Origin of the sequence: uncultured Acinetobacter sp. (assembly GCF_947624825.1) — a bacterium.
Taxonomy (GTDB): domain Bacteria; phylum Pseudomonadota; class Gammaproteobacteria; order Pseudomonadales; family Moraxellaceae; genus Acinetobacter.
The window spans coordinates 1-40674 of record NZ_CANQLZ010000024.1 but is presented as its reverse complement, the minus strand read 5'-3'; the positions used below and the strand labels follow the sequence as shown (position 1 = coordinate 40674).

The window sequence follows — 40674 nt, the reverse complement described above, 5'->3', positions numbered from 1 at the left end:
ACGTCCTCTTAATCTCTATATGCGAGATCTAAACTATGACTAAAAATCTGTATAACGCCTTTATAGCAATGCTTTGGGGCAAAAGGCAATACTATCTTGCTGCTTTTATTAAAAATAATAGAAATAAAAAATCTGTGTTCGACTAAAGCTTAAGGTTTATTTTGTAATTGCTGCTTGAGTTGTTGATTTTCTTCGATCAAGTGATCTAATTTCGCGTCTAGTTGTAAGATTAATTGTTGCAGTATATGTATATCTTTATGACTAGCTAACCCCAATTTATTGAATGATTGTTGCAGCTTTTGATCCCAACCTTTGTCTTTCAAATCTTGTACGCTGTGATTAGATTTTTCGTCTTCATCTGTTTTATTGCGTGTATTTTTTTCGAATTCCTCACCAATTTTGACTAAATTTTCAAATAATTTTGAACTTTCTTCTTCTGCACGTGAAAAAGCGCCTAAACCTGCAAGCCAAATTTGTTGTGTATATTTTTTAAAATCGAGAGTATTTTTTTTGCTTTTATTGGATTTTTTGTTGTTTATACATGTATTTTTATTCTTACTTAGGCTATTTTTATCACTAGTGTCTGTGCTTTGTGTTGGCATATGTTGCCTCCTTGCTGATTTTATGTAGATTTTTAAGATTAAAGCTTAGGGTTTTTTTATAATAACAAAGCCAACACTTGCACCTTTATCAAAACTGTTCTACAAAGCTGTGGCAAATTTAGATTTATTTATACGTAAATTTTGATCAGGGATCGGTTTATGAGTCAACGTAATAAAAAGCAACAAGCGGTCATTCTTGATATGAGTATGGTGGCGCTGGAAACTTTATTTACTTTTGTATTACAACATGACCGTGTTATTGCACATCAAGCAAAGAAGTTTGTAGACCAAAATGTACGCATTAAAATTAACAGCTATGTGCCCTATTTCGATTTTTATGTTGAATTTAACCAACACGGGGTTTTATTTGACACCCAAGCACCCACCCAACCTGTTGATCTAGATATACGCACCACCTTAATGGATTTAATTAAGATATTTGTTTTAGGCAATAAACGTAGTATTCGTGCCATGCGTATTGAAGGTGATATCACATTAAAAGATGAATTTCGCGATTTAGCTTTAATGTTTAGCTTGCCAAAAGTGCTGTCTGATTGGAAACAATGGCTCAATGAGCCTTTAGAAAATGGTGATGTGCTCGCATCAAAGCATCGAATCAACCCTTTACTTGAGAAAATAGATCTACAACGCGCTAAAATTAATAGCTTACAAGTTGAAGTTAAGCAGTACAAAAACCGTATGCGTCATTTGCAAAGCAAGCAAAAGCGTCTAAATGTGCTCTTTTTGGGCATTATAGTGCTTTTATTGCTGATATTGCTGTATACTCAATTTTATCTATAAGCCTGCATTTTCTTTCAAATTAAAAGCTTTCGATGCACAATAAAAAAACTTGACTATTTTAGTCAGGATTCATAAAATCACTGTATCTAGTCTTAACATGTGTATCGAATCATGCGCTTAACTACCCGCGGTCGCTACGCAGTGACTGCACTTCTTGATTTAGCTTTGCAGCCAACTGAAAAAACGATCACGCTTGCTGAAATTGCAGCACGTCAAACGATTTCTGTTGCTTATTTAGAGCAGTTATTTGCAAAGCTTAAGCGTCACGGCCTAGTGTCTAGCGTACGAGGTGCCAATGGTGGTTACCATTTAGCGCGTGGTGCCGACGATATTACTGTGTTAGAAATCATTGAGGCTGTAAATGAAGCCGTGGATGCCACACGCTGTGATCATAAAGGCAATTGCCAAAATGGCGCAATGTGTTTAACTCACGATTTATGGCAGGAACTCTCCCATCATATTGCCGATTATTTAGCAAAAATCACGCTTGCTGACTTGATTGCCCGTGACAATGTACAAACCGTTGCCATTCGCCAAAATTCAGCATCTTTTGATTCAGCCCTTTTATCGGTTACAGGTATTTGACATGAAACGTCCAATTTATCTTGACTACGCAGCTACAACTCCTGTCGACCCTCAAGTTGCAGAACGTATGGTAGAGTGCCTTACTTTTGAAGGTACTTTCGGTAACGCTGCATCTCGCTCACATGCTTATGGCTGGCAAGCAGAAGAAAAAATCGAGTACGCACGTGAACAGGTTGCAAACTTAATTAAAGCTGACCCACGCGAGATTGTATGGACTTCTGGTGCAACTGAATCAGATAACCTAGCGCTTAAAGGTGTTGCACAGTTCTATGCGTCAAAAGGTAAACACATCATTACTTCTAAAATTGAACATAAAGCAATTTTAGATACATGTCGTGAGCTTGAATCTGAAGGTTTTGAAATTACCTATATCGAGCCACAACCACAAACAGGTTTAATTACTCCTGAAATGGTTGAAGCTGAAATTCGTCCAGATACAATTTTAGTATCATTGATGATGGTCAACAACGAAGTCGGTACCATCACTGATGTTGCTGCCATTGGTGAAATCACACGTGCTAAGAAAATTTTCTTCCACGTAGATGCAGCGCAAGCGGCAGGTAAAGTTGAGATTGACTTATCAAGCATGAAAATTGACTTGATGAGTTTCTCTGCACATAAAATCTATGGTCCAAAAGGCATTGGTGCATTATTTGTACGTCGTAGCCCACGTGTTCGCCTCAAAGGTCAAATGCATGGCGGCGGTCATGAACGTGGTATGCGTTCAGGTACGCTTGCAACACATCAAATTGTAGGCATGGGTGAAGCGTTCGAACTTGCAGGTAAAAACTTAGCAGCTGAACAAGCTCGCTTACGTGTATTACGTGACAAGTTATGGAATGGCTTACAAGGTTTAGAACAAGTGTTCCTAAACGGTCATCCAACATATAACGTGGCCAACTATTTAAATGTAAGCTTTAACTTTGTTGAAGGTGAATCACTGATGATGGCGCTTAAAGATGCTGCGGTATCTTCAGGTTCTGCATGTACATCAGCGACGCTTGAGCCATCTTATGTATTACGTGCACTTGGTTTATCTGATGAACTTGCACATAGCTCGATCCGTTTTAGCTTTGGTAAATATACGACCGAAGAAGATATTGACCATGTGTTGAACATTACCCAAGCTGCAGTTGAAAAGTTACGTGACCTTTCTCCACTTTGGGATATGTACAAAGAAGGGATTGATCTGTCTAAAGTTGAGTGGACTGAACACTAACAACGCTTGGACCTTGTTGCCATTTGGTGACAAGGTTGTTGAAATTAACGTTTAAAACCTCATATTCAATATTAAAGGCTGACCCCGAGGTTTGGAGAAGCAACATGGCTTATAGCGAAAAAGTGATTGACCATTACGAAAATCCTCGTAATGTTGGTGTATTAGACAAAAATGCAGAAAATGTAGGCACAGGTATGGTCGGTGCCCCTGCATGTGGCGACGTGATGCGTTTACAAATTCAGGTGAACGATGAAGGCGTGATTGAAGAAGCACGTTTTAAGACTTATGGCTGTGGTTCTGCAATTGCATCGAGTTCTTTAGTTACAGAATGGTTAAAAGGTAAAACTTTAGATCAAGCTCAAGCAATCAAAAACATTGATATTGCCAATGAACTTGCATTACCACCTGTAAAAGTACACTGCTCTGTATTGGCTGAAGATGCAATTAAAGCTGCGGTAGAAGATTACCGTACAAAGCGAGCTGACAAGGCTTAATTGTTCTGATTTGTTTGGATGTAATGGAGTTTTCATGATCAATTTAACCAAAAATGCTGCGGCTCATATCAGCAATTACCTACAAAATCGTGGTAAGGGTGAAGGCATTCGCGTTGGCGTGAAAACTTCAGGCTGTTCAGGCTTAGCCTACGTGCTTGAGTTTGTTGACGAAGTAGACAGCCACGACCAAGTTTTTGATCAATTTGGCGTTAAAGTTTTTGTAGACCCGAAAAGCTTAGTTTATCTTGAAGGTATGGAGATGGACTACGTGAAAAACGGTCTTAATGAAGGCTTTGAGTTTAACAATCCCAATAAAAAAGGTGAATGCGGCTGCGGCGAATCTTTTACAGTTTAAGCCTTAGTCTCTTGACCATCTTTGCATTAAAACAGTGTCATTTACACTGTTTTAATTGTATCTTACCTCAGCAAAATTAGCCGGAACCTCCCATGAATCATTTTGAGTTGTTCAACCTTCCTGTAGCACTCGATATTGATTTAGCCGCTTTAAAGACTCAATTCTTAAAGTTGCAGCAGCAATATCATCCTGATAAAACAAGCGATAAAGATCAAGCATTGATCAAATCAAGTGAGATCAATCAAGCCTATAAGATTTTATCTCAGGTTGATAGCCGTGCGGGATATCTTCTTGGCTTAAAAAAACAAGATTATCATCTTGATCAATCGATTAGTGATTTTGAATTTCTACAAGATGCTTTAGAAATTCGCGAACAACTTGACGACGCGCGTGCAAGTGAAGAATTACAATCGTTAAAAGTCGAAGTACAACAGTGGATTGACGGTTTAGTCCGTGAATTTAAAATTGATTATGACAGTGAAGATTGGGGCGAAGCGCGCGATACCGTGCGTAAATTACGCTTCTTTGTAAAAGTCATGGCTGACATCGAAAAAGCTGAAGATCGCATCTTAGATGATGAAGACTTTGATTTAGATGATGATTTTTAATTGATGTATTTATTTTTAGTTCAAAGGATGTAACGCATGGCGCTCTTGCAAATTGCAGAACCCGGTCAATCAAGTGCACCGCATGAACACCGTATTGCTATTGGTATCGATTTAGGCACCACGCATTCTTTGGTGGCAACGGTCCTTTCAGGCAAAGCCAAAGTATTAAATGATCAACAAGGTCGAGTTCTTCTCCCCTCGATCGTGCATTATAGCCAAGATCAAAGCCAATATGGTGATGCAGCCAAAGCCTTTGTCACTCAAGATCCAAAGAATACCATTGTTTCGGTTAAACGCTTTATGGGGCGTTCTAAAGCAGACATTAAATTTCAACACCCGTATGAATTAATGGGTGAAGAGAATCAAATGCCGGCTTTTGTAACAGCACAAGGACCTAAAACGCCTGTTGAGATTTCTGCTGAAATTTTAACTCAATTAAAAGTACGTGCTGAAGCCAGTTTACAAAATCCAATTAATGGTGCTGTGATTACAGTACCGGCTTATTTTGATGAAGCACAGCGTCAAGCCACGCGTGATGCTGCTGAACTTGCTGGTTTAAAAGTATTACGTTTGCTGAATGAGCCAACTGCTGCTGCTGTGGCGTATGGTTTAGATCAAGATACAAATTTAGCAACCGATCGCAATTACGTCATTTATGATTTAGGTGGTGGTACTTTTGATGTTTCAGTTTTACGCTTTTCTCAAGGTGTATTTGAAGTTCTAGCCACAGGTGGTCATACCGCATTAGGTGGCGACGACCTTGACCGTTTAATTGTCAAGTGGGCCAAAAAGCAACTGAATATTGAGCTTTTAGATGATCATCAGTATGCACAAGTTTTGGTTGCAGCACGTGAAGCTAAAGAAGCTTTAAGTGAACAACAATCGGTTGATCTTTTGGTGCTTGAGCATTGTTTAACTTTAAATCGTGAAACATTTGAAGCGATTATTAAAGTCGCTTTAGACAAAACCATCACTGTGTCTAAGCGTGTGTTACGAGATGCAAAGCTTGAACTGACCGACATTGAAAATGTGGTGTTGGTAGGTGGTTCAACTCGCTCTTATGCCGTACAAAAAGCAGTGCGTGAAGTGTTTAACCAAGAACCACTTTGTACTATTAATCCAGATGAAGTGGTGGCTATTGGCGCCTCTATTACCGCTAATCAGTTAATTGGCAATAGCCAAGACGGTTCTTTGTTACTTGATGTCACTCCCCTGTCTTTAGGTTTAGAGACTATGGGTGGCTTAGTAGAGCGTTTGATTTCACGTAACACTGCAATCCCTGTGGCACGTCGTCAAGAATTTACCACTTATCAAGATGGCCAAACTGCAATGCTCATTCATGTGGTACAAGGCGAGCGTGATTTGGTTGAGCATTGCCGTAGCTTAGGTCGTTTTGTGTTGCGTGGTATTCCACCTATGACAGCAGGTCAAGCACGCATTGAAGTGACGTTCCAAGTTGATGCAGATGGTTTACTCAGTGTATCTGCCAAAGAAACCACCTCTGGCGTAAATGCACAGATTGATATTAAACCGTCTTATGGTTTATCTGATCAAGATATGGAACGCTTGTTACTTGATGGTTTCAAATTTGCCGAAGTTGATAAAGAATTACGTCATTTAAATGAAACCAAAGTTGAGGCAAAACGCGAACTCGAAGCGCTTGCACCAGCTTTACACGCCGATGCTCATTTGCTTGATGCAACTCAACTTACCGAACTTCAAGCTGCACAAGCACATCTAGATGTGACTTTGGCAGGTGATGACCTTCAAGCGATTGAACAGGCTGTTGCTGCCTTAAAAATCTACACTGATGCTTTTGCAGCCCTCCGAATGAACCAACATATTGATGCTGCATTAAAAGGCACCAAATTAGATGACTGGTCAAACTCAAATTAATTTATAGGTAACGACTATGCCACGTATTAAAGTATTACCACATGCGACAATTTGCCCAGAAGGTAAAGAGTTTGAGGTAGAAATCAATGCGAACCTTTGCGAAAGTTTACTTCAAAATGGCGTAAAGATTGAACATGCCTGTGATATGTCGTGTGCATGTACCACATGTCACGTTGTGGTACGTAAAGGTTTTGATAGCTTAGAAGAAATGGACGATGTTGAAGCAGATTTGCTTGATCGTGCTTGGGGCTTAGAACCAGACTCACGCTTGTGCTGTCAAGTGCGTATTGTAGATGAAGACTTGGAAGTTGAAATTCCAAAATACACCATCAATCATGCTTCTGAAAATCACTAAATTTTGTGATTTAAAAAAACCACGCTTAAAGCGTGGTTTTTTTTACATTGCAATGACTTTAACTAAAATGTGTTGTTCCGCTTCTTGCTCTTCTGTAATATGTTTACGGCTTAATTCTTTAGAATTGACTTTAAACTGTAGATTTTGATAACTGACTACATTTGGAATTTGATCAAAATACAAAGCATCTGCATTTAATTCTTCTTGAAAAAGCGGCGTGCCTAATTGGTAATCACTACTTTTCAAGACTACATATTTTACAATCGTTTTCATATGATCGACCTACTTTTGTTGAGCACTTTATTTTTATTTTTAACAGTTTCTTGAATTGGAAGATACTTCTTTTTTTAGCATTTGCTGTTTTTACACACAAACAACCTCACACTTAGGCTATTTTTAGATTTATTGTCATGATTATGTGACTTAAACTCAAACTACAATGCGATTTGCCTTATCTTAAAGGAAAATTCATTCTAACGATAAAATCTGTATGCTTAAAAAATGTTGTGACTATTTAGAAGATTGGGGTTTAAAAATCGCTTTTGTAGAAAGTGCAAGCGCTGGTTATTTGGCCAGTCAATTTGCTTTATATAAAAATTCAGGGGCAAAAATTTTACTTGGCGGCATAGTCTGTTATGACCCATCTGTTAAACAGCATCTATTAAATATTTCAAAGGATTTAATCCAACAGCACACTGCTGAATCTTTGGCAGTCACACAAGCAATGGCACATGCCGGGTCTAGGCTTTTCCCTTTGGCTGATGTGGTTGTGGCCTGTACGGGTTTATTAAAGCCCGGTGGTTCTGCAACGCTTGATAAACCTGAAGGTACATTTTTTGTTAGTATTTACCATCAAGGTCAAATCACAAGCCAACAGTATTACTTTAAACATAGCCCAAGTTTACGCTTAAATTCCCTAATCTTAGCGGTGTGTCAACAGTTGTTGAGCGTATTACAAAAAGAAAATCTAGTTACATCATCTAAATTGTTCTAAGGTGATGTATTACAGCACCTTGGGCAGCTGAAATAAAGTAATCAAGTGGTTTTTTTGCTATGATCAAGTCTCTGCTGGTTTTGCCTTTTACCTGTTATTGTGACGCCTATGTCTGATTTTGAGCGACTTGACCCTTTACGCGATATCCCACATACCAAACGTGGTCACGAGCGCTGTATGGCGTTGTTGCTTAGTGCCAATCGTTTGTTTTTAGAAAAAGGTTATGATGCTGTGTCACTAGATGATATTGTCAATCATGCCGGTGGCTCCAAAGCCTCAATTTATAAATATTTCGGCAATAAAGAGGGCTTATTTACGGCAATTTGTGATTATCGACGTGAGCAATTTTTTAAAGATATCAGCCTACCGTTTACCCAAGCAGATCAAAATTTAAAGCATTATTTGATTGATACCTTAATTCGCTTCTATCAGCATATTATTCAACCAGAAAATGCCGCTTTTTTACGCTTAATTTTAGAACAAACGCAACGTAATAGTGATCTTGCAGTTTATATTCACGAACAAGGGCCCAAAGAGATTCAGCACAGCTTGGCACAAGCCTTACAAATTGCGCATGATCGGGGCTTAATTTTTTGCTCAAATCCAATTTTTTCGGCACAAATGTACTTTGGTATTTTAAGAAATTTAGAATGGCGCGTGTTACTTAATCTTCCTTTACCACATAAAGATGAAAGAATTGATCAAGAAACACTCAATTACATCAATTATTGTGTTGATGTGTTCTTAGGCGGTCATCAAAAGGTCTAGTTTTTTTGCAATTTCACCTGCATATAGTATATTAATCGATTCCCTATTTTTCGTTTAACCAACCAACAACTAATTGTTGTTTCCTTGGAAACTAAGCAATTATTGTGGAGTAACGCATGGCTCTACGTCACTTTTTAACTTTACGCGACTTGTCGACTTTAGAATTGAACCAAATTGTGCAACGCGGTATCGAACTTAAGCGTATGCAGCATAATAACCAAGTGTTCCAACCGTTTACCGGCAAAGTCATGGGCATGATTTTTGAAAAATCGAGCACACGTACCCGCGTTTCGTTTGAAGCAGGCATGAGCCAGTTTGGCGGCAGTGCGATTTTCTTGTCATCACGCGATACACAATTGGGTCGTGGTGAACCGATTGAAGATTCAGCGCGTGTCATTTCAAGCATGCTTGATATTGTCATGATTCGTACCTTTGGTCATGACATTGTAGAGCGCTTTGCATCTTACTCTAGCGTTCCTGTGATCAATGCCTTAACCGATGATCATCACCCTTGTCAGTTGCTTGCAGACATTCAAACCTATGTAGAACATCGTGGTTCAATTGAAGGTAAAACTGTGGCTTGGATTGGCGATGGCAACAATATGTGTAATTCATATATTGAAGCTGCACATATGTGGGGCTTTAAGCTAAAAATCGCGGCGCCAAAAGGTTATGAACCACAAGAAAAATTCTTAAACGAATTTGCCCATTGTGTAGAATTGGTCGGCTCAGCTGAAGATGCTGCGGTCAATGCAGATTTAATCGTGACTGACGTATGGGCCAGCATGGGGCAAGAAGAAGAACAAAAAATCCGTGAAAAAGCCTTTGCTGATTACCAAGTCAACGAACGTTTAATGGATCTTGCACATGCCGATTGCTTGTTTATGCATTGTTTGCCAGCACATCGTGGTGAAGAAATTTCTGAGAATATGCTCGATCACAAAAATGCAGTGGTATGGGATGAAGCAGAAAACCGTTTACATGCACAAAAAGCCTTGGTTGAGTTTTTACTCAATGAGAACTTAAAACAAGACTAAGCAAGACTTAAGTTGTGTATAAAAAAGCATCCAATTGGATGCTTTTTTTATTTTTTAAGGCATAATGCCATAAGCTCCTTGCTTTGGTGATGTCATGCATTTTTTTAAAAAAGCCCTTATTTTAAGCCTGAGTTTGTTCCTCACTTTACCTGCTCTGGCCACCGAATTTGATCAATATTTACAACAACAAGATATTCTTGATCAAAACTTTAAAATCAAAGATAGTACGCAGCTTAATGCACTTTTAAATGTTTTAAGTGCAGAAGATTCACGTACTTTGCCGTTACAGATTGACCAAAATACCATTATTGAACAATTAAAACTCAAAAGTGATATGACTGAGCTCAAAGGGCTGATTGTGACGCCTGATTTTGCCCAATTTGAACGTGATTTGGGGCGTAAAGAAGTACATGAATTTATTCAACGTAATTTAAGTCAAAACTGCGATATTTTCTTTGAACATGAATATCAACGCGTTAATCCCTATCGGGTGGTGTTAAATTTAAGTTCGCAACAACAGCAATATCGCGTTGAGCTACAACGTGCAGACTGTGCCCTTTAACGCACCAAGCCTTGGGGTTGTAACATAATCACCAAGGCACCTGTAATGACCACTAAGCCGCCTAAAACATCCCAACGGGTTAAGTTCACACCGTCCACGTACTTTAACCACATTAGGGCTGTCGCGATATAAATCCCGCCATAAGCGGCGTAGATACGCCCTGATGCTGCCGGATGTAGGGTCAATAACCAAACAAAGGCAATCAACGCCAGTGCCGTAGGTAACCATAGCCATTGCGATTTATTTTGATTTAAAATCAAATAAGGGAAATAGCAACCTAGAATTTCCATCACTGCTGTGACAAAAAACAGTCCTAATGTGCTTAATATTTTACCAATCTGAATATCCATAACATCTTCTATTTCTGTGCATAAAAAAACCCATGCGAACATGGGTTAATTCATTACATGATTCATTACGCTGGTTCTGCTGTTTGATCTTCAAACACTTCAAGTTTAAGACCAACGGCTTTGCCATTTTCTTTTTTCACTGATACTGCCACATTACCACCATGATCGGCCAGCTCACCAAACAAGATCATTTCAGCCAATGGCTTTTTCAAATGCTCTTGAATTAAGCGTTGCATTGGACGTGCACCCATTAAGCGATCATAGCCGTTTTCGACCATCCACTCACGTGCATCTTGATCAACGTCAAGCACCACGCGTTTGTCATCTAACTGCGCTTGCAACTCAGTTAAGAATTTATCTACCACACTTTCAATCACTGTGGTTGGTAGTGCTTGGAATTGAATGACGCTGTCTAAACGGTTACGGAATTCAGGCGAGAATGCTTTTTTCATGGCATCGGTATTGTCTTTGCTGTTATCTTGCTCTACAAAACCAATGCTAGTGCGTGAAATACTCTCGGCGCCCACGTTTGTAGTTAACACCAAGACCACATTACGAAAATCAGATTTACGACCATTATTGTCAGTCAGTGAACCATGATCCATAATTTGTAAGAGCAAGTTAAATACATCTGGATGCGCTTTTTCTATTTCATCTAACAACAAAACACAATGCGGATTTTTATGAATTGCGTCGGTGAGCAAACCACCTTGGTCAAAACCGACATAGCCCGGAGGTGCACCAATTAAACGCGATACCGCATGACGTTCCATATACTCAGACATATCAAAACGTACCAGCTCCACACCTAACAATTTTGCCAATTGCTTGGTGACTTCGGTTTTACCCACGCCGGTTGGGCCTGCAAAAACAAAGCTACCCACCGGTTTATCTGGTGATTTTAGCCCTGCACGAGACAATTTAATGGCAGATGCAAGTGCTTCAATGGCTTCATCTTGACCAAACACCACACGTTTTAAATCGCGCTCTAAATGACTGAGTACTGTTTTATCATCTTTAGATACTGTTTTAGGTGGAATACGGGCAATTTTAGAGATAATATCTTCGATATTTTCTACGCTAATTACCGTGTCGTCTTGTTCGGCTTTTAAACGACGCTGCGCACCAGCTTCATCAATCACATCAATGGCTTTGTCGGGTAAAAAGCGATCATTAATAAATTTTGATGACAATTCAACCGCTGCAATTAAAGCTGCATCGTCGTACTGCACATGATGAAAATCTTCAAACTTAGACTTTAAACCACGTAAAATATCAATGGTTTCGTTAATAGAAGGTTCATTCACATCAATTTTTTGGAAACGACGTGCGAGCGCATGGTCTTTTTCAAACACCTGACGATATTCTTGGAAAGTCGTTGAACCAATGCAACGTAAAGTACCATTAGACAATGCCGGCTTAATTAAATTTGAGGCATCCATGGTGCTGCCCATGCTTGAGCCTGCCCCAATAATCATGTGAATTTCATCAATAAATAAGACAGCATCTGGCTTTTTCTTTAAGGCGTTCAGCAATTGCTTTAAGCGTTTTTCAAAATCACCACGGTACTTAGTACCTGCCACCAAAGCACCAATATCAAGGCTATAAATTTCAGCAGTGGCCAATGGTTTTGGTGCTTTACCATTGACGATGAGCCATGCTAAACCTTCAGCAATTGAGGTTTTGCCTACACCTGGATCACCCACCAACAATGGGTTGTTTTTACGACGACGACATAAAATTTGCGCGGCACGCTCAATTTCTTTTTCACGACCAATTAAAGGATCAGTTTTGCCCTTTTGTGCCTCAATATTTAAGTTGGTGGCATATAAATCAAGTGGACCTGCGTTGGCAGCAGTGCTGCTGTCACTTTCAACTTCTTCTGTTTCCTCTTCAGGTTGTGCTTCTTCTTTACGCGCACCATGTGAGAGGTATTGAGTTAAAGTTAAGCGGTTAATTTGATGACGTTTGAGTAAATACACTGCAAAAGCATCACGCTCTGAATACATCGCCACTAAAATATCCGCGCCTTCTACAGTACGGTCACCACCACTTGACTGCACGTGAAAAATAGCACGTTGTAAAATGCGGTCAAAGCTTTCTGTTGGATGTGGCGCTTGCTCGGCATGTTCACCCAATTTTGGCGTATGCTGCTCGATATATTCTTCTAATTCTTTACGGAGCACAATAATGTCGGCACCGCAGGCTTTTAACGCAGTAACTGCAGAATCGTTATCCAGTAAGGCCAATAATAAATGTTCAACCGTTAGAAACTCGTGGCGTTTTTGACGAGCCATGCTAACAGCTAAGCGTAGTGATACTTCTAATTGACGACTGAGCATGCAACCCCCTTAACTTTTTGGCTCAATTTGACACAATAATGGGTGTCCTTGAGCTCTAGCATAATTATTGACTTGGTTGGCTTTGGTTTCTGCAATGTCTCGCGGATAGACCCCAGCTACACCTTTTCCTTCATAATGTACTGTTAGCATTACTTGTGTTGCTTGGTCAAGGTTCATTGCAAAGTATTGTTGTAAAATTTCGATTACAAAGTCCATCGGAGTGTAATCATCGTTTAATAATAACACCATGTATAAAGGCGGTCGTTTTAGCTCAGGCGGTGCAGTTTGTATTGCAAGATCACCGTCGTGTTCATCTTGTTGCGGGCCATCACCTAAGCGTGGCACAAGATGCCCATCAATGAGACCTGATTTATCAAAGGTGGCTTGGATGTCATGGACGCATAAACGACGCTGATTAGTTGGCATAAGACTCATATTCACAGTTATTGGGCATTGGCTTCAACTTGAGGGATCTCTGAGACAAACGCAGAGGGAGATTCAATCGCTTGACCACGTGACCAACCAAAACGCTTGGTGACTGGGGTCGAACCGGTCAAACGAACTTCAATAAATTGTGGGCTAAAGCCTTTTGGCATCGTCCAACGTCCGGTTAAGCGCTCGAAATGCTCAAAACCAAATTGGTTGGCTTCTAAAGGCACACTGAGCACTTCTGTCCCTTGAATTAAACGCAACTCCACACTACCCACGGCACGGCGGTTATTGGGACTGACCTGAACCAAATCAATCTGATATTCATACACGTTTTCAGGGAGTGATTTAATGCCTAAATTTTGAATGGTTAAGCTTAATCCACCGCGCTGTTTAAGTACATCACGGTAAATAGCATTCATGCCATCTGCTTGTTGCTGATTGGCTTTGGCTTGATTTACAGCAGCATATAAATCATTGGAATTGGTGACGGCTACATCACGTTCTTGAATCGCTGCATTTAAACTTTTGTTTAAAGATTCCAAACTGGCTTTTTGTTTTTGTACCACATCAACCAATTGTTCAGCGTCGGCATCATAGCCTGTCACCGTTAAGCCTTGGCGATGTCCCACAGAATAGGCTAAAAAACCACTGCCAAGCATTAAAATGGCTGCACCTATCACCAATGGAAGATTGCCTTGCAACATCGGTTTTGGTGTTGTTGTATTTGAGTCGGTGTCTTGCATGCGAATCTCTTGGGTCAATTAAAGCCAAACACACCCATTTAACGGGAATTTTAGATGGGTGTGAAGCGCTAAAACGTGTTTTATGGTAATAAACCAATGCCTGTTAAGCCAGCATTTTCAGTCAAATCAAACATTAAGTTCATGTTTTGTACTGCCTGACCTGCAGCGCCTTTCACCAAATTATCTTGCGCCACCAAAATAATCAGTTTTTGCGGTTGTGGACGGTACAACGCAATGCGTAATTGATTAGCACCACGCACTGAACGTGTTTCAGGTGAGCTACCTGCTGGCATAACGTCTACAAATTCTTCATCGGCATAAAACGCCTCATATAAGCTTTGTAAATCTGTCGCTTGACCTTGTTCAGTTAAATCGACGTAAATGGTGCTTAACATGCCACGAATCATCGGCACTAAATGCGGCACAAACACAATGTGATCAAATACACCACGTTGACCTGAGATCTGTTCTAAGGCGTCTACAATTTCAGGATGATGACGATGACCCGATACGCCATAGGCTTTAAAGTTATCGGCATTTTCTGAATAGATCATCCCAAGGCTGGCTTTACGCCCTGCCCCTGATACGCCAGATTTAGCATCAATAATGATAGTTTCAGGTTTAACCAAGTCTTGGGCCTTTAAAACCGGTGCTAACCCCAATTGTACTGTGGTTGGATAGCAACCCGGATTACCAATCACATTAGCGTGCTTGATTTGTTCACGGTTCAGCTCTGACAAACCATATACTGAATCTTTTAAGATCTCAGGACAGGCGTGTTCTAAACCATACCATTTTTCAAACTGCGCAAGATTTTGCAAACGAAAATCTGCAGCCAAGTCAATCACTTTGGTATTGGCAGCCACGAGTTCTGCGGCATGTTTCATCGCAACACCATGTGGGGTTGCAAAGAACACCACATCACATTGTTTTAACTGTTCAATATTTAAATCTGAATAACAAAGATCGGTGTGGCCACGTAAGCTTGGGAACATGTCATCCACACGGCGACCGGCTTCGGTACGTGAGGTTAACAGTGTGACTTGCACATCCGGATGACGTAACAAAAGACGTAACAATTCAACGCCTGTATATCCTGTACCACCTACAATTCCGACAGTAATCACGTGCACAACCTCAATTTATCTCGTTGGTTTTCATCAAGACTTAGTATGACAGGAACTTGATTTTTTCAAAACCATTTCAGCAGGCTTTGTCTTGATTTCAGCCAATAAATTACCATGTCATATTAAAGCTATAATAAAAGCACCACTTTTAAGCCTAATCCTTGACGATGATTCTATCCAAAAGCATAAGGCTGCTGCCGTTTTAATTGAGATTGATGCTGAGCATACAACGGATCAAACTGCTCAAGCAGTTGCCAAAATAGTGTGCCATGATGCATATAACGGGTATGGCACAGTTCATGAATACAGACGTAGCGTACCAATCTAGCGTCACAAAATACCAAAGCACTACTCAGCATAATATTTTGCACAGATGAACAACTGCCCCAGCGGGTTTTAGCTTGACGAATGGTACAGCTTTGATAATTCAAACCAATCTCTTGACTGATACTGTGTAAAAATTGTGGTAAATATTGCTTGGCATAGGCAAAGCTAAAGGCTTTGAGCGCTGCCTGTGGCTGGGCTTGGTCTACATATAGCTGTTGGTCTTTAAAAATAAAAAGTTTGGCTTGTACTTGATAAACAATAAGAATGGCTTGAGATTGATTAAAAAGGCGAATGCAGTTGGGTAATTGAGTTTGAAGATGTTGTTGTTTTTGCCATGCTTGTTGCAACCATGTCTGTGACGATGCAATAAAGGCTTGAATGTTTTGCTCGCTGCATGCCATAGGCACAGTTAAACAAATTTGATGGGGATGAACCCGCAAGGTTAAACGCTTGGCCCGTGCAGAGCGGCGAATCTGAATATCAGGCAGCATGCTTAAGCGATCTTAAAGGGGCTTTCCCCTGATCAACAAGGGAAAGCTTGATCTATTAAACCGCGGTACGTTCTTCGATACCGTTGTCAGTTGCCACCACTGCAATATTAGCTTTATTTAGCGCGAAAATACCATTACACACCACACCTGGAATGTCATTAATGGTTTTTTCAAGCTCTAAGGCATTTACGATATTGAAGTTATATACATCTAAAATGACGTTGCCATTATCTGTCACAACACCTTCACGGTACACAGGGTCGCCGCCTAAAGCTACAATTTTACGTGCCACAGCCGAGCGTGCCATTGGAATCACTTCAATTGGTAAAGCAAACTCTACACCCAATTGATTGACCCATTTTGAGTCATCCACGATACAGACAAACTTTTTCGCAATTGATGCCACAATTTTTTCACGTGTTAATGCTGCACCACCGCCTTTGATCATATGTAGGTTTTGATCAATTTCATCGGCCCCATCGACATAAGCATCTAAATGACCGACTGAGTTCATATCTACAACGTCGATGCCTAATTTACGTAAGCGTTCAGCGGTTGCTTCTGAGCTTGATACTGCAGCTTCAAGTTCTAATTGAGGCAATAACTCAATTAAGAAATTGACTGTACTGCCTGTGCCTACGCCTAAAATACCGCCTTTGGGTAAATGTTTTAGCGCAGCTTGTGCAGCAGCTTTTTTCTTTTCATCTTGGGTGGTATACAGGCTCATGGCTTTACTCGACTATTTTTTGACCTTTGTTGCTGATTTTTCAGCGCAAATGGACAGGGGTTTGTTACAATAAGCCCCTATTTTAAACTGTTAGATGGAAGATTAACATGCTGTCTCGTTTGGTTCGACAAATTTTACAGGCAACCGTTTACGACGTTGCAATCGAAACCCCACTCGAAGCAGCGCCTCGAATTAGTGAGAAGCTCAATAATAACATTCGCTTTAAACGTGAAGATTTACAACCGGTCTTTTCATTTAAACTGCGTGGAGCTTATAACCGCATTAGTCAATTGTCTAAACAACAGCTTGAACGTGGTGTGATTACTGCATCCGCTGGTAACCATGCGCAAGGTGTGGCGTTATCAGGTCAAAAATTGGGTATTCGTGCCATTATTGTCATGCCAAAAACTACACCCGACATTAAAGTTCAGGCGGTTAAACGCTTAGGTGGCGATGTGGTGTTACACGGCGACTCATTTGATGTGGCCAATAAATACGCCATTGCCCGTGCTCAAGACGAGGGTATGACTTTTATCCCGCCGTATGACGATGAATTAGTGATGGCGGGTCAAGGCACAATTGCCAATGAAATTTTACGTCAATGGCGTGATGTGGAATATGTGTTTGTGGCCGTGGGCGGTGGCGGTTTAATTGCAGGTGTGGCTGCGTATTTAGGTGATGTTGCACCGCATGTTAAAATCGTTCCGGTCGAATACGAAGAATCAGCATGTTTAAAAGCAGCGTTTGAAGCCAATGAGCGTGTTATCTTGCCACAAGTCGGTTTATTTGCCGATGGTACAGCAGTGGCACAAATTGGCGAAAAACCTTTTGAAGTGCTGCAATTACAAAAATCAGATGCTTCAGGTCCAATTGTAGAACGTGATGTGGTGTTGGTAAATACCGACGAGATCTGTGCTGCCATTAAAGATACTTATGATGAGTGCCGTAGTATTGTTGAACCCTCTGGTGCCATGGCCTTAGCTGGGATTAAAAAGTATGTAGAGCAACATAACTTACACGGCAAAAACATGGTGTCTATTGTCTGTGGCGCCAACATGAACTTTGACCGCTTACGCTATATTGCCGAACGTACCGAATTGGGTGAGCGCCGTGAAGCCATTTTTGCTGTGACCATTCCTGAAGAAAAAGGCGCATTCTTAAACTTCTGCCGTGCCTTGCAAGGTCGTAACATTACCGAGTTTAACTACCGTGCCAGTGGTGCTTCTGCTGCACAAGTCTTTGTCGGAATTAGCTTAAAAGGTGGTGAAAAAGAACGTCATGACATTTATGATGCGTTAAAGCTTAATTATGATGTTGATGATTTATCTGATGATGAAGTGGCGAAATTGCATATTCGTTACTTAATTGGCGGTCATGCCGATTTAGCCAATGAACGTTTATTTAGAGTGGAATTCCCAGAACGTCCGGGCGCTTTATTAACCTTCTTAGAACGTTTAGGTCCAACGCATAATATTACTTTATTCCACTACCGTAACCACGGCGCAGCTGAAGGACGTGTTTTGGTGGGCTTAGAAGCCAGTGATGCGCAGCAAAATCCAGATGGTTTGCTTGAAACTTTACAAAGCATTAGCTATCCGTATGATGAAGTGACCAATAACTTAGGCTATCAGCGCTTCTTAAAATAATACTTAAAAAAAACCGTCTGCTTGCAGACGGTTTTTTAGTTAAAACCAATTGAGTAAAGAAATTCCTAAGCCGGCATAGGTGGCGCGATGGTTATAATCAATTAAGCTTTCACCATAGCCATCAAACATTTGGAAATGTCCACGCAATTTACCAGTAATTGGGAATGCCCAATCAAATTGCACCGCCCCATGCGCATCACTCCCACCTTGTAGGCTATGACGCAGCATTAAAGAAAAATCATGCTCATTCCAACGATAAAATGCCGTTAAATCACCACGTCCAATATAGTCATCAATATCTGCATTGTTGTCATCGCGACTATCTTCAGCAATGCGATACCAAGGACGTAACATTAAAGCAAAGTTGTCGCTTTCTAAACCCACATTGAGCATCACGCGATTCCAACTGCGCGACAATGGATCAGAACGACCATTTGATTGATGATTAAAGGTTAAACCCAATAAGCGTCCGCTTAAACCCAAAATCTCATAATTGGTACGGAAAATTAAACTCGCTTCTGGCTCGTAGTTGGTTTCACGAAAAGGACGTGACTCATCTTCGTTATACACTTGCCAACGCGACGATTGGGTATAGCCCAACCATACATCACCGTTATCCCCTAAGATATTCTCCATTGCCTTGGTTTTAAAAGACAGTTGGAATTTAGCTTCAGTAGATTTAAGCTTTTGCTCTTCACCCACTTGAACACTGTTGTCTGGGTTAGGACTGGTTGGGCGCTCATTTTTATCAGTGGTGCTAAACACGGGTAGTAAATACACGGGCTGATATTCACGTAAATTCCAAGTGCCAAGTTTAGTGTCGCTTGAAAGTTCCCAACGCTGATCTAAAAAAGAACGTGTGGGATGAATCGGCGCTGCTGCTGTAGGAATCACCGTATCGAGAATTTTTTCAGTTAAACTCACAGCCGCAATGTCTTGCGATTCAAGATCAGCTTGTTCTGTTGGTGTCACCTTAAAAATTTGATCGTAACAGGTTAATCGCTCAGCATTAGAGGTTAAGCCCGTACATGCCGCAGGGCTAGCCGGTTGTAGCGTATTGAGGACTTGGTCATTGGCTACAGCACCCAAGCTTAGCATCAAGATGCCAAGCCCGAGTGGAGCACGCTTAAAAGCGTTATACCCCATAAATTTTCCCTTTGTTGTTTTAATTCACTTGGTAAATTTTAAAGCCCAATTCGTTTAATTGCTCACGTTTTGCCATCGGCGCAACCACGGCGCGATCTGGGCGTTGATTGACTAAATACTGCTTGGCCACACGTTGTAGGTCATCTAAAGTTACTTTCAGCAATCGCTCACGTAACTGACGACGCAATGCAGGACGACGACCATGTAACAAGGCATAACATGCCGTAATCGCCTCACCTGCTGGAGAACCCGGTTTATCCATACTGGCAATTAAACCTAAAATTGCTTCTTCAATTTGATGCGGTTGCTGTTCGGCATTTAATAACCAATCAATTGAGGCATTAAAATCAGCAAATGTTTCTGCTAAACGTGGATCACGGTAGCTATAGAAACGGAACGAACAAGCATTGCCATCATAACTTGCGCCACCGCCATAAGCACCGCCTTTTTCACGAATTGCACTGTGTAAGAAACCATTACGTAAATATGCCGCCAACACCATCAGTGCTGCAGCATCAGGATGTGAAACCGGCACAACAGGATAAGCAGCTGCACAGAACTGTACATTGGCTTGCACCAACCACGCTTGATCGTCATTACTCTCTTCAGTAGTGTTTTGCTGTTTTAACGCAATTGGGCTACGGTCAATGACCACTTTATCCCAAACCTGCTGAATCTCTTCAACCAAATGGTCGGATTGCTGCTCTTCACACACCAATAAAAATTGTTTTGGTGCTTGTAATAAAGTGCGATGAATGGCTTTAAGCTCATCAATCAAATTGTTGTAGCGAGTTTCATCATTTAAGCTGGCAACTAAATCAGTTAACCAATTTAATGCACCTAAACCTGTATTCTGGTAATCACGTTGCGCCAAAGCACTATGCTGACGTCCTGCAATTTGCATGGCATAACTGTGACCGGCATCTGATACACGCGCCTGCCAACGGGTTTTACGCTGTTGCAGTAACTCAATAATACGGTCTTTTTCATCAAAGCGTAGTTGTTCAAACGCCAATTTTAATAAGCCAATCGCACTTAAATTATTCACCAAAGATTTGGTGGTCAGCGTCAACCATGCGCTGATTTTACCGGCATCGTCGGCTTTAGAACGTAAAGAAGCACCCATACCTAAACCACCACTCACTGCAGTTTGCAGTTGTTGCAGTTCAAGATAGTCGTATTCACCTGCGCCTACTTCACCCATTAAAATAGACAACAAGTTAAAGTACGGTGACTGCACCACAGCATCAGGAATCTGTACCAACACTTGTTGGTAATAAATACCGTTGGTGCCTGCATGATAAAGATTTAACGGTGTATCTAAACCATTGCTGATAATTTCACGCAATTGACCTTGGACAATATGTAAATCTGCCGGTACATCGGCTAAACCAACTTTTGGTAATAAATTTAAATCATCTGGAGTATCTTGACGTAGGTTTAAAGCGTCAGTTTGCGCAATAATCTGTGCTTTTTCTGCTTCAGTTAAACTGGCAGCAATGGCAGCTAAACGCGCTTTTTCTGCATCTTGTAAGTCTTTAGACTTATGCGCATCTGGTACCAAGGTCATTTGTACACGATGCGGATTATCAATCAAATAGGTATTAATCAGGTTTGGTAACCACATTGGGTCTTTAAGTTCTTCTTTCACCGCAGCAATGGCACTGTCTACATCCCACACCACCACAGGGTCGCTATGGTGAATCGCACTGCTTAAACCATTTAAAATCAAACTTAAACCATACGGCATACCATCGCCATTGATTTCACGTTGGTGTAATTCAATTTGATGTAAAATCGCATCCACAACATCTTGATTGACCGGTTGTGCTGCGACATCTTTTAACACCTGCAACACGCCTTGCTTGAAACTTTCTGCATGTTCAGGGTTTGAACCTTGAATACCGCAATAGAAGGTCATTTCAAAGTTAGAATCATCCACGCCCATTAACGGACCTGTTGATTGTGCATAGCCACAGGTTTCTAAATAATGACGCAGTGGTGATGCTGAATCTTCTAATAAAATCCCTTCAACCAAACGCATACCTAAGCGCAACTTTACATCGCTTGCTTGTGGCAATAACCATGACATGACATGGTAGGTCTTGTCGGTTAAATCTTCTGAATCAAGAGTATAGCTTTCAGTCACTTCAATTGGTGCTGTTAAGCGAGTTTCAGGGGTTGAATGCAGCGTTTCGCCTTTGTCAAATTTCGCCAAAGCTAAAGTTTCAAATTGCGCTTGTAAATCATAAGCCGATTGATTACCAAAAGTCATAAACACCGCATTACTTGGGTGATAATGCGATTGGTAAAACGCCAATAATTCGTCGTACGTTAAATCTGGAATATCTTTAGGATCACCGCCTGAATTGTAGTGATAGGTGGTCTGCGGGAACAAATGCTGTGCCAATTGGTGGTAAAGCTGATCGGTTGGCGAACTCATCGCACCTTTCATTTCATTAAATACCACACCCTTATAGACCGGCTCACCATTTTCAAGCTCAATGCGAATGCCTTCTTGGGCAAAATCCAAAGGATTTAAGTTGGCTGCAAAGGCTGCATCCAAATACACTTCAAGTAAATTTTGAAAGTCTTTTTTATTTTGCGTCGCAAATGGATAAGCTGTCCAATCTGCTGCGGTAAAGGCATTCATAAAGGTATTTAAAGAGCGGCGAATCATTAAGAAAAACGGGTCACGTACCGGAAATTTCTCTGAACCACACAACGCCGTGTGCTCTAAAATATGTGCCGCGCCTTTAGAATCCATCGGTTGGGTACGAAATGCAACCAAAAATACATTTTCGTCATGGTCGGTGGCAAGATGATAATGCACCGCACCGGTGACGATATGTTGATATTCAGCCACAAAAATATCTAAGGCTTCAACATGGTGTTGACGTACCAACTGAAACGCAGGATGTACAGTAGGGGTTTGAGTTTCAGTGACATCTACAGTCATGTGATCTCCAAAAAAATATATAAAAAATGGTCTTCATTATAGCGACACTTCAGCGCAAAAATCACAGCTCAAACAGCGCAATTCCAGCAAGATTAACCAAGATTAGCTGAATATTTGTTCACAATCTGTAATTACTCGGTGTTTAAGCTTGGCTTGAATTTTCTCAAGCACGCTATATCCTGCTTGGACAATCATGTAAAATACGGTTTTTCTTATTAAATGTGAATGTAAAGACATGGCAACTGTTGATCTTTTTGCAATTGGCAATGCATTAATTGACCAAGAATTTAAAGTTTCTGATGCGTTTTTAGTCGAACACAACTTGCAAAAAGGCACGATGCAATTGACTGATAGCGACACACAAGCCGCTTTATATCGCAAATTGCAAGCGAGCCAAACTTACAAAGGTCAAGCAGCAGGCGGTTCGGCAGCCAATACCACGGTTGCCTTTGCAGCATTAGGTGGTTCAGCATTTTATGGCTGCCGCGTGGGTAATGATGATTTAGGTCGCATTTACTTAGATGGTTTAAGCGAGGCTGGCATTCAAACCACACAAAAATCAGTCAGCGATGGAGTCACAGGGACCTGTATGGTGTTGGTCAGCCCTGATTCTGAGCGTACCATGCACACTTATTTAGGCATTACGGCTGAATTATCTGCACAGCAAATTGATTTTACCGCGCTTGAGACAGCACAATGGTTGTATATTGAAGGTTATCTATCGACCAGTGATACCGCACGTGTTGCAGTTCAACAAGCCCGCGCGATTGCCAAAGCCAATGGCGTTAAAATTGCGTTAACCTTATCTGATCCTGCCATGGTGCAATATGCACGCCAAGGTTTAGAGGAGTTACTGGATGACGGCGTAGACCTTTTGTTCTGTAACGAACAAGAAGCCTTAATGTATACCCATACCGACAACCTTGGGGCCGCACTTGCAGCTTTACGTTTAAAAAGCCACATGGTGGTGATCACTTTAAGTGAAAAAGGCGCCTTAATTGCGACCCAAGATGAGCAATTTAATGTTGCAGGTCGTCAAGTAGCTGCAGTAGATGCCAATGGCGCAGGTGATGCCTTTGCTGGCGCCTTTCTTTATGCCTTAAATGCCAATTTAGGTTTACAAACTGCAGCAGAATTGGCTATTTTAGTTTCAAGCCAAGTGGTATCACAATTTGGACCACGTTTAGCTTTAGCAGATTACGCTCAACTTCTTCACACACTGCAACAGGACCCTGCCTAATGCAAAAGATTTGCATGACCGAAGATATTCCAGAACGCGAAGCGCGTGCTTTTGATTTAGACAACGGCGATAAAATTTTTATCACACAACGTGATGGCAGTTTTTTTGCGTATCAAAATCTATGCCCGCATTTACAAGTAGAACTTGAATTTTTAGAAAACCAATTTTTAGACCGTGAGCAAGAATATATTGAATGTTCTACCCACGGCGCATTGTTTTTAGTAGAAAGTGGTGAATGCGTGTCAGGTCCTTGCCAAGGCCAGGCCCTAGAAAAAGTCGCGATTAGCGTACATTCTGATGGCGGGATTTATCTTGCGCTAGACGCTTAAGGTGATGAGCATGCTTGAGCTATTATCAAACTTAGACTTAATGCCTTTTCACTTAAGTTTAGTGATGCTATTTAGCTTAAGCATGCTTGAATTGATGGGCTATTATGTTAAAGCCCCGCCAAGTGTGTGGCTACAACGCTGTGTTCCTCAGCAGTTACGCCATGCGCCCTTATTAGATGTCAAATTTTCTAAACTGCTGATTGTGGTTTTTTTACTGATGAATTTTAGCTGTGCCGGCTATGCGTTACAGTTTGCCATTTATTCTCAGCAAAATAGTTTTGCCGCTTTTTATTATGTAGTATTCCCTGCGCTAATTTTGGCCATATTTTTTACCGCCTTTATGATTCATTGTTTGGATCAAGTCCTGCCCCCACAACCACATTTGTTAGAACCGGATTTACTGGGTCGCTTAGCTACCTTAAGTGAAAAATCACGTCCGAGTTTCCCCGCGCAAGCACGCGTTCGTGATCAAGGAGGGCGCTTACATATAGTCGAGGTAGAACCTGAATTTGGCGAATTAGAACAAGAAAGCCAAGTGATTTTAATCCGTATGAAACGTGGTCACTATGTGGCTAAAAAAATTGCCTCTTCTAAACCCTTACCCACCGTTAACAAACCACAAAATTTGTCTTAATTTTAGCCAAACATACTATTAAATCCTACTTTTCACATGAATTTTAATTAGACTACAGCTTTCAGTTATAGAGCATAAAGATGTTTGGTCAATTATTAAAAAGTGTCACTAATCTAGGTGTAGATGCCTTATGGCAACAACACGGTCAACAGATTCAAAGCTTGGTGGTACAGCAACTTGTCAAAGTGGCTGAAGATAAACTCAATCAAGAACATGAATTAAGAGCTTTAGTGAGCCAAGCTTATGCGGTATTGCCACAAAACATCACCGCGTTATTACCAAGTGATGTGATTGTGAGCAAGATTTTAGAAAACAAAGAGGTGATTTTAAGCCAGGTACAAAAATTACGTACTCAGGCTTAAATAAAAAAATCCAGATACTTGATCTGGATTTTTTTAATTCAACAGCTTAGATCGGTTCGAAAGGTGCCACAACATCGGCATTTTGCGCACGATGACGCATAAAGTGATCCATCAGCACAATTGCAAGCATCGCTTCTGCAATTGGGGTGGCACGTACACCCACGCATGGATCGTGACGACCTTTGGTCAACACATCTGTATCTTCACGATCAAGATTAATGGTTTTGCCCGGTGTGGTAATTGAGGCTGTTGGTTTTAAGGCAATCGCGACACGAATGTCTTGACCACTTGAAATACCACCCAAAATACCACCCGCATGATTGGCTAAAAAGCCATCACTGGTCAGCTCATCACGGGTTTCATGCCCAAATTGCTCTGCCACGCCAAAACCGTCGCCAATCTCAACGCCTTTCACTGCATTAATTGACATCATCGCATGTGCAATATCAGCATCTAAACGATCAAAGACTGGCTCACCCCAACCTACAGGGACATTTTGCGCAATAATTTCAAGTTTCGCACCACAACTCGTGCCTTGCTCACGTAAACTTGTCACCAAAGCTTCAAAACGTGGCACAGCATCCACATCACCACAGAAAAATGGATTATTGGGTACTTCGTTCCAGTCCAATGTGTTGGCTTTTTCCGTGCCAATTTGCGTGACATGACCACGAATTGAAATACCAAACTTTTCGCTTAAATATTTCTTTGCAATCGCACCGGCAGCAACACGCATTGCGGTTTCACGCGCACTTGAACGACCGCCACCACGATAATCACGGAAACCGTATTTATGCGTATAAGTATAGTCGGCATGATTAGGACGGAAAGTTTGCGCAATATTGCCGTAATCTTTTGATTTTTGGTCGGTATTACGGATCAATAAACCAATCGATGTACCTGTGGTTTTGCCTTCAAATACACCTGAGATAATTTCAACTTCATCGGGTTCTTTACGTTGGGTGGCAAACTTAGAGGTGCCCGGCTTACGACGGTCTAAATCTTGCTGTAAGTCAGCAGCAGACAATTCAATCCCCGGTGGCACGCCATCGACAATCGCCATCAGACCTACACCATGCGATTCACCGCAAGTCGTTACACGGAACAGTTGTCCAATACTATTACCTGCCATGTTCAACGACTCCTTTATGCTTGAACAGATTGAATAAATAGATCACGGTATTCACGGCATTGCGCAGCGGTGAGTGCAAAAATCCCTGTGCCACCTTTTTGAAATTGTAACCAATGGAAATCAACGGTATTGAAGTTTTGGCGCATAGCCCATTCTGAGTTGCCCACTTCAATCACAATTAAACCATCTTCAGTTAAGTAATCTGCTGCTTGCGCTAACATTTTACGCACCAAATCTAAACCGTCTTGACCTGCAGCCAAGGCCATTTCTGGCTCATGGTGAAACTCATCGGGTAAATCCGCCATGTCTTCTGCATCTACATACGGCGGGTTAGACACGATCAAATCATATTGATTTTCAGCAGGAATCTTGGCAAATAAATCCGATTCCATCAATGCAATTTGATATTGCTTGTTGTGGTGTTCTGCGTTGATTGACGCCACTTCAAGTGCATCTTTTGACAAATCTGTCGCATCAACTTCTGAATCAGGGAATGCATACGCCAAAGCGATCGCGATACAACCTGAACCTGTACACATATCTAAAATACGTTGTGGTGTTTTTGGTTGCGGGTTGCTTGGCAAGTTATTCAGCGCTTCGCCCATTTGACCGTTTTCGCCTAAGCAATACGGTGCAAAACGGTTTTCAATTAATTCTGCAATTGGCGAGCGTGGAATTAAAACACGCTCATCAACGTAAAATGGCTTACCAAAGAAATAAGATAAGTTGAGCAAATAAGAGGTTGGCACACGTTCGTTAATACGGCGCTCGAGTAAACTTAAAAATTCAGCTTTTTCACTGGCAAGTAATTTGGCATCTAAAATTTCTGCATCGGCTTTCCAATCTAATGAAAGCGTTTGTAATACCAAAGCTGAACTTTCAGCAAAATAATCTTCTGTACCTTGACCTAAATGCGCATCGTATTGACGTAATGCTGTGACACCAAAACGAATAAAATCACGAATAGTGACAAGTGTTTCAGCGGCTTCCTGCAAATGTTCAGGGCTAATTGTCGGTCGATCCACTTAAGGTTTCTCCAAGGTTAATTTTTTAAAACGCTCTATGATACCTTGTTTTAGTGGCTTTTTCGCCCACATCACAAGAAAAAATATCTTCAAAAAATAGCGCTTTGTTCAGCTCGGTTTGGCTCATGTTTTTTGTGGTTCAAGGCATAGCTTTAAAATTGATAATCTTGGATCAAAAGTTTAAATATTAAAAATTCAAAGCCTTAATGGGCTATAGCATTTTGTATGCTGTGCTTATGCACAGATGCCAAAGCAAAGGCTTGAAAAGCCATTTATGTTGAAGATTCACCCCATCACTGATCTGGCACAATGAAACATCCAATTTTAACCACGAGCTTATTGAGCAGTATTTTATTCAGCGCATGTGCACCTTCCCCTCAATCTAGCCCCGAAACTCAAAACACTGAGCTTAAAAAGTTGGTAATCGGCTATCAAAAATCATCTTTAAGCGCCATTACTTTAAAATCAGAACCAGGTTTGCTTCAACAGCATTTTCCAAACACCCATATTGAATGGAAAGAATTTCCTGCTGGTCCACAATTATTAGAAGCGCTGTCGGTGGGTGCAGTGGATGTAGGCTCGGTGGGCAATACCCCACCCTTATTTGCACAATCTGGGCAAAAAAATTTAGCGTATGTGGCTTATGAAAAATATCACCCACAAGCTTTGGGTCTATTGGTGCATCAAGACAGTAACATTGATCATTTAACTGCACTTAAAGGCAAACGTATTGCCCTACAGCGCGGCTCAAATGCGCATGATTTGTTAGATAAAATCTTACAAAAAGCACATTTAACTTGGCAAGATATTCAACCCATTTGGCTCAGTCCTGCTGATGCCCGTGCCGCGTTTGAGCAAAAAACGGTAGATGCATGGTTAATTTGGGAGCCATTTCAATCGGTGGCTTTGCAGGGCAAAAATGCGCGCTTACTCAGTGATGCTACACCGTTTGCACCAAGTTATTCTTTTTCAATTGGCAATCCTGAGTTTTTAAAGCAGCATCCAAAGGCAGTAACGCAATATATTGCTGCTGCCAATGCTGCCGCTCATTGGGTCACTCAACATCCTCAACAAGCTGTACAACTGTATAGCCAAGCAATTGGTATTACACCTGAACTTGCCGAAGTGGTACTTAAAAAACGCTATCAGCCCACCTTATTACATCCAATGACGCCAGATGTGATTCAAACCCAACAACAGATTGCTGATCGTTTTAGTGCAGAAAAACTGATTCCCAAACCTATTAAAGTTGCTGAATTTGTCTATTTGCCTCGCCCTTGATCTTAAAAAAACAGCAGCCCATGGGCTGCTTCACTTTAGCGCACATTCAACCCATGTTTATTGGGCAAGAGTTGGATTTTCATATTTTGATAAAATTTAAGTCGTGAATCTTGTGGATCACTACGTACTTTGGCAAAAAAATGATCATCGGCAAATAATTGTACATAAGTTTTATAACCCAATTCTAAAGTTTGGGCTTTATGACCTTGTTGTTCAAATTGTGCAACCAAATGATTAATCTTTTTAACATCTACATCTAACATGCTCTTCTCCTCATTAAGATGATGTTTTAGTTGTAGAGACTCTTGTTGACAAAGCGATGACAATCACTTGATTTTATGGAGCAATCCCCCATATCAAGCCGCATCTTTATTTAAATCTACCTGTATGAGCTATAAACATAACAATTTAATGGCGATGCGTGAGCAGTATTGGCAAGATCAATCTGCGCAAGTGCTTACTGAAAAAACTGCTTTACAGCAATTATTAAGCACGCTTGAGGTCATGCCACAGCCGAGCCTTGAAGATGCCAAATATGTGTTTTTTCATTTACCGAGCCATATTATTATTCAAGGCTATGCCTTAGGCTTTTGTCATGCACAGGTGCAAAGCTTGATCATTGCCTTTATCCAAGCCCATAAAACCCAATTGCGTGTTAAACAAGGCTTGAAAATTCGCTTTCGTAGTTAAGCTTGTTTTAAGTTGTGTCAGTTAAATGTTGCCTTGTTTCATTTGAACTTTTTTAATACGTTCAGACAGGTTAATATCCTTTATAATCAATTTTTTCTGCGAATAATTGCTTCTTCAAGGAATCTACATGTCAGATCAGCACGATAAGCTTAAACAACTTAAAACCTCCTCTATGGATCGACGCTTATCGATCGCCAAAGCCTCGCTCTTGGCGGGAACACGTTGGGCAGCGTCAAGTGCAAGCTCAATGTTTGCCAGTGAAGCAGAAAAAGAAAAAAAACGTAAGCAAGCCATGAAAGAACAAGCCGAGTATTTGGTGGCAGAGATTGGTAAGCTCAAAGGCTCAATCGTGAAAATTGGGCAAATGATGGCGCTGTATGGCGAGCATTTTTTACCTGAAGAAATTACCCAAGCCTTAAACACTTTAAACAATCAAACGGTGGCTTTAGATTGGCCGGCGATTAAAACTCAACTGCGCAGTCAATTGGGCAGTCAATTAGATGATCTCACCATTGACCGTGAACCGCTAGGCACAGCCTCACTTGCTCAAGTGCACCGTGCAGTACGTAAATCAGACGGTTTAGAGTTGGTGCTCAAAGTACAATATCCGGGTGTGGCCGATGCCATTGACTCAGATATGAGCTTGTTTAAAAACATGCTTAAACTCACCCGTATGGTGCCACAAACCCGTGAATTTGATCAGTGGTTTGACGAAGTGCGTGACATGATGCACCGCGAAGTCAACTATGACATAGAAGCCGCCACCACGTGCCGTTTTGCTGCACGTTTGCAAGATGATCCACGTTATATTGTACCCACAATCATTGATCAATATTGCACCAACCGCGTGTTATGTATGACCTTTGAACGTGGCGTGCCAATTAATAGCCCCGTGATGTTATCTTTGCCACAAGAGCGTCGTAACCGCTTAGGTGAGGCCTCGCTTGAAATTGCAGTCCGTGAGATCTTTGAGTGGGGTGAAATGCAAACCGACCCAAACTTTGGCAATTATTTGGTGCGTTTAGGTGACCATGAGCAAGCCCTTGATCAAATTGTATTACTTGATTTTGGTGCGATTCGTCAATTTGACCAGCATTTATTGGCTATGGCGCGCAATTTAATTAAAGCCGGTTATCACCATGACCCAATGGCCATGGTCAACGCCATGCGCGGCTATGAATTTTTTGATGCCATTCCTGAAAATCTAAAACCCGATATGGCAAAAGTGTTTTTATTGGCAACAGAAGCATTTAGCAGCTTTGACAATAACAAACAAATTCCTGACGGGGTCATGCAGATGGATAACCGCTATGATTGGAAAAAAAGCCAATTACATAGTCGTGTGATGCAACAGGCATCTAAATCTATGGCATCGCGTTATTTTAGTGTGCCACCTAAAGAGTTTATGTTTATTAGCCGCAAATTCATTGGGGCTTATACCTTTATGACTGTGATTGAAGCCAAGACCAATGTGCATAGCATGATTCAAAAATATATTTAAAGGTCTGTAAATCAGCAAGAGATGCTCAGCATCTCTTTTTTTATGAGTAACATAATGTATTTTCTTCGTCCTATACAAACCCAAGATGATGCTGCTTTAGCATCAATTGTTCGTCAAGTTTCACAAGAATATGGTTTAGCCTCTGAATCAGGCTTTGCTGTGGCAGACCCAATCTTGGACAATTTATCTGATGTGTATCAAGCACCTATGTGCCAATATTGGGTAGTGACTGATGCACAAGGTCACATTTTTGGCGGTGGCGGTATTGCACCATTACAAGGTGCTCCACATATTTTAGAAATTCAGAAAATGTATTTTTTAGCGGACATTCGTGGACAAGGTCTTGCCAAAAAAATTTTACAAGGCGCCTTTGACTTTGCAAAAAACCACGGCGTAAAAAGTATCTATTTAGAAACCACAGCATGTTTAACAGAAGCAGTCGGTTTATATCAAAATTTAGGTTTTGAATATCTAGATGCGCCCCTTGGCAATACTGGTCACAGTGCGGCTTGTGAAATTTGGATGCTTAAACAGCTGTAAAACATCTGCGCAGGGACGGTATATTGATCTTAAAATGAAATTGCTATTTCATTTTTTAGAGCATCTTTACCTGTTAAATGACCCAATCCAAGTCTGTACGGCTTGTAAATATGTAAAAGCATAAAAGCCATACTTAAAATGATTGGGATTGGTGTCATTTAAATCATTCACAGTTGCTCCTTTAGCAATCGGTATGAACAAACCTCTCGTCACAGAAGCCTACTCCAGCCAAAAATTCTAAACAGTGTTTAGGACTAATATTGCCACAAAAAGCCTGCTGTTTAGCTTGAGCGATCAATACAATGATGCGCCAAAGTCATAGGTATTAAAACCCGTATGTCTTAGGCATACATCACCATACCCACACCTAACGTCTATAACGTTATTCCCCAAAAATAAATCACTTGTGTTGTAGAAATTATTATTTAAAATAACCTACCGATCGTTAGGTTGTGTAAAAATTTTATGTCTGCTCCTGCTGTTACTCTTAAACTCACCTTATCTTTGGCGGTGGTGGTGGCCTTAGGCCCTGCCGCAATTGATATGTATTTGGCATCTATGCCACAAATGTCCACTGATTTAAAGGTGTCTTATGCTGCCACCCAATGGACATTAACCATTTTTTTAATGGCTATGGGCTTGGGTCAATTAATTTTTGGCCCGCTTTCAGATGCCTATGGACGACGTAAGCCACTAATTTTAGGTGTAGTGACTTATATTATTGCCGCATGGATGGCAAGTATCTCCACCAGTTTAGAATGGCTGATCACTGCACGTTTATTTCAAGGTTTGGGTGCCGCCACCGCCATTGTTGTGGTAATGAGTATGGTGCGTGATGTGGCAGAAGAACAACAAGCCGCGCAACTGTATGCCTTACTCAATAGCATTGTGGCTCTAGGTCCTATCATTGCACCTGCTATTGGTGGATTACTAGGAGCACATTATGGTTGGCAAGGTATTATGTTATTTTTAGCAGGCTTAGGTACATTGGTATTGATTAATAGTCTGTTCAATATTCCAGAAACCTTACAGACCCATCAACGTGAACGCCTTGAGTTAAAGTCAATCTTTTTGGTGTATGTCAATATTTTAAAGCAACGCTTTTTTTTACTGCAATTATTGGCGCTGTCGGCAGTATTTTTCTTTTTATTTGCTTATATTGGAGGTTCATCCTTTATTTACCAAAACAACTACGGCTTAAGTGTTGAACAATTTGGCTTAGTGTTTGGTTTAACCAGTATTAGTTTAATTGTGGGTGCATCTTTATCTGCCTATTTAGTCAAAAAAATACCACTCTCAAAATTGGCCTATTTAGGGGCTTTTTGCATGAGTATTGCCGGTTTTGTATGTTTAATTGCCGAATTTTTTAATTTTGGTTTAGTTGGAATTGTCAGTGGGATTGCCTGTGCTTTATTGGGTTTGGGTATTTTAGAGGCGACTATTATGGCATTGGCTATGAATTCTCAATCACAAAACCTTGGTGCAAGTGCGGCTTTGTTGGGTGCTATTCCAATGGTACTCGCTTCGATTGCCACGCCAATTGCTGGAGTTTTAGTAGAAATACATGCTTTGTATTGGGTCGGTTTATTGGCGCTCATTGGTCCGTTAATTTTAGTGTTGGTGCATCGTGCGCTCAAACGTCAAGTGGCTTGTGTGTAAAGGTGGTTTATGTCAAATCTTGTTCGTTCGGCGGCAAAACAACGCATTTGTGATGCCGCATTAGAACACTTTGTCTGCTATGGCTATGACGGTGCATCTTTACAGCAAATTGCTGAAATGGTGGGGATTCGTAAAGCATCCATTTACGCCCATTTTACCAATAAAGATGCCTTGTTTTTAACCTTAGTTGAAGATGCAATTGCAGCCGCAAATCAATTTGTTGATCGTTGCTTTGCCAAACAGCAAAATTTTCCGGGTCAATTTTATTGTGATGCCTTAAAGCAACATTATCAGCAAGCGTTGCATTTTCGCTTTTTGCTGCGTACCGCCTATGTGCCACCACAGCATTTAACACAAAACATTAGCACCTTATATAGCAAGCACTTAACGCGCTGTGAACAGCACATCAGTTTGGCCCTAAGCCAACACTCAGCAAGTTTAGATGTAACTTATTTAAGCCAAGCCTATTTAGGTGTGATTGACAGTTTACACATCGAACTGCTTTATGCTGGCACAGCAGATTTTGACAAACGTCTTGATGCAATGTGGCGATTATTTGCCACAGCGCTGCACTAGCATTCAAGCTGTGTTAGCGGGCTGTAGCAATGCCAAAACAGCCTGTACCGGATCTTCGCTATTACGATCTAACAATTGTTTATGCATGGTGATGTGCTGCATGACCTGAATTTGTGCAGCTTCAACTTGCATTAACTTTTCAAGTTCTTGGCTTAATTTTTCAGGGGTTGCATCATGTTGAATCAGCTCTTGAATCACCTTTTTACCCGCAATAATATTCGGTAATGAATAATACGGGATTTTAATGAGCCATTTTATGACATGAAAACTAAGCCAATTCAGCTTATAAAACGTCACCATCGGACGGTGTAATAACATAGCTTCTAAGGTTGCTGTGCCTGAGGCTAAAGCAATGATATTGGCGGCATTCATCACCTGTCGCCCAATTTTTGATTCACTACCTTGATTCTCAAGCACCTGAATCTTAGCACGCACCTCTTCAGGATACTGTGCTAACAATACCTCGATTTGTTGTTTCCGCGCATCATTAATGGCAGGAATTAAAAAATCATACTCAGGATGTTTTTGCATTAAGCGCTGTGCGGCATCTAAGACCAAAGGGCCTAAACGCTCAATTTCGCCACGGCGACTGCCCGGCAACAGTGCAATATGTTTTGCCTGAATATTTAAACCTAATTCTGCTTTAGCAGCCTGCATGTTATTGTCAAGCGGTAGATCACTGGCTAAAGGATGCCCAACAAAAGCAGCTGGCACCTGCCAACGTTGGAAAAATGCCTTTTCAAACGGAAATAAACACAGCACCAAGTCAATATTGGCTTTAATACCATGCACACGTCCCTGACGCCATGCCCACACCGATGGACTGACATACTGTACGGTCTTAATGGGTAAAGCGAGTTGTTTAATTTTTTTAGAGACACGCAAATTAAAATCTGGCGCATCAATGCCAATAAATATATCTACAGGTTCACGCTGCCAACGCTCAAGCAAACCATCACGCACAGCAAATAACTGCTTAATATCTTTTAAGACCTCTACAATACCCATCACCGAGAGTACGTCCATCGGATAAAAGCTATGCAAGCCTTCAGCAATCATTTGCGGACCACCAATGCCTTCAAACTCAACCTCAATGCCTTGCTCACGAAAACTGCGCATCAGCTTCACACCCAGCGTATCACCTGAGACTTCACCCACCACGATGCCAATTCTAAGCTTTCTGTTTTGCAAGGTTATTTCCTTAAGCCAAGTTGAAAAGAAACTTATTTTAGCATAGACCTGCTTTAAGATTCTGTGGCTTTAAAGGATTTAGAGGGTGGCAAAATCAACATCTATTCAATGGTATTTATAGTTAAATTGACTTGAAAATTTCGATCTACACAGCTGCTATATACACCTTAAGCATTGTGTTTAAGTCATACATGATCGTTTTTTAAAAAGTGTCGTGCTTTTTTAAAATCCAATAGTTGCGATAAAAAATAAAGACTCTTTATAGATAAACAACTGAATCAATTTATAAAAATAACTTATCCGCCTTCAAATCAAACGCTTTATCTTTTTTTTGCATAAAGAAATCACTAATCAAGACAACGACTTATCGTTAAAAGTCATAACATATGCACGTTTTTTAATATCTGGCATATAAGCATGTTTGGTCCCGTTGAGTTTATTTTAGCAGGTGTTTTGGTCGGTTTTTGCGTGGGTGTAACTGGTGTGGGTGGCGGCTCACTGATGACCCCTATCTTAATCAGTTTATTTCGTATCGAACCACACATCGCCATTGGTACAGATTTACTGTATGCCGCGATTTCTAAATTTTGTGGTTCTTTGGTGCATGCCAAAAAAATGAATATTGTGTGGCCAATTGTGATTTGGCTAGCAGTAGGCAGTATTCCTGCTTCATTTGCAACCCATTGGGTGTTGGAAAACTTCTTAAGCCAATCAACGCACTATAAAGCAGTACTCACTATGGTCTTGGGCTTTATGTTGACCTTAACAGGTGTGTCGATTGTATTTCGTAGCAGCATTGAGAAGTTCTTTAATCGTTATCGTTCACAAGAACAACTCGATATGAGTGCTGATTTATCACGTAGTAACTTAAGCGCGCAAGCCAAAGAAAAACGCGTTTTGATTATTTTAATGGGCATCATTTTAGGCGTATTCGTGACCTTGTCATCGGTGGGTGCAGGTGCCTTTGGTATTATGGCGTTGGTTTTGATGTTCCCTAATTTACCCATGATTCGCATTATTGGTTCAGATGTGGTGCATGCTGTGTTACTGACCTTGGTGGCAGGCTTAGGCTATATGAGTGCCGGTAACGTCGATTATGCCTTATTGGGTTGGTTGCTGTGTGGTTCGATCCCGGCAATTGTGGTGGGCACATTGGTTAGCTCGCGTTTACCTGAGAAAATTATTCGTAAAGTTTTAGGCTTAACTTTATGTGTGATTGGTATTAACTTTATGATCAATCCGGTTAAATCTAAACCTGTAAGTGTTGAAACAGCATCTGTGGTTGTGGTGCAACAGCAAAACAATAGTTAATATTTTGAGCATGATTCATCACTTTTTTTTAAAAGGGCTATTAGACTTTTTGATAGGAAACCAAGTCTTGAATCGTGCTATATTCAAGCTAGAATTTTTTTATTTATAGATCAAACCAGTGACGGCAATGAATACACGACAGTCAACTCCAATTACACAATCTGACATTGATGACGTGAATGTAAAAAGCATTCAGCCACTTGTAACACCTGCTGAGCTTAAAGCAGAATTACCGTTGACTGAACATGCCTATCAAACCGTCCTTAACGGTCGTGAAACCATTCGTAAAATCTTAGATGGTCAAGATCCACGCTTATTTGTGGTGATCGGTCCATGTTCAATTCATGATACAACCGCTGCACATGAATATGCAGAACGTCTTAAAGTCTTAAGCGAAAAAGTCAAAGATACGCTGTATATTGTGATGCGCGTGTACTTTGAAAAGCCACGTACCACAGTCGGTTGGAAAGGCTTAATTAACGACCCTGACATGAACGACTCATTTAATATTGAAAAAGGTTTGCGTTTAGGGCGTAAATTATTGCTTGAGTTAAACGAAAAAGGCTTACCTTGTGCCACAGAAGCACTCGACCCTAACTCACCGCAGTATTACCAAGATTTAATTTCATGGTCAGCCATTGGCGCACGTACGACAGAAAGCCAAACCCACCGTGAAATGTCTTCAGGTTTATCTTCACCTGTAGGCTTTAAAAATGGTACAGATGGCGGCTTAACAGTTGCCACCAATGCCATGCAATCGGTTAAACATGGTCATAGCTTCTTAGGCTTAAACGAAGCAGGTCAAGTGTCTGTGATTCATACCTCAGGTAACCCATACGCACACGTGGTATTACGTGGTGGTAATGGCAAACCAAACTATGACGCAGGCTCAGTTGCCGATGCAGAGTCCGCATTGGCTAAAGCCAAAGTCAGCAACAAAATTATGATTGATGCTAGCCACGCCAACTCAAATAAAGACCCGTACTTACAACCTTTAGTGCTGCGCAATATCACTGAGCAAATCCTAGATGGCAACAAATCCATTGTGGGTTTAATGGTAGAGAGTCATTTAAAAGGCGGTCGCCAAGATATTCCAGCTAATTTATGCGATTTAGAATATGGCAAATCAGTCACTGATGGCTGTATTGATTGGGACACTACTGAACAAGTCTTACTTGAAATGCACCAAGCGCTTAAAGATGTATTAGTCAATCGCTAATCGCTCGCGCTATACTAAAGACGTCATCTTAGGATGGCGTTTTTTTATTTGGATACAATAAGAATGAAGGCAGCGCACCATGAATGAACTTGAAACGCATTTAAGTCAAATAAAGCATTTCCAATTTGTGCATGAGCATTTATTTACCTCAGGTCAACCCAGTGCCGAAGATTTAGCCCAGATTAAAGCTTATGGCGTGACCACGATCATGAACTTGGCTTTAAACGATGCCCCACAACATCTCCCGCATGAAGACCAAATCTGTTTAGATTTAGGTCTTAACTATGTACACATTCCAATTTCTTTAGACATACCCTCGCCTGATCAATGCATTTTGGTCCTTGATTTAATTGATCATTTGGTAAGTGAGCAAATGCTGTGGCTACATTGTGAAAATAATCAACAGGTCAGCAGTTTGATGTATGTCTATCGTCAATATTATATGCATATGGATATGCCAACTGCGCAGGCACTTTTACATGATATATGGGAACCGGACTCAACTTGGACAGGTTTAATTCATGCGGTTACTTTACAACTGCAAGGTCGTAAAGCAACCCAAGAACTAAATTTATCCTTAATGAAAGCCGATCATTTTGCTTGACGGCTAATCAGTACGGTCGCTGTAGATAAAATTCCTTCTTGGCGACCGGTAAAACCTAATTTTTCTGTGGTGGTGGCTTTAACACTAATTTGATTGACATCGACCTCTAATACATTAGCAATGCTTTGACGCATGGCTAAATTATGTGGTGCCAGTTTAGGGCGTTCACAAGCCACCGTAATATCGGCATTATTCAACACATAACCGCGATCTAAAATGAGTTGATAGACTTTTTGAAGTAACACGCGGCTATCGGCACCTTTAAATTGAGGATCTGTGTCGGGGAAATGCTGTCCAATATCACCTAAAGCCAAGGCACCAAGTAACGCATCGCTTAAAGCATGTAGCACCACATCACCATCAGAATGCGCCTTTAAGCCTTGGCTATGTGGAATTTGGATGCCTGCTAAGGTGACAAAATCCCCTGCTTCAAAGGCGTGTACATCCATACCCTGACCAATGCGTAGTTGTGGCATCATTGCCTTGCTCCCAAACAAATAAATTGTAGAAATGTTGTATTGATGCTTTTGATTTCGCTATATTAGCAAGCAGCATAATCTTGACAAAGTATAAGCGATCATGGCGCAAAATACCGACCTTTCAATCTTTAAAAGCCTCGTCTTATGGACGCTGTTGGGCATGAGTCCTTTCACCACGGCAAGTCTCTTCGATTGCGAGCAATCACGCCAAGGTTTATGCAATGACACTTTAAAACAGCCGCGTAACAGCTTGCAACAACAGCATTTAACCGCACTTTTGGTAACCGATGCACCACTACGTTTATTGCATGATACACAAACACTTTGGCTCAATCGTGCCAAACAATGCAAAACGCTACGTTGCTATCAACAACAGATTGATGCACGTTTAGATGATTTAAAAATTTATACTTCACTCAACCAAACCATGACGCAACATTATCTTAAATTTGAGCAAGGTCAGATTGCAAGTCCGGCTGTTCACCTCAAAATTCATCAGCTAAGTAAAGATAGTCTTAAAATTGAAGGATGGGCTTATCGTAGTCCCAATAATCGACCTGATCGCCAAGTGATTGCTTTTTTAGCCTATAGCACACATCAAGACAAAACTAAGATTGTGGACAACGAACATGATTGCCATTATAACTTTGCCTATAGCAAAGCCTTATTGGTGGTCAGTGGTCAACAAGCAGGTTGTGAACGCTTTAATGGCGTGTATCGACTCTACGATTAAAGCGGATGCTCGGCCAAAATTTCTTGACTCACCATCACGGCTGTTGCAGCCGAGAGTGTCCAACCTAAGTGACCATGTCCTGTGTTGTAAAATACTCGCTCGTGTTTGCCGCGCCCCACCACAGGCAGCATGTTGGGCATCATAGGGCGTAAGCCTGTCCATGGCACACAATGCTCGGTACAGATATTAAAATTGCGATTGACCCAATCAATTAACGGCTGAATTCGATCTGCTCGAATATCACGATTGTAGCCATTAAATTCTGCGGTTCCTGCCACCCGCAGTCGATCCTTGCCTAAACGTGAGGTGACAATTTTGGCACTTTCATCAAGCAAACTAACCCATGGTGCATTGTTTTGGCTCAAGGTATCATTCAGTTGAACGGTGATTGAATAGCCTTTGACAGGATAAATATTGACCCGATCACCCAATTGGCGTGACAACTGATAGCTGTTCACACCTGCACAGACCACGACAGCATCTGCACGTATGCTTTGCATGACATGGGCATCTGCTTGCATATTTTCGCTACTGGCATGGTAAAGCAGATCAATACCCTGTGCATGCGGTTTTAGCTGAGTCACTTGCATACCATATATATACTGCACGCCATATTTTTGTGAGGCATGCGCTAGACCTAGCGTAAATTTATGAATATCACCGGTTGCATCGCCTGGACAATAAAAGCCTGCATAGTAATGTCCTGTTAGTGTTGGCTCAATATTTTTGATCTGTTCTACACTTACCGCATGGCGCTCTAATCCACCACTACACAATAAGTCATTCACACGCATGGCAACGTCATAATCATGCTGGGTATGATAAAAATGTAAAATGCCGCGTTTTTCTAAATTAAATTCGATCTGTTCTTGTTCGGCTATATCAAATAAACGTTGCCGTGCTAACAGCGCCATTTTTACCGTGTCTCGGGTATTTTGCTCATAATGTTTAATATTACCTAAAAACTCGATCAGCCATGTATATTTATGCAAATCAAAAGATGGATTGAGCAATAAGGGCGCGGTTTTTTGCGACATCCACTTTAAGCCTTTAAGCACCGTGGCTTTTTGATTCCACACTTCAGCATTACAAGCAGATAGTTGCCCACCATTGGCAAAAGAGGTTTCCATGGCAGGATATAAATGTTGATCTAGTACAGTGACTTGATACCCCAAACGTGCTAATTCATAAGCTGAGGTGACGCCTGTAATTCCTGCACCAATCACGACAATATGCGGCATGCTATGCTCCTTAAATTTATATTTTTATTGTGAAGTATTCTGTTTGAGCATTTTTTAACTGTAATTTTTTAAACTCTAGGTTCACCCCGATTTTTAATAGGTGTTTATTATGCTAAACATTAATTCAACTATAGGCAAAAGATTTGTGTGTGTTTTTAAGTTTAGTCAGATCGCTGTAACTTTAAGATTTGAATGCTGATATTTAAACTTCATCTATTCTTCAATTCTCACTACATACTGAACCGTACCGGGTTTGTCGGAGAGTCAATATTCTGAGAGACTACCCCGATGACAAAATTAAAATATACCCCTGAAATCAGAGAAAGAGCGGTTCAATTATTGATTGAATCTGAAAAAGATT

Annotated in this window: 43 protein-coding genes and 1 pseudogene; 27 read left to right on the top strand and 17 right to left on the bottom strand. The window is 41.0% G+C overall.

Annotation, left to right across the window (positions count from 1 at the left end; translation table 11 throughout):
- Positions 1-149: 149 nt before the first annotated feature.
- A complete protein-coding gene (locus tag Q0017_RS07375; protein ID WP_298144739.1) occupies positions 150-602 on the bottom strand; it encodes a phasin family protein in 453 nt (150 codons plus the stop codon).
- 159 nt (positions 603-761) lie between these two features.
- Here Q0017_RS07375 and Q0017_RS07370 point away from each other — a divergent pair, with 159 nt between their 5' ends.
- The 8 genes from Q0017_RS07370 (at position 762) to fdx (ending at position 6915) form a co-directional block, all read left to right on the top strand.
- A complete protein-coding gene (locus Q0017_RS07370) occupies positions 762-1403 on the top strand; it encodes a hypothetical protein (RefSeq protein ID WP_298144736.1) in 642 nt (213 codons plus the stop codon).
- 111 nt (positions 1404-1514) lie between these two features.
- Positions 1515-1988 (top strand): Rrf2 family transcriptional regulator, encoded by a 474-nt coding sequence (locus tag Q0017_RS07365; RefSeq protein ID WP_297428180.1) that lies wholly within the window; start codon positions 1515-1517, stop codon positions 1986-1988.
- 1 nt (position 1989) lies between these two features.
- The gene (locus Q0017_RS07360) at positions 1990-3207 is read left to right on the top strand and encodes an IscS subfamily cysteine desulfurase (RefSeq protein WP_298144731.1); all 1218 of its coding nucleotides are present in this window, start codon (positions 1990-1992) and stop codon (positions 3205-3207) included.
- Positions 3208-3311: 104 nt separating this feature from the next.
- On the top strand, positions 3312-3701 hold the full coding sequence (gene iscU, locus Q0017_RS07355; protein ID WP_298144728.1) for a Fe-S cluster assembly scaffold IscU: 390 nt from the start codon (positions 3312-3314) through the stop codon (positions 3699-3701).
- 34 nt (positions 3702-3735) lie between these two features.
- The gene (iscA, locus tag Q0017_RS07350) at positions 3736-4056 is read left to right on the top strand and encodes an iron-sulfur cluster assembly protein IscA (protein WP_298144725.1); all 321 of its coding nucleotides are present in this window, start codon (positions 3736-3738) and stop codon (positions 4054-4056) included.
- Positions 4057-4148: 92 nt separating this feature from the next.
- On the top strand, positions 4149-4664 hold the full coding sequence (hscB, locus tag Q0017_RS07345) for a Fe-S protein assembly co-chaperone HscB (protein ID WP_297428191.1): 516 nt from the start codon (positions 4149-4151) through the stop codon (positions 4662-4664).
- A gap of 36 nt (positions 4665-4700) precedes the next feature.
- Positions 4701-6560, top strand: a complete 1860-nt coding sequence (gene hscA / locus Q0017_RS07340) for a Fe-S protein assembly chaperone HscA (protein WP_298144721.1) — start codon at positions 4701-4703, stop codon at positions 6558-6560.
- Positions 6561-6576: 16 nt separating this feature from the next.
- Positions 6577-6915 (top strand): ISC system 2Fe-2S type ferredoxin, encoded by a 339-nt coding sequence (fdx, locus tag Q0017_RS07335; protein ID WP_298144718.1) that lies wholly within the window; start codon positions 6577-6579, stop codon positions 6913-6915.
- A gap of 42 nt (positions 6916-6957) precedes the next feature.
- On the opposite strand, the gene Q0017_RS07330 is transcribed toward fdx, so the two are convergent.
- Complete coding sequence (locus Q0017_RS07330; RefSeq protein WP_298144715.1) at positions 6958-7188, bottom strand: hypothetical protein; 231 nt, start codon at positions 7186-7188, stop codon at positions 6958-6960.
- Positions 7189-7405: 217 nt separating this feature from the next.
- Here Q0017_RS07330 and Q0017_RS07325 point away from each other — a divergent pair, with 217 nt between their 5' ends.
- The 4 genes from Q0017_RS07325 to Q0017_RS07310 all read left to right on the top strand — a co-directional run bounded on the left by Q0017_RS07325 (position 7406) and on the right by Q0017_RS07310 (position 10276).
- Positions 7406-7909, top strand: coding sequence for a CinA family protein (locus Q0017_RS07325; protein WP_298144710.1), 504 nt, complete (start codon positions 7406-7408; stop codon positions 7907-7909).
- Positions 7910-8017: 108 nt separating this feature from the next.
- Entirely contained in the window at positions 8018-8677 is a 660-nt protein-coding gene (locus tag Q0017_RS07320; protein ID WP_298144707.1) for a TetR/AcrR family transcriptional regulator, read from the top strand.
- A 116-nt stretch (positions 8678-8793) separates the two neighbouring features.
- A complete protein-coding gene (gene argF, locus Q0017_RS07315; RefSeq protein WP_298144704.1) occupies positions 8794-9714 on the top strand; it encodes an ornithine carbamoyltransferase in 921 nt (306 codons plus the stop codon).
- Between the two features lie 94 nt (positions 9715-9808).
- The gene (locus Q0017_RS07310; RefSeq protein WP_298144702.1) at positions 9809-10276 is read left to right on the top strand and encodes a hypothetical protein; all 468 of its coding nucleotides are present in this window, start codon (positions 9809-9811) and stop codon (positions 10274-10276) included.
- Here Q0017_RS07310 and Q0017_RS07305 read toward each other — a convergent pair.
- The 7 genes from Q0017_RS07305 to rpiA form a co-directional block, all read right to left on the bottom strand.
- Positions 10273-10626 carry a YnfA family protein gene (locus tag Q0017_RS07305; protein WP_298144700.1) on the bottom strand — a complete coding sequence of 118 codons (354 nt, stop codon included), beginning with the start codon at positions 10624-10626 and terminating at the stop codon, positions 10273-10275. The two genes, Q0017_RS07310 and Q0017_RS07305, sit on opposite strands and share 4 nt — an antisense overlap.
- 65 nt (positions 10627-10691) lie before the next feature.
- Entirely contained in the window at positions 10692-12968 is a 2277-nt protein-coding gene (gene clpA, locus Q0017_RS07300) for an ATP-dependent Clp protease ATP-binding subunit ClpA (protein WP_298144696.1), read from the bottom strand.
- A 9-nt stretch (positions 12969-12977) separates the two neighbouring features.
- Entirely contained in the window at positions 12978-13394 is a 417-nt protein-coding gene (clpS, locus tag Q0017_RS07295) for an ATP-dependent Clp protease adapter ClpS (RefSeq protein ID WP_298144694.1), read from the bottom strand.
- A gap of 17 nt (positions 13395-13411) precedes the next feature.
- A complete protein-coding gene (locus Q0017_RS07290) occupies positions 13412-14143 on the bottom strand; it encodes a DUF6776 family protein (protein ID WP_298144691.1) in 732 nt (243 codons plus the stop codon).
- A gap of 80 nt (positions 14144-14223) precedes the next feature.
- On the bottom strand, positions 14224-15276 hold the full coding sequence (argC, locus tag Q0017_RS07285) for an N-acetyl-gamma-glutamyl-phosphate reductase (protein ID WP_298144689.1): 1053 nt from the start codon (positions 15274-15276) through the stop codon (positions 14224-14226).
- Between the two features lie 167 nt (positions 15277-15443).
- Positions 15444-16088, bottom strand: coding sequence for a M48 family metallopeptidase (locus Q0017_RS07280; protein WP_298144686.1), 645 nt, complete (start codon positions 16086-16088; stop codon positions 15444-15446).
- A gap of 55 nt (positions 16089-16143) precedes the next feature.
- Positions 16144-16815: a ribose-5-phosphate isomerase RpiA gene (rpiA, locus tag Q0017_RS07275; RefSeq protein WP_298144681.1), complete on the bottom strand. Its 672-nt coding sequence runs from the start codon at positions 16813-16815 to the stop codon at positions 16144-16146.
- Between the two features lie 107 nt (positions 16816-16922).
- Between rpiA and ilvA the strand changes: the two genes are divergently transcribed.
- Positions 16923-18461, top strand: coding sequence for a threonine ammonia-lyase, biosynthetic (gene ilvA / locus Q0017_RS07270; RefSeq protein ID WP_298144678.1), 1539 nt, complete (start codon positions 16923-16925; stop codon positions 18459-18461).
- Positions 18462-18500: 39 nt separating this feature from the next.
- Here the strand turns inward: ilvA and Q0017_RS07265 are convergent, their stop codons facing one another.
- Positions 18501-19607 (bottom strand): phospholipase A, encoded by a 1107-nt coding sequence (locus Q0017_RS07265; RefSeq protein WP_298144675.1) that lies wholly within the window; start codon positions 19605-19607, stop codon positions 18501-18503.
- A 19-nt stretch (positions 19608-19626) separates the two neighbouring features.
- On the bottom strand, positions 19627-22566 hold the full coding sequence (locus Q0017_RS07260; protein WP_298144672.1) for an insulinase family protein: 2940 nt from the start codon (positions 22564-22566) through the stop codon (positions 19627-19629).
- A gap of 235 nt (positions 22567-22801) precedes the next feature.
- On the opposite strand from Q0017_RS07260, the gene Q0017_RS07255 reads away from it, so the two are divergent.
- The 4 genes from Q0017_RS07255 (at position 22802) to Q0017_RS07240 (ending at position 25131) form a co-directional block, all read left to right on the top strand.
- Positions 22802-23806 (top strand): adenosine kinase, encoded by a 1005-nt coding sequence (locus tag Q0017_RS07255; RefSeq protein WP_298144669.1) that lies wholly within the window; start codon positions 22802-22804, stop codon positions 23804-23806.
- 14 nt (positions 23807-23820) lie between these two features.
- Positions 23821-24135 carry a Rieske (2Fe-2S) protein gene (locus Q0017_RS07250; RefSeq protein WP_298144741.1) on the top strand — a complete coding sequence of 105 codons (315 nt, stop codon included), beginning with the start codon at positions 23821-23823 and terminating at the stop codon, positions 24133-24135.
- A 10-nt stretch (positions 24136-24145) separates the two neighbouring features.
- Positions 24146-24769 carry an OB-fold-containig protein gene (locus Q0017_RS07245; protein ID WP_298144666.1) on the top strand — a complete coding sequence of 208 codons (624 nt, stop codon included), beginning with the start codon at positions 24146-24148 and terminating at the stop codon, positions 24767-24769.
- Between the two features lie 80 nt (positions 24770-24849).
- Positions 24850-25131, top strand: coding sequence for a hypothetical protein (locus Q0017_RS07240; RefSeq protein ID WP_298144663.1), 282 nt, complete (start codon positions 24850-24852; stop codon positions 25129-25131).
- 46 nt (positions 25132-25177) lie between these two features.
- On the opposite strand, the gene aroC is transcribed toward Q0017_RS07240, so the two are convergent.
- Both aroC and prmB read right to left on the bottom strand, forming a co-directional pair.
- Positions 25178-26263 (bottom strand): chorismate synthase, encoded by a 1086-nt coding sequence (gene aroC, locus Q0017_RS07235; RefSeq protein WP_298144660.1) that lies wholly within the window; start codon positions 26261-26263, stop codon positions 25178-25180.
- A 14-nt stretch (positions 26264-26277) separates the two neighbouring features.
- Positions 26278-27288: a 50S ribosomal protein L3 N(5)-glutamine methyltransferase gene (prmB, locus tag Q0017_RS07230; protein ID WP_298144657.1), complete on the bottom strand. Its 1011-nt coding sequence runs from the start codon at positions 27286-27288 to the stop codon at positions 26278-26280.
- 309 nt (positions 27289-27597) lie between these two features.
- Here prmB and Q0017_RS07225 point away from each other — a divergent pair, with 309 nt between their 5' ends.
- Positions 27598-28569 carry an aliphatic sulfonate ABC transporter substrate-binding protein gene (locus Q0017_RS07225; protein ID WP_298144654.1) on the top strand — a complete coding sequence of 324 codons (972 nt, stop codon included), beginning with the start codon at positions 27598-27600 and terminating at the stop codon, positions 28567-28569.
- Between the two features lie 35 nt (positions 28570-28604).
- On the opposite strand, the gene Q0017_RS07220 is transcribed toward Q0017_RS07225, so the two are convergent.
- On the bottom strand, positions 28605-28832 hold the full coding sequence (locus Q0017_RS07220; protein WP_298144651.1) for a hypothetical protein: 228 nt from the start codon (positions 28830-28832) through the stop codon (positions 28605-28607).
- 124 nt (positions 28833-28956) lie between these two features.
- Here Q0017_RS07220 and Q0017_RS07215 point away from each other — a divergent pair, with 124 nt between their 5' ends.
- The 5 genes from Q0017_RS07215 to Q0017_RS07195 all read left to right on the top strand — a co-directional run bounded on the left by Q0017_RS07215 (position 28957) and on the right by Q0017_RS07195 (position 33535).
- Positions 28957-29259 (top strand): hypothetical protein, encoded by a 303-nt coding sequence (locus Q0017_RS07215; RefSeq protein WP_298144648.1) that lies wholly within the window; start codon positions 28957-28959, stop codon positions 29257-29259.
- Between the two features lie 127 nt (positions 29260-29386).
- Positions 29387-30760: an AarF/ABC1/UbiB kinase family protein gene (locus tag Q0017_RS07210; protein ID WP_298144646.1), complete on the top strand. Its 1374-nt coding sequence runs from the start codon at positions 29387-29389 to the stop codon at positions 30758-30760.
- A 54-nt stretch (positions 30761-30814) separates the two neighbouring features.
- The gene (locus Q0017_RS07205) at positions 30815-31300 is read left to right on the top strand and encodes a GNAT family N-acetyltransferase (RefSeq protein WP_298144643.1); all 486 of its coding nucleotides are present in this window, start codon (positions 30815-30817) and stop codon (positions 31298-31300) included.
- A gap of 465 nt (positions 31301-31765) precedes the next feature.
- Positions 31766-32959, top strand: a complete 1194-nt coding sequence (locus tag Q0017_RS07200; protein ID WP_298144641.1) for a multidrug effflux MFS transporter — start codon at positions 31766-31768, stop codon at positions 32957-32959.
- 9 nt (positions 32960-32968) lie between these two features.
- Complete coding sequence (locus Q0017_RS07195; RefSeq protein ID WP_298144638.1) at positions 32969-33535, top strand: TetR/AcrR family transcriptional regulator; 567 nt, start codon at positions 32969-32971, stop codon at positions 33533-33535.
- 3 nt (positions 33536-33538) lie between these two features.
- Here the strand turns inward: Q0017_RS07195 and lpxB are convergent, their stop codons facing one another.
- On the bottom strand, positions 33539-34726 hold the full coding sequence (gene lpxB, locus Q0017_RS07190) for a lipid-A-disaccharide synthase (RefSeq protein WP_298144635.1): 1188 nt from the start codon (positions 34724-34726) through the stop codon (positions 33539-33541).
- A 417-nt stretch (positions 34727-35143) separates the two neighbouring features.
- On the opposite strand from lpxB, the gene Q0017_RS07185 reads away from it, so the two are divergent.
- The 3 genes from Q0017_RS07185 (at position 35144) to Q0017_RS07175 (ending at position 37860) form a co-directional block, all read left to right on the top strand.
- A complete protein-coding gene (locus Q0017_RS07185) occupies positions 35144-36037 on the top strand; it encodes a sulfite exporter TauE/SafE family protein (protein ID WP_298144632.1) in 894 nt (297 codons plus the stop codon).
- A 127-nt stretch (positions 36038-36164) separates the two neighbouring features.
- Positions 36165-37256, top strand: a complete 1092-nt coding sequence (locus Q0017_RS07180; protein WP_298144629.1) for a 3-deoxy-7-phosphoheptulonate synthase — start codon at positions 36165-36167, stop codon at positions 37254-37256.
- 79 nt (positions 37257-37335) lie between these two features.
- Positions 37336-37860: a hypothetical protein gene (locus Q0017_RS07175; RefSeq protein ID WP_298144626.1), complete on the top strand. Its 525-nt coding sequence runs from the start codon at positions 37336-37338 to the stop codon at positions 37858-37860.
- On the opposite strand, the gene ispF is transcribed toward Q0017_RS07175, so the two are convergent.
- The gene (gene ispF, locus Q0017_RS07170; RefSeq protein ID WP_298144623.1) at positions 37848-38339 is read right to left on the bottom strand and encodes a 2-C-methyl-D-erythritol 2,4-cyclodiphosphate synthase; all 492 of its coding nucleotides are present in this window, start codon (positions 38337-38339) and stop codon (positions 37848-37850) included. The two genes, Q0017_RS07175 and ispF, sit on opposite strands and share 13 nt — an antisense overlap.
- 100 nt (positions 38340-38439) lie before the next feature.
- On the opposite strand from ispF, the gene Q0017_RS07165 reads away from it, so the two are divergent.
- Entirely contained in the window at positions 38440-39072 is a 633-nt protein-coding gene (locus Q0017_RS07165; protein ID WP_298144621.1) for a hypothetical protein, read from the top strand.
- On the opposite strand, the pseudogene Q0017_RS07160 reads toward Q0017_RS07165, so the two are convergent.
- A pseudogene (locus tag Q0017_RS07160) lies at positions 39069-40319 on the bottom strand (D-amino acid dehydrogenase); the annotation flags it as partial. The gene Q0017_RS07165 and the pseudogene Q0017_RS07160 overlap by 4 nt on opposite strands.
- Between the last annotated feature and the right edge of the window lie 355 nt (positions 40320-40674).

Coding starts and splice junctions, on each gene's coding strand:
- Q0017_RS07375 (WP_298144739.1), bottom strand. CDS start 602: ATGCCAACACAAAGCACAGACACTAGTGATAAAAATAGCCTAAGTAAG.
- Q0017_RS07370 (WP_298144736.1), top strand. CDS start 762: ATGAGTCAACGTAATAAAAAGCAACAAGCGGTCATTCTTGATATGAGT.
- Q0017_RS07365 (WP_297428180.1), top strand. CDS start 1,515: ATGCGCTTAACTACCCGCGGTCGCTACGCAGTGACTGCACTTCTTGAT.
- Q0017_RS07360 (WP_298144731.1), top strand. CDS start 1,990: ATGAAACGTCCAATTTATCTTGACTACGCAGCTACAACTCCTGTCGAC.
- iscU (WP_298144728.1), top strand. CDS start 3,312: ATGGCTTATAGCGAAAAAGTGATTGACCATTACGAAAATCCTCGTAAT.
- iscA (WP_298144725.1), top strand. CDS start 3,736: ATGATCAATTTAACCAAAAATGCTGCGGCTCATATCAGCAATTACCTA.
- hscB (WP_297428191.1), top strand. CDS start 4,149: ATGAATCATTTTGAGTTGTTCAACCTTCCTGTAGCACTCGATATTGAT.
- hscA (WP_298144721.1), top strand. CDS start 4,701: ATGGCGCTCTTGCAAATTGCAGAACCCGGTCAATCAAGTGCACCGCAT.
- fdx (WP_298144718.1), top strand. CDS start 6,577: ATGCCACGTATTAAAGTATTACCACATGCGACAATTTGCCCAGAAGGT.
- Q0017_RS07330 (WP_298144715.1), bottom strand. CDS start 7,188: ATGAAAACGATTGTAAAATATGTAGTCTTGAAAAGTAGTGATTACCAA.
- Q0017_RS07325 (WP_298144710.1), top strand. CDS start 7,406: ATGCTTAAAAAATGTTGTGACTATTTAGAAGATTGGGGTTTAAAAATC.
- Q0017_RS07320 (WP_298144707.1), top strand. CDS start 8,018: ATGTCTGATTTTGAGCGACTTGACCCTTTACGCGATATCCCACATACC.
- argF (WP_298144704.1), top strand. CDS start 8,794: ATGGCTCTACGTCACTTTTTAACTTTACGCGACTTGTCGACTTTAGAA.
- Q0017_RS07310 (WP_298144702.1), top strand. CDS start 9,809: ATGCATTTTTTTAAAAAAGCCCTTATTTTAAGCCTGAGTTTGTTCCTC.
- Q0017_RS07305 (WP_298144700.1), bottom strand. CDS start 10,626: ATGGATATTCAGATTGGTAAAATATTAAGCACATTAGGACTGTTTTTT.
- clpA (WP_298144696.1), bottom strand. CDS start 12,968: ATGCTCAGTCGTCAATTAGAAGTATCACTACGCTTAGCTGTTAGCATG.
- clpS (WP_298144694.1), bottom strand. CDS start 13,394: ATGCCAACTAATCAGCGTCGTTTATGCGTCCATGACATCCAAGCCACC.
- Q0017_RS07290 (WP_298144691.1), bottom strand. CDS start 14,143: ATGCAAGACACCGACTCAAATACAACAACACCAAAACCGATGTTGCAA.
- Q0017_RS07280 (WP_298144686.1), bottom strand. CDS start 16,088: ATGCTGCCTGATATTCAGATTCGCCGCTCTGCACGGGCCAAGCGTTTA.
- rpiA (WP_298144681.1), bottom strand. CDS start 16,815: ATGAGCCTGTATACCACCCAAGATGAAAAGAAAAAAGCTGCTGCACAA.
- ilvA (WP_298144678.1), top strand. CDS start 16,923: ATGCTGTCTCGTTTGGTTCGACAAATTTTACAGGCAACCGTTTACGAC.
- Q0017_RS07265 (WP_298144675.1), bottom strand. CDS start 19,607: ATGGGGTATAACGCTTTTAAGCGTGCTCCACTCGGGCTTGGCATCTTG.
- Q0017_RS07260 (WP_298144672.1), bottom strand. CDS start 22,566: ATGACTGTAGATGTCACTGAAACTCAAACCCCTACTGTACATCCTGCG.
- Q0017_RS07255 (WP_298144669.1), top strand. CDS start 22,802: ATGGCAACTGTTGATCTTTTTGCAATTGGCAATGCATTAATTGACCAA.
- Q0017_RS07250 (WP_298144741.1), top strand. CDS start 23,821: ATGACCGAAGATATTCCAGAACGCGAAGCGCGTGCTTTTGATTTAGAC.
- Q0017_RS07245 (WP_298144666.1), top strand. CDS start 24,146: ATGCTTGAGCTATTATCAAACTTAGACTTAATGCCTTTTCACTTAAGT.
- Q0017_RS07240 (WP_298144663.1), top strand. CDS start 24,850: ATGTTTGGTCAATTATTAAAAAGTGTCACTAATCTAGGTGTAGATGCC.
- aroC (WP_298144660.1), bottom strand. CDS start 26,263: ATGGCAGGTAATAGTATTGGACAACTGTTCCGTGTAACGACTTGCGGT.
- Q0017_RS07225 (WP_298144654.1), top strand. CDS start 27,598: ATGAAACATCCAATTTTAACCACGAGCTTATTGAGCAGTATTTTATTC.
- Q0017_RS07220 (WP_298144651.1), bottom strand. CDS start 28,832: ATGTTAGATGTAGATGTTAAAAAGATTAATCATTTGGTTGCACAATTT.
- Q0017_RS07215 (WP_298144648.1), top strand. CDS start 28,957: ATGAGCTATAAACATAACAATTTAATGGCGATGCGTGAGCAGTATTGG.
- Q0017_RS07210 (WP_298144646.1), top strand. CDS start 29,387: ATGTCAGATCAGCACGATAAGCTTAAACAACTTAAAACCTCCTCTATG.
- Q0017_RS07205 (WP_298144643.1), top strand. CDS start 30,815: ATGTATTTTCTTCGTCCTATACAAACCCAAGATGATGCTGCTTTAGCA.
- Q0017_RS07200 (WP_298144641.1), top strand. CDS start 31,766: ATGTCTGCTCCTGCTGTTACTCTTAAACTCACCTTATCTTTGGCGGTG.
- Q0017_RS07195 (WP_298144638.1), top strand. CDS start 32,969: ATGTCAAATCTTGTTCGTTCGGCGGCAAAACAACGCATTTGTGATGCC.
- Q0017_RS07185 (WP_298144632.1), top strand. CDS start 35,144: ATGTTTGGTCCCGTTGAGTTTATTTTAGCAGGTGTTTTGGTCGGTTTT.
- Q0017_RS07180 (WP_298144629.1), top strand. CDS start 36,165: ATGAATACACGACAGTCAACTCCAATTACACAATCTGACATTGATGAC.
- Q0017_RS07175 (WP_298144626.1), top strand. CDS start 37,336: ATGAATGAACTTGAAACGCATTTAAGTCAAATAAAGCATTTCCAATTT.
- ispF (WP_298144623.1), bottom strand. CDS start 38,339: ATGATGCCACAACTACGCATTGGTCAGGGTATGGATGTACACGCCTTT.
- Q0017_RS07165 (WP_298144621.1), top strand. CDS start 38,440: ATGGCGCAAAATACCGACCTTTCAATCTTTAAAAGCCTCGTCTTATGG.